General features: G+C 66.7%; 43 protein-coding genes and 1 pseudogene (1 of these 44 running past the window's edge). 10 read left to right on the top strand and 34 right to left on the bottom strand.

Annotated features, from left to right (window positions below):
• The 12 genes from GTP77_RS25010 to GTP77_RS24955 form a co-directional block, all read right to left on the bottom strand.
• A protein-coding gene (locus GTP77_RS25010) for a chemotaxis protein CheW (protein ID WP_161074871.1) crosses the window boundary here: on the bottom strand, positions 1 to 245 show its 5' portion. It extends 220 nt beyond the left edge of the window; 245 of the gene's 465 nt are visible here — the first part of the coding sequence; it begins with the start codon at positions 243 to 245; its stop codon lies beyond the left edge, outside the window.
• Positions 246 to 255: 10 nt separating this feature from the next.
• Positions 256 to 2,076, bottom strand: coding sequence for a methyl-accepting chemotaxis protein (locus tag GTP77_RS25005; protein ID WP_161074870.1), 1,821 nt, complete (start codon positions 2,074 to 2,076; stop codon positions 256 to 258).
• A 79-nt stretch (positions 2,077 to 2,155) separates the two neighbouring features.
• Positions 2,156 to 3,988, bottom strand: coding sequence for a methyl-accepting chemotaxis protein (locus tag GTP77_RS25000; RefSeq protein WP_187358846.1), 1,833 nt, complete (start codon positions 3,986 to 3,988; stop codon positions 2,156 to 2,158).
• A gap of 47 nt (positions 3,989 to 4,035) precedes the next feature.
• A complete protein-coding gene (locus tag GTP77_RS24995) occupies positions 4,036 to 5,847 on the bottom strand; it encodes a methyl-accepting chemotaxis protein (RefSeq protein WP_161074869.1) in 1,812 nt (603 codons plus the stop codon).
• Positions 5,848 to 5,968: 121 nt separating this feature from the next.
• Positions 5,969 to 7,201, bottom strand: a complete 1,233-nt coding sequence (locus GTP77_RS24990; protein ID WP_161074868.1) for an argininosuccinate synthase — start codon at positions 7,199 to 7,201, stop codon at positions 5,969 to 5,971.
• A gap of 43 nt (positions 7,202 to 7,244) precedes the next feature.
• Positions 7,245 to 8,171 carry an ornithine carbamoyltransferase gene (gene argF, locus GTP77_RS24985; RefSeq protein ID WP_161074867.1) on the bottom strand — a complete coding sequence of 309 codons (927 nt, stop codon included), beginning with the start codon at positions 8,169 to 8,171 and terminating at the stop codon, positions 7,245 to 7,247.
• Between the two features lie 232 nt (positions 8,172 to 8,403).
• Complete coding sequence (locus tag GTP77_RS24980) at positions 8,404 to 9,033, bottom strand: PEP-CTERM sorting domain-containing protein (protein ID WP_161074866.1); 630 nt, start codon at positions 9,031 to 9,033, stop codon at positions 8,404 to 8,406.
• A 9-nt stretch (positions 9,034 to 9,042) separates the two neighbouring features.
• Positions 9,043 to 10,488: a pectate lyase family protein gene (locus GTP77_RS24975; protein WP_161074865.1), complete on the bottom strand. Its 1,446-nt coding sequence runs from the start codon at positions 10,486 to 10,488 to the stop codon at positions 9,043 to 9,045.
• Between the two features lie 327 nt (positions 10,489 to 10,815).
• The gene (locus tag GTP77_RS24970) at positions 10,816 to 13,656 is read right to left on the bottom strand and encodes an ATP-binding protein (protein WP_161074864.1); all 2,841 of its coding nucleotides are present in this window, start codon (positions 13,654 to 13,656) and stop codon (positions 10,816 to 10,818) included.
• Between the two features lie 96 nt (positions 13,657 to 13,752).
• Positions 13,753 to 14,685 carry a ribosome small subunit-dependent GTPase A gene (gene rsgA / locus GTP77_RS24965; protein WP_161074863.1) on the bottom strand — a complete coding sequence of 311 codons (933 nt, stop codon included), beginning with the start codon at positions 14,683 to 14,685 and terminating at the stop codon, positions 13,753 to 13,755.
• On the bottom strand, positions 14,682 to 15,035 hold the full coding sequence (locus GTP77_RS24960) for a 4a-hydroxytetrahydrobiopterin dehydratase (protein ID WP_161074862.1): 354 nt from the start codon (positions 15,033 to 15,035) through the stop codon (positions 14,682 to 14,684). The genes rsgA and GTP77_RS24960 overlap by 4 nt, the downstream gene beginning before the upstream one ends.
• Positions 15,036 to 15,045: 10 nt before the next feature.
• Positions 15,046 to 16,314 carry a M48 family metallopeptidase gene (locus tag GTP77_RS24955; protein ID WP_161074861.1) on the bottom strand — a complete coding sequence of 423 codons (1,269 nt, stop codon included), beginning with the start codon at positions 16,312 to 16,314 and terminating at the stop codon, positions 15,046 to 15,048.
• A 47-nt stretch (positions 16,315 to 16,361) separates the two neighbouring features.
• Here GTP77_RS24955 and orn point away from each other — a divergent pair, with 47 nt between their 5' ends.
• Complete coding sequence (gene orn, locus GTP77_RS24950; RefSeq protein ID WP_161074860.1) at positions 16,362 to 16,946, top strand: oligoribonuclease; 585 nt, start codon at positions 16,362 to 16,364, stop codon at positions 16,944 to 16,946.
• 24 nt (positions 16,947 to 16,970) lie between these two features.
• On the opposite strand, the gene GTP77_RS24945 is transcribed toward orn, so the two are convergent.
• From GTP77_RS24945 to GTP77_RS24920, 6 genes are all read right to left on the bottom strand, one after another.
• Positions 16,971 to 17,375, bottom strand: a complete 405-nt coding sequence (locus GTP77_RS24945; RefSeq protein ID WP_161074859.1) for a hypothetical protein — start codon at positions 17,373 to 17,375, stop codon at positions 16,971 to 16,973.
• 64 nt (positions 17,376 to 17,439) lie between these two features.
• Entirely contained in the window at positions 17,440 to 17,871 is a 432-nt protein-coding gene (locus tag GTP77_RS24940) for an STY0301 family protein (protein ID WP_161074858.1), read from the bottom strand.
• A gap of 8 nt (positions 17,872 to 17,879) precedes the next feature.
• On the bottom strand, positions 17,880 to 18,269 hold the full coding sequence (locus GTP77_RS24935; protein WP_161074857.1) for a BPSL0067 family protein: 390 nt from the start codon (positions 18,267 to 18,269) through the stop codon (positions 17,880 to 17,882).
• Positions 18,270 to 18,380: 111 nt separating this feature from the next.
• Positions 18,381 to 19,757: a DUF1501 domain-containing protein gene (locus GTP77_RS24930; protein ID WP_161074856.1), complete on the bottom strand. Its 1,377-nt coding sequence runs from the start codon at positions 19,755 to 19,757 to the stop codon at positions 18,381 to 18,383.
• A 14-nt stretch (positions 19,758 to 19,771) separates the two neighbouring features.
• On the bottom strand, positions 19,772 to 21,619 hold the full coding sequence (locus tag GTP77_RS24925) for a DUF1800 domain-containing protein (protein ID WP_161074855.1): 1,848 nt from the start codon (positions 21,617 to 21,619) through the stop codon (positions 19,772 to 19,774).
• Between the two features lie 174 nt (positions 21,620 to 21,793).
• Positions 21,794 to 22,492: a UPF0149 family protein gene (locus GTP77_RS24920; protein WP_161074854.1), complete on the bottom strand. Its 699-nt coding sequence runs from the start codon at positions 22,490 to 22,492 to the stop codon at positions 21,794 to 21,796.
• An 81-nt stretch (positions 22,493 to 22,573) separates the two neighbouring features.
• On the opposite strand from GTP77_RS24920, the gene GTP77_RS24915 reads away from it, so the two are divergent.
• The 3 genes from GTP77_RS24915 (at position 22,574) to GTP77_RS24905 (ending at position 26,957) form a co-directional block, all read left to right on the top strand.
• Positions 22,574 to 23,578: a serine/threonine protein kinase gene (locus GTP77_RS24915; protein WP_371869396.1), complete on the top strand. Its 1,005-nt coding sequence runs from the start codon at positions 22,574 to 22,576 to the stop codon at positions 23,576 to 23,578.
• A gap of 161 nt (positions 23,579 to 23,739) precedes the next feature.
• Positions 23,740 to 24,510 carry an SDR family oxidoreductase gene (locus GTP77_RS24910; RefSeq protein WP_161074852.1) on the top strand — a complete coding sequence of 257 codons (771 nt, stop codon included), beginning with the start codon at positions 23,740 to 23,742 and terminating at the stop codon, positions 24,508 to 24,510.
• 116 nt (positions 24,511 to 24,626) lie between these two features.
• Positions 24,627 to 26,957: a hypothetical protein gene (locus GTP77_RS24905; protein WP_228896835.1), complete on the top strand. Its 2,331-nt coding sequence runs from the start codon at positions 24,627 to 24,629 to the stop codon at positions 26,955 to 26,957.
• A gap of 101 nt (positions 26,958 to 27,058) precedes the next feature.
• On the opposite strand, the gene GTP77_RS24900 is transcribed toward GTP77_RS24905, so the two are convergent.
• Positions 27,059 to 27,433 (bottom strand): DUF8785 domain-containing protein, encoded by a 375-nt coding sequence (locus tag GTP77_RS24900; RefSeq protein ID WP_161074851.1) that lies wholly within the window; start codon positions 27,431 to 27,433, stop codon positions 27,059 to 27,061.
• Between the two features lie 36 nt (positions 27,434 to 27,469).
• Positions 27,470 to 28,501 (bottom strand): DUF475 domain-containing protein, encoded by a 1,032-nt coding sequence (locus GTP77_RS24895; protein ID WP_161074850.1) that lies wholly within the window; start codon positions 28,499 to 28,501, stop codon positions 27,470 to 27,472.
• Positions 28,502 to 28,602: 101 nt separating this feature from the next.
• On the opposite strand from GTP77_RS24895, the gene GTP77_RS24890 reads away from it, so the two are divergent.
• The 4 genes from GTP77_RS24890 (at position 28,603) to GTP77_RS24875 (ending at position 35,155) form a co-directional block, all read left to right on the top strand.
• On the top strand, positions 28,603 to 29,022 hold the full coding sequence (locus tag GTP77_RS24890; RefSeq protein WP_161074849.1) for a divergent PAP2 family protein: 420 nt from the start codon (positions 28,603 to 28,605) through the stop codon (positions 29,020 to 29,022).
• A gap of 171 nt (positions 29,023 to 29,193) precedes the next feature.
• Positions 29,194 to 30,366 (top strand): efflux RND transporter periplasmic adaptor subunit, encoded by a 1,173-nt coding sequence (locus GTP77_RS24885; RefSeq protein WP_161074848.1) that lies wholly within the window; start codon positions 29,194 to 29,196, stop codon positions 30,364 to 30,366.
• 3 nt (positions 30,367 to 30,369) lie between these two features.
• Positions 30,370 to 33,582: an efflux RND transporter permease subunit gene (locus tag GTP77_RS24880; RefSeq protein ID WP_161074847.1), complete on the top strand. Its 3,213-nt coding sequence runs from the start codon at positions 30,370 to 30,372 to the stop codon at positions 33,580 to 33,582.
• Between the two features lie 160 nt (positions 33,583 to 33,742).
• On the top strand, positions 33,743 to 35,155 hold the full coding sequence (locus tag GTP77_RS24875; RefSeq protein WP_161074846.1) for an OmpP1/FadL family transporter: 1,413 nt from the start codon (positions 33,743 to 33,745) through the stop codon (positions 35,153 to 35,155).
• Between the two features lie 131 nt (positions 35,156 to 35,286).
• Here the strand turns inward: GTP77_RS24875 and GTP77_RS24870 are convergent, their stop codons facing one another.
• From GTP77_RS24870 to GTP77_RS24810, 13 genes are all read right to left on the bottom strand, one after another.
• Complete coding sequence (locus GTP77_RS24870; RefSeq protein WP_161074845.1) at positions 35,287 to 35,604, bottom strand: hypothetical protein; 318 nt, start codon at positions 35,602 to 35,604, stop codon at positions 35,287 to 35,289.
• Between the two features lie 99 nt (positions 35,605 to 35,703).
• A complete protein-coding gene (locus GTP77_RS24865; RefSeq protein WP_161074844.1) occupies positions 35,704 to 36,636 on the bottom strand; it encodes an NAD(P)H-hydrate dehydratase in 933 nt (310 codons plus the stop codon).
• A gap of 28 nt (positions 36,637 to 36,664) precedes the next feature.
• The gene (locus tag GTP77_RS24860) at positions 36,665 to 37,426 is read right to left on the bottom strand and encodes a histidine phosphatase family protein (protein ID WP_161074843.1); all 762 of its coding nucleotides are present in this window, start codon (positions 37,424 to 37,426) and stop codon (positions 36,665 to 36,667) included.
• 68 nt (positions 37,427 to 37,494) lie between these two features.
• A complete protein-coding gene (locus GTP77_RS24855) occupies positions 37,495 to 38,907 on the bottom strand; it encodes an L-cystine transporter (RefSeq protein ID WP_161074842.1) in 1,413 nt (470 codons plus the stop codon).
• 132 nt (positions 38,908 to 39,039) lie between these two features.
• Complete coding sequence (locus tag GTP77_RS24850; protein WP_161074873.1) at positions 39,040 to 40,380, bottom strand: sensor histidine kinase; 1,341 nt, start codon at positions 40,378 to 40,380, stop codon at positions 39,040 to 39,042.
• Positions 40,380 to 41,852 carry a sigma-54-dependent transcriptional regulator gene (locus tag GTP77_RS24845; RefSeq protein WP_161074841.1) on the bottom strand — a complete coding sequence of 491 codons (1,473 nt, stop codon included), beginning with the start codon at positions 41,850 to 41,852 and terminating at the stop codon, positions 40,380 to 40,382. The genes GTP77_RS24850 and GTP77_RS24845 overlap by 1 nt, the downstream gene beginning before the upstream one ends.
• A gap of 10 nt (positions 41,853 to 41,862) precedes the next feature.
• A complete protein-coding gene (locus tag GTP77_RS24840; RefSeq protein ID WP_161074840.1) occupies positions 41,863 to 43,074 on the bottom strand; it encodes an ABC transporter permease in 1,212 nt (403 codons plus the stop codon).
• A complete protein-coding gene (locus GTP77_RS24835) occupies positions 43,074 to 44,312 on the bottom strand; it encodes an ABC transporter permease (protein ID WP_161074839.1) in 1,239 nt (412 codons plus the stop codon). Before GTP77_RS24835 ends, GTP77_RS24840 begins: the two co-directional genes overlap by 1 nt.
• Positions 44,313 to 44,321: 9 nt before the next feature.
• The gene (locus tag GTP77_RS24830; protein ID WP_161074838.1) at positions 44,322 to 44,987 is read right to left on the bottom strand and encodes an ABC transporter ATP-binding protein; all 666 of its coding nucleotides are present in this window, start codon (positions 44,985 to 44,987) and stop codon (positions 44,322 to 44,324) included.
• Between the two features lie 10 nt (positions 44,988 to 44,997).
• Positions 44,998 to 46,245: an efflux RND transporter periplasmic adaptor subunit gene (locus GTP77_RS24825; RefSeq protein WP_161074837.1), complete on the bottom strand. Its 1,248-nt coding sequence runs from the start codon at positions 46,243 to 46,245 to the stop codon at positions 44,998 to 45,000.
• Between the two features lie 196 nt (positions 46,246 to 46,441).
• A complete protein-coding gene (locus GTP77_RS24820; protein ID WP_161074836.1) occupies positions 46,442 to 48,013 on the bottom strand; it encodes an ATP-binding response regulator in 1,572 nt (523 codons plus the stop codon).
• Positions 48,010 to 49,140, bottom strand: coding sequence for a response regulator (locus tag GTP77_RS24815; RefSeq protein WP_161074835.1), 1,131 nt, complete (start codon positions 49,138 to 49,140; stop codon positions 48,010 to 48,012). Before GTP77_RS24815 ends, GTP77_RS24820 begins: the two co-directional genes overlap by 4 nt.
• A complete protein-coding gene (locus tag GTP77_RS24810) occupies positions 49,137 to 52,895 on the bottom strand; it encodes a response regulator (protein WP_161074834.1) in 3,759 nt (1,252 codons plus the stop codon). The genes GTP77_RS24815 and GTP77_RS24810 overlap by 4 nt, the downstream gene beginning before the upstream one ends.
• A gap of 123 nt (positions 52,896 to 53,018) precedes the next feature.
• Here GTP77_RS24810 and GTP77_RS24805 point away from each other — a divergent pair, with 123 nt between their 5' ends.
• Positions 53,019 to 56,099, top strand: coding sequence for a ligand-binding sensor domain-containing diguanylate cyclase (locus GTP77_RS24805; protein WP_161074833.1), 3,081 nt, complete (start codon positions 53,019 to 53,021; stop codon positions 56,097 to 56,099).
• An 18-nt stretch (positions 56,100 to 56,117) separates the two neighbouring features.
• On the opposite strand, the gene sigJ is transcribed toward GTP77_RS24805, so the two are convergent.
• Positions 56,118 to 57,002 carry an RNA polymerase sigma factor SigJ gene (sigJ, locus tag GTP77_RS24800; RefSeq protein WP_161074832.1) on the bottom strand — a complete coding sequence of 295 codons (885 nt, stop codon included), beginning with the start codon at positions 57,000 to 57,002 and terminating at the stop codon, positions 56,118 to 56,120.
• A 164-nt stretch (positions 57,003 to 57,166) separates the two neighbouring features.
• Here sigJ and GTP77_RS24795 point away from each other — a divergent pair.
• Positions 57,167 to 57,671: pseudogene (locus tag GTP77_RS24795) on the top strand (hypothetical protein); the annotation flags it as partial.

Here is a 57,671-nt window from a genome sequence, read left to right as displayed (position 1 = left end):
CCTTCGGGGCTGACATAGTCCACCACCACGATGCGGGTGTCGACGTGTTCAGCACTGGCGGCGCCGCCGCCCAGGCGGGCCAGGTCGATCACCGGCACTACGATGCCGTGCAGATTCATCAGCCCGGCCACGGCCTGCGGCGCCAGCGGCAGGCGCTTGAGCTCCATCAGCGGCAGCACGCGCTGCACCGCGCCCAGGCGCAGCCCGTAGCGGTCCTGGCCGATGTGGAATACCAGCAGTTTCATTGGGGCCGCCTCAGACCGCGACGGCGAAGGTGGCCACGCTGGCCTGCAGGTCGCCGGCCGCGTACTGCAGCTGGTGCACCGCTTCGCTGGTGGCCCTGAGCGATTCCACGGTTTGCTGGGTGGCGTCGTTCAGCTGCATCATGGTCTCGGTGATCTGCTGCGCGCCCACGGCCTGCGACTGCATGCCTTGCAGCACGGCGTCGAACTGCGGCGCCAGTTTCTGCACCTGGTCCATCACGCCCGATAGCTGGTCCGTCACCTGGCGCACCTCGCCCACGCTGCGGCGCACCTCCTCGGAGAATTTGTCCATGCCCATCACGCTGGCAGACACGGCCGACTGCATTTCCTTGAGCATCTGCTCGATGTCCCAGGTCGATACCGAGGTCTGGTCCGCCAGGCGGCGGATCTCGGTGGCCACCACCGAGAAGCCGCGCCCCGCCTCGCCGGCCTTCTCGGCTTCGATGGCCGCGTTCAGCGACAGGATGTTGGTCTGGTCGGCCACCTTGGTGATGGTGGTCAGCACGCTGTTGATATTGCTGGCCTTCTCGGACAGGGCGGCCAGCTTGGCGCTGATCGAGTCGGTGGCCGAGACCATGTGCTGCATGGTTTCGTCCATGCGCTTGAGATTGTCCTGCGCTTCGGCGGTGGCGCTGGTGGTGTAGTCCGCCACGACGGTGGCGCCCTCCATGGTCTTGAGCAGCTGCGAGGTATTGGCGGAGATTTCCTTGGTGGTGCTGAGCACCTCAACGCTGGTCTGGGCCTGCTCCACGCCGGTGGCTTCCTGCTGCTTGGCCGAGGCGGCGATTTCGGTGGCCGAGGTGGTGACCTGGATGCCTGCCTTCTGAATGTTGTTGAGCAGGACGCGCAGATTGTCGAACATCTTCGACAGGCCGTGGCCCAGCTGGCCGATGGCGTCGGTGCCGCCCACCGTCACCTGGGCGGTCAGGTCGCCCGAGGCGGCCTTGCTCACCACTTCCAGCAGCGAGTCCACCTTGGACTTGAGCAGATTGGTGTCGGCCAGCTCCCTGGCCTGGTTGTCCTGGATGGCCTGCGCCATGCGGTTGAATTCCGTGCTGACCTGGCCCAGTTCGTCGCCGGAGATGACCGTCGCGCGCGCCGACTGTTCGCCGGCGGCGATGCGGCCGACCGCCTGGGTCAGGCTGTTGAGCGGCGAGAGCAGGGCGTTCGACAGCATCCAGGCGATTGCCACGCCCAGCGCAATACAGGCGGCGCCGCCCGCCGACAGTACCAGCACCATGGAGCGCTGCAGGTCGGCGGAGTTTTGCGTGCGCGCCGCCAGCAGGCGGTTTTCCTCGGCGGCAGCCTCGGCCAGTTCCTTGTGCACGGCGCTGATCACCGGACTGCCTTGCTTGAGCTGAGACTGCGGCGCGCGGCCGATGGCGTCCGCCGCGCCGGGCGTGTCGCCCAGTTCCTGGCGGCGTATGAGCTGCACCTCCACCACGTCCTTGACCCAGGTGTCGAGCAGGGCGCGCACTTTTTTCAGGCGCTCGAACTGGACCGGATTGTCGGCGATAAGCGCCTGCAGTTTTTGCATGGCGGTGGGCAGGTCGGCCAGCTCCCTTTTAACGCGCTCGAGCCGCGCCGCGTCACCGGTCAGGTAGTAGCCGCGCGTTTCATTCTGCGCTTCCAGAATGTCGTTGCTGACGGCGTCGATGGCCAGCAGCACTTCCATCGTGTGCCTGTCCCAGCCATTGGCCTCGGACAGGCGGGAAAAATTGTTGTACGCCACCAGGAGCAGGGCCACGATGATGGCCAGTATGGCGGCAAAGCCGGAATACAGTTTCTTCTTGATACTCAGGTCTTTGAGCATGTCTGTTCCATGGTTCGGTAGCAATGTGTCATTCTGCCATGCCCGGCTTGCGGATGGCAGGGAAACTGTGGTGAAGCGGTCACGCCGCCTGCGCCGGCCGGGCCGCGACGTCGAAGCGGCTCACACTCGCTTGCAGGTCGCCAGCCGCGTATTGCAGCTGCAGCACCGCCTCGCTGGTGGAGCGCAGCGAGGTCACGCTTTGCTGGGTGGCGTCGTTCAGCTGCATCATGGTCTCGGTGATCTGCTGCGCGCCCACGGCTTGCGACTGCATGCCTTGCAGCACGGCGTCGAACTGCGGCGACAGCTTCTGCACCTGGTCCATCACGCCCGAAAGCTGGTCCGTCACCTGGCGCACCTCGCCCACGCTGCGGCGCACCTCCTCGGAGAATTTGTCCATCCCCATCACGCTGGCCGACACCGCCGACTGCATCTCCTTGAGCATCTGCTCGATGTCCCAGGTCGACACCGAGGTCTGGTCCGCCAGGCGGCGGATCTCGGTGGCCACCACCGAGAAGCCGCGTCCCGCCTCGCCGGCCTTCTCGGCCTCGATGGCCGCGTTCAGCGACAGGATGTTGGTCTGGTCGGCCACCTTGGTGATGGTGGTCAGCACGCTGTTGATATTGCTGGCCTTCTCGGACAGGGCGGCCAGCTTGGCGCTGATCGAGTCCGTGGCGGAGACCATGTGCTGCATGGTGTCGTCCATGCGCTTGAGATTGTCCTGCGCTTCGGCGGTGGCGCTGGTGGTGTAGTCCGCCACGGCGGTGGCGTTTTCCATCGCTTGCAGCAGCTGCGTGGTGTTGGACGAGATTTCCTTGGTGGTGCTGAGCACTTCCACGCTGGTCTGGGCCTGTTCCACGCCGGTGGCTTCCTGCTGGCGCGAAGCGGCCGCGATTTCGGTGGCGGACGTGGTGACCATGATGCCGGCCTTCTGCACATTGCCCAGCAGGGTGCGCAGATCGCCCAGCATGGCTTCCAGGCCGTGGCCCAGGCGGCCGATGGCGTCGTCGCCGCCGACGGTGATGGCGGCGGTCAGGTCGCCGGCGGCGGCCTTCGAGACCACTTCCAGCAGGGAGTCCACTTTCGACTTGAGCAGGCGCGTGTCCGCCAGCTCGCGCGCCGTGTTGTCTTCGATGGCCTGCGCCATGCGGTTGAATTCCAGCGTGACCTGGCCCAGCTCATCGCCGGAGACCACTTCCGCGCGCGCCGACTGCTCGCCCGCCGCGATGCGGCCCACCGCCTGCGACAAGGCGTTCACCGGCGCCATCAGCGTGCGGGTGAGCTGCCAGCCCACGGCCGCCGCCAGCGCAACGCACAGCGCGCCGCCCCCGGCCAGCAGCAGCGCCAGCGTGTGCTGCAGCGACTCGGTGCGCGCCGCGCGTTCGGTTTTCAGGCGCTGTTCCTCGGCGGTGGCGGCGGCGATCAGTTCGCGGATGGCCGCCACCGTGGCGCGGCTGTTGCCCACTTCCGGCTGTTTGGCGGTGGCGTCCGCGCTGCCCAGTTCGCGCCGCTTGGCCACCAGCGGCTCGATGGCGGTGGCGATCCATTGCCGCACCAGCCGGTCCAGCTGCTGCATGCGCTGCTGCTGGTCCGGATTGTTGCGGGTGAGCGCCGCCACTTCGGCAATGTGTTCGTGGATGCCGGCCATGCCGGTTTGCGGCAGCGTGTAGCTGGTGTCGCTGCCGTTCAGCAGGAAGCCGCGCGCCTGGATCTGGATGGTCTGGATGGCTTGCGTAACCTGGTCGATCCGCAGCAGCACTTCCATGGTGTGGTTGTCCAGCTCACTGGCGTGCGACAGCCGCGCGAGGTTGTAATAGGCGCCGCCGAGCAGCAGCAAGATGATGGCGATGATGGCGCTCAGGCCAAGCTGAAGCTTGCGCTTGATACTGGTCCTGGAAATACTGGTCTTGTTCAATCTGGTCTTCCGCAGTGGGGGCTGCGGAATTATAGGCTATCTATATGCTAGAGATTGACCGCGAACGAGGAGACGCTGCTTTGCAGCCCGTCGGCCGCGTATTGCAGCTGCTGCACCGCCTCGCTGGTGCTGCGCAGCGATTCCACGCTTTGCTGGGTGGCGTCGTTCAGCTGCATCATGGTCTCGCTGATCTGCTGCGCGCCCACGGCCTGCGACTGCATGCCCTGCAGCACGGCGTCGAACTGCGGCGACAGCTTCTGCACCTGGTCCATCACACCGGAGAGCTGGTCCGTCACCTGGCGCACCTCGCCCACGCTGCGGCGCACCTCCTCGGAGAATTTGTCCATGCCCATCACGCTGGCCGACACGGCCGACTGCATCTCCTTGAGCATCTGCTCGATGTCCCAGGTCGATACCGAGGTCTGGTCCGCCAGGCGGCGGATCTCGGTGGCCACCACCGAGAAGCCGCGTCCCGCCTCGCCGGCCTTCTCGGCCTCGATGGCCGCGTTCAGCGACAGGATGTTGGTCTGGTCGGCCACCTTGGTGATGGTGGTCAGCACGCTGTTGATATTGCTGGCCTTCTCGGACAGGGCGGCCAGCTTGGCGCTGATGGAATCGGTGGCCGAGACCATGTGCTGCATGGTTTCGTCCATGCGCTTGAGATTGTCCTGCGCTTCGGCGGTGGCGCTGGTGGTGTAGTCCGCCACGGCGGTGGCGCCTTCCATGGTCTTGAGCAGTTGCGAGGTGTTGGCCGAGATTTCCTTGGTGGTGCTGAGCACCTCAACGCTGGTCTGGGCCTGCTCCACGCCGGTGGCTTCCTGCTCCTTGGCCGAGGCGGCGATCTGGGTGGCCGAGGTGGTGACCTGGATGCCGGCTTTCTGCACGTTGTTGAGCAGCGTGCGCAGGTTGTCGAACATGGTGGCCAAACCGTGCGCCAACTGGCCGATGGCGTCGCTGCCGGTCACGGTAACCCTGCCGGTCAGGTCGCCGGAGGCGGCCTTGCTCACCACGGCCAGCAGCGAGTCCACCTTGGACTTGAGCAGATTGGTGTCGGCCAGCTCCCTGGCCTGGCTGTCCTGGATGGCTTGCGCCATGCGGTTGAATTCCGTGCCGACCTGGCCCAGTTCATCGTTCGAGATCACGTCCACCCGGGCCGACTGCTCGCCGGACGCGATGCGGCCTGCGGCCTGCATCAGCAGGTTCAGGGGCGTGAGCAGGGCGCGCAGAAGCAGCCAGGCGACGGCGACGGCCAGCAGCACCACCAGCGCGCCGCCGCCGCCCAGCAGCCAGTTTTGGGCTTGCTGCAGCTCGCGCACCTCGGTGGAACGCTGCGCCAGCAGGCGGTTTTCGTCTGCGCTCATGTCGGCCAGCAGCTTGCGCACGTCGGCGATGATCTTGGAGCCATTGAGCACGTCCGCCGCCGTCGCCACCTGCTGCGACACGCCGGCCTGCTTGTTCAATTCGCGCCGCTTGTCGAGCAGGGGATGGATGATGTTCTGCACCCAGTCCTCGGCCATGGGGCCGAGCTTTTTCAGGCGCTCCTGCTGAACTGGATTGTCGCCGGTCAGCGCGAGGGCGCGCGCAACGTGGCGGCGCATGGATTCTTCCTCTTGTGGTATGACCTGCACCAGGCTCTCGTTCCCGGTCAGCATGAAGCCGCGCGTGGAATTCTGGACCTGCAGCACCGCGTTGGCGATCTGGTCGGCCTCCAGCAGCACTTCCAGCGTGTGGCGGTCCCACGCGTTGGCCTCGGAGAGCTGGTTGAACTGGCGGTAGGATAGCCCCAGTAGTATCAACAGCACTGCGACGATGGCGGCAAGGCCGCCGGCCAGCTTGGTTTTGATGCGCAAGTCGTTCATGTATGTTCTCCGCTGTCGATATGGCAATGTAGCATTGCAGCCGGAGAAAGCACAACGGGCCGCACAAGGCGGCCCGTTAATTCTGGTACAGCGTGTTGTAACGCTGTACGGCGTTGCGGTATTACTGGCCGCGCTTCAGGCGGGCGTTGGCGGCGATGCGCATGCGCAGCGCGTTCAGCTTGATGAAGCCGCCGGCGTCGGCCTGGTTGTAGGCGCCGCCGTCTTCGTCGAAGGTCGCGATGTTCATGTCGAACAGCGAGTCGGTCTTCGAATCGCGCGACACCACGATCACATTGCCCTTGTACAGCTTGACGCGTACCCAGCCGTTCACGGTGGCCTGGGTGTGGTCGATCAGGGTCTGGATCGCGACGCGCTCGGGCGCCCACCAGTAGCCGTTGTAGATCATGGATGCGTAGCGCGGCATCAGGTCGTCCTTCAGGTGGGCCACTTCGCGGTCCAGCGTGATGGATTCAATGGCGCGGTGGGCCTTGAGCATGATGGTGCCGCCCGGGGTTTCGTAGCAGCCGCGCGACTTCATGCCGACGTAGCGGTTTTCCACCAGGTCCAGGCGGCCGATGCCGTGCTTGCCGCCCAGGCGGTTCAGTTCCGTCAGCACGGTGGCAGGCGACATGCGCACGCCGTTCAGGGCCACGATGTCGCCCTTTTCGTATTCGATGTCCAGGTACTCGGGCTGGTCGGGAGCCGCTTCCGGGCTCACGCTCCAGCGCCACATCGATTCCTCGGCTTCGGCGCTTGGGTTTTCCAGGTGGCGGCCTTCGAAGGAGATGTGCAGCAGGTTGGCGTCCATCGAGTACGGCGCGCCGCCGTTCTTGTGCTTCATGTCGATGGCGATGCCGGCGTCTTCCGCGTACTTCAGCAGTTTTTCACGCGACAGCAGGTCCCACTCGCGCCACGGGGCGATCACTTTGACGCCTGGCTTCAGCGCGTAGGCGCCCAGTTCGAAGCGCACCTGGTCGTTGCCCTTGCCGGTGGCGCCGTGCGAGATGGCGTCGGCGCCAGTCTCGTTGGCGATCTCGATCAGGCGCTTGGCGATCAGCGGACGCGCGATCGAAGTGCCCAGCAGGTATTCGCCTTCGTACACGGTGTTGGCGCGGAACATGGGGAACACGAAGTCGCGCACGAATTCTTCGCGCACGTCGTCGATGTAGATGTTCTCAGGCTTGATGCCGAACTTCAGCGCCTTGGCGCGCGCCGGTTCCAGTTCCTCGCCCTGGCCCAGGTCGGCCGTGAAGGTGACGATTTCGCACTGGTAGTTATCCTGCAGCCACTTCAGGATCACGGAGGTGTCCAGGCCGCCCGAGTAGGCGAGGACTACTTTTTTGATGTCGCTCATGGTCGTTCCATTCTTGGTCAAAATTAGAATTCGTTGTTGCCGCTTACTTGCCGTCCAGGCGGCCCAGCAGCAGGTACTCGATCAGCGCCTTCTGGATATGCAGGCGGTTCTCGGCTTCGTCCCACACCACGGACTGCGGGCCGTCGATCACGTCGGCCGACACTTCTTCGCCGCGGTGCGCCGGCAGGCAGTGCATGAACAGCGCGTCAGGCTTGGCGCGCGCCATCTTGGCCGAGTCGACGATCCAGCCGTCGAAGGCCTTCAGGCGGGCCGCGTTCTCGTCCTCGTAGCCCATGCTGGTCCACACGTCGGTGTTGACCAGGTCCGCGCCTTCGCAGGCGTCGGACGGATTGGCGAAGAAGGTGTAGCGGTCGGTGGAGACCAGCGACATGTCCATGTCGTAGCCCTTGGGCGTGGACACGTTGACGTGGAAGCCGAATACCTCGGCCGCCTGCAGCCAGGAGTACAGCATGTTGTTGGCGTCGCCGACCCAGGCCACGGTCTTGCCGGCGATGGAGCCGCGATGCTCGTAGTAGGTGAAGATGTCGGCGAACACCTGGCAGGGGTGGTGCTCGTTGGTCAGGCCGTTAATCACCGGCACGCGCGAATGGGCGGCGAAACGCTCGATGATGTCCTGGCCGAAGGTGCGCACCATCAGCACGTCGCACATGCGCGACATGACCTGGCCTGCGTCTTCCACCGGTTCGCCGCGGCCCAGCTGGGAATCGCGCGTGTTCAGGTAGATGGCGGCGCCGCCCAGCTGGTGCATGCCGGCCTCGAAGGAGAGGCGGGTGCGAGTGGAGTTCTTGTCGAACACCATCACCAGCGTGCGGTCGACCAGCGGGTGGTAGATCTCGTAGTTCTTGAATTTGCGCTTGATGACGTGGGCGCGTTCGATCACGTATTCGTATTCATCCAACGACAAGTCGGAAAACTGCAGGTAGTGCCGAATCGGTTTTTGGGTAGACATAGTGACAACGATTTGTTGGGCTGGCAGGGGCGGGGGTGCCGGAAACGCCAGCTTAGCAAAACATTATACGGCTAAATTCCGGCTATAGCGATGTGGCTGGCTTAACTGGCCGGCTGCGGGCCGGATGGCGGCGGGTACGGCGCGACACGTCAGCGGCACAGACGCCTTTTGGCCATGGCAGGATGCCGCGCGCAGCCTCAAGGTGCTGGCGCGCGGCATGCCCTGCGGGGCGTCAGTCCTGCTTGCGGCGGCGCAGCGCGCCGGCGGCGACCAGGCCCAGGGTGAACAGCGCGATGCTGCCCGGCTCGGGCACGCTGGCGGCGGCCGCCGCGGCGCTGGCGTTCACGCGCAGGCCCATACCCAGTTCCAGGTCGGCCGCGTCATACCACTGGCCGCCTTGCTGCAGCGCGTAGCGGTTCAGCGGCTGGGCGGCCCAGCCGGGCATGCTGGCCTGGCTGGCGCTGCTGTAGCTGGGGCTGAACACCACCCAGTAGGCGCCAGGTCCCACGGCCCAGTCCAGCGCCGAAGCGCCGGTCCAGGCCAGTGCACCGGCCGCCGTGGCGATGCTGGCCGTGCGCAGCGCGCTGCCGGGGATGAAGCCGCCGTCGCCGTCCTCCACGCTGCTGAACAGGCTGATGCCCACCGTGCCCGCGTCCGTGCTGAAGTAGCCCTGGATGCTGTCTATGGTCATGGCCTCCAGCAGCGAGAACTGGCCGGCGTAGGAGTGGCCGCTGTTGAAGGCCCAGCCCGCGCCCACGGCGTTCGACGGGGTGCCGGTGTTGACCACCACGGTGGCCTGCGCCGTACCGGAAATGAGTGCCAGCATCATTGCCAGCTTGCCTGCCCAATGTTGGAATCGCATGGCTGCTCCTTATTTCAGTTTGCCGGCGCCGGCAGCGGCGGGCACGGCGGTGAGGGTGGAGGTGGCCGTTTGCAGCGCATACAGGTATGGCGGCGTCCACAGGTTGGCGGCGGCGGGCAGGGCGTAGCCGCACTGGCCGTCCACCGCGTTGGTGCCGGCCTTGTCGCTGGTGAAGATGTGGCCGGACGAGCGGAAGCCGATAAAGTCCTTGCCCTTGATGGCCTTGCCGCAGAACTCGCTCAGTTTCAGGCCGGTGATGTTGTAGTAGTTATTCTCCAGCAGCATATTGGAGCGGTAGCGCGCGTCGGTGCCGCTGGCGAACTTGATGTCGGCGTTGGTGGTGGACACGCTGCCGGTGATCAGGTTGTTGAACAGGTGCACCTGGCCGTAGCGGTTCAGCGGCAAACGGGTGGTGGCGCCGTCCCACCAGTTGCCGCTGAAGGTCACGTGCAGGCGGCCTTCGTCGCTCCAGGCGCGGCCGGAGTCGCCGTTGCCCACCAGCGTGGTCTTGTGGTGCTTGTTGAACACGCTGTTGGAGATGGTCACGTAGTCGCTGCCGCGCACCACGTCGAGCGCGCCGTCGTGGCGGGTCTTGAAGGTGCCGGTGGCCATGGACTCGGGCGTGTCGCCGTCGCTCATGGTGATGTGGTCCAGGTAGATGTTCTGCGCGCGCGAGACGGTCACGCCGTCCGCATAGGCATTGGCCGAGTCTTCCGGGTTGACGTCCCACGGCGTGTCGATGACGAGGTTGCGCACGATGACGTTGCGGGTCCAGGTCGGATAGTCGTCGCCGTCCTTGCCGGCGGCGATCCAGTTCTTGAAGTCGGTCTCCTCGCTGCCGCCGGGCGTGAGCGCCAGTTCGCCGCCTATCAGTAGCGCCGTGCCGGTGATGCGCGCCGGCCGGCCCTGGGCGTCGTTGATGCCCACCAGCGTGGTGTTGGACGGAATGCTGATGGAGCCGCCGTATTTCTGGTCGGCGTAGCTGGTGTACTCGCGGAACACGGTGTTGTTCTCGCTCCAGCGCAGGTCGATATGGCCGATCACGCGGATGATCTTGGCGTCGTTGCCGGCCTCGTTGATGGCGGCCACCAGCTGCTGGCCGTTGTACACGGTGTAGACGCGGTTGGCGGTGGCGGCGCTGCCGCCGGTCACCAGCACTTTGCCTTTGCGCGACCAGCTGTGCCAGCCGGTGGCGGGGGCGGTCTGGCGCTCGAAGGTGAGCACGCCGCCGGTGGGGTCGCCGCTGGCGAATTGCCAGACCGGCAGCGCGGGCGCGGCCATATAGCTGGCCGGGTCGTGCAGGCCGTCCACCAGCACCGGGGCCGAGTAGTTGCGCACGCCGTATTGGGCGGTTTGCAGCGGGGTGCTGGGGCCGGTCAGGCTGGCGGCGTTGATGGTGGCGGCGTGCGCCGACGAGGCCAGCAGGATGCCGGCAGCGAACAGGGTAGATTTCAAGGTTGGTCTCCGTTTATAAGTATGTACGGTCCGTACCCGCGTGACTGCGCCTTGCCTGGGGCAATAGCAAAAGAAACGGGAGGGTAGGGAAAACTTCCAGCATTGCGGCCGCTTGTCTATGCGAGCGGACCGCCACGCTGATGCAGGCACCTTGCGTACCTGCTGCCTTTGCAAAGAGGGCGGGGAGCCGAGTTTGCTCAGGTTGGAACCGCCGCTCGCGCCGGTGGGCGCATCGCAGTGGTCAGGCCAATCCTACGTTGGCGCGGAAAATTATGCAATAGTCAACGCAAGCACTGTGGTTTGTTTGCCAAGCCCGCCTGCGCGGCGTCAGTGGTAGATGGCCACCGGCCCGGTGTCCTCCGGCAGCGGCGCCGTCAGCGGCAGGTCCAGCGTGAAGCTGGTGCCGGCCGGGCTGCTGTTCACGCTGATCTGGCCGCCCAGCAGCGAGGTGACGATGTTGTAGCTGATCGACAGCCCCAGGCCGCTGCCGCCCTGGCCCAGCTTGGTGGTGAAGAAGGGGTCGAAAATGCGCGACTGGTTCTCGGCCGGGATGCCGCCGCCGTTGTCGCTGAACACCACCAGCGCGCGGCCTTCGAACGGCGTGCCGGCGCTGAGCCGCATGCGGCCATGCGAGCGCCCTTCAAAGGCGTGCAGCAGCGCGTTGTTGATGAAGTTGGCCAGCACCTGGCCGAAGGGGCCGGGGTAGCTGTCCATGGCCAGCGCGTCCGGTATGTCGTATTCGATGCTGTGGTTGGCGTTGCGGATGCGGTTCATCATGGTGGCCACCACTTCGTGCACCACCTGCTGCAGGTTGAACATGCGGCGCTGCTCGGTGGTGCGGTCCACCGCCACCTGCTTGAAGCTGTTCACCAGGTCGGCCGCGCTGGTGAGACCGCGCATCACCAGTTCGGACGCCTTCTGCGCGTCGGCCACGTAGGCGGCCAGTTCCGAACGGCGCAGGCCGGGGCCGTTCAGCTGCTGCTCGATCTCGGCGGTCTTCTGCTGCAAGGTGCTGGCGATCAGCAGGCTGTTGCCGATGGGCGTGTTCAGCTCGTGCGCCACGCCCGCCATCAGCGAACCCAGCGCGGCCAGCTTTTCCTGCGACACCAGCTGGGTCTGCGCGTCCTGCAGCTGGCGGTAGGCTTGCGCGTTGTCCAGCGCGATGGCGCCATACGCGCACAGGGTGCGGAAGATCAGCCGTTCGCGTTCACCGAAGGCGTTCACGGCCAGCGACTGCACCGTCATCACGCCCAGCGCGCGCTCTCCCACCAGCAGCGGCACGTACAGCGCGCTGTGGTTGGGGCAGGTGCCGGGGATGACGAAGCTGTTGGCCGTTTTGGCCAGGTCTTCCACGTACACTTCGCGCCGCTCGTTCAGGCTGCGCACCGAGAAGGAATGCGGGTGGGACAGCGGGATCACATTGGTGGGCAGCGCGCGGCCGCCTTCCACGCCGAAGGCGCGCGTGAGCGATTGGGCCGCCGCGTCGTACAGGTAGATGGCGAAGGTGTGCGCGTCCAGCAGCGCCCCAACGTGCCGGTCCAGCGCCTGGAACACGGCCGCCGCGTCCAGGTGGATGGTGATGTCGCGGCCGATGGCGGACAGGCGCTCCAGCATGGCGCTGGTCTGCTGCAGCACTTCCGCGCGGCGCGCTTCGGACGCGGCCAGTTCGCGGTGGTGCAGGCCCTCGGCGCGCGCGTGCTCGGTCTGGTGGTGCACCTGCATGGCCACGGCGCGGTTGGTGGCTTCCTGGCTGTGCGTCTTGTCGCGCGCCGCGCTGGCGGCCACCGCCATCTGGTAGGCCTGCTGGTAGCTGCCGGCGCAGGCGTATTCGCGCGCCAGCGCGTCCAGCAGGTCGCCCGGCACGGTGTACCCGGCGATGGTGGAGGCCAGCGCGAGGGCCTGGTGCAGATAGTGCAGCGTGGCGTTGAGTTCGGTCATGCCCTGCGGGCTGGGCAGCGCGTGGCGGCTGTGCAGCAGCGACAGCACGCGCAGCGCGGTGATCTGGTGGTGCGCGTTGCGCTGTTCGCCGGCCAGGCGCACCGCTTCCTGCGCGGCGCGCAGCGCCTCCTGCGGCCGCTCCAGGCCGGACAGCGCGTGCGCCTGGCCGCGCCGCGCCACGGTCTGGAAGTCCGCCTGCTGCAGCGCGTCGGCGCGGCCCTCCAGGCGGACGAAGGCGTCCAGCGCGGCGGCGTAGTCGCCCCGGTCCAGCGACAGGTCGCCCAGGTATTGCAGGGCGATGGCGTAGCTGCGCGCGCCCGACAGCGGGGCCAGGATGATCAGCGCCTCGTGCAGCAGTTCCTCCGCCGCGTCCAGCCGGCCCAGGCGGCGCATGGTGTCGGCCGTGTGCATCAGGCAGGCGCCCACGCTGCGCGGCCAGCCGGTGGGGCGCGCCAGGTCCAGCGCGCACTGCATCCATTCCAGCGCGGCGTGGTGGTCGTTCAGATTGGTGAAGTCCTCGCCGATATTGGTGGCCGAGGTGATGGCCGCGCGCAGCTGCCCGGTGGCCAGCGCGCTTTCATAGCTGCGGATGTAGTGGCTGGCGGCGCTGCCGAAATCGCTAGACAGGGTGGCCGCCACGCCCAGGTAGTCGTGGCGCCAGGCGGCATAGGCGGCAGGGCAGGCCAGCGGCTCCGGTTCCGGCGCCAGGTGCGTGTTCCAGCCGGCCGCGCTGTGCGGGTCGCGCAGGATGGCCCAGCGCGCGGTGGCGGCCTCGATGATGCGCTGGCGCTGGCGGTCTTGCGCCTTTTCGGCGGCGGCCATGGCCAGCGCCAGTTCGGCGTCGCGCCGTTCGTGGTCGCCCCGGTCGATGGCGATCCAGGCCTGCAGCCAGTGCGCGTCCGCGCAGCCGGCGTGTTCGTCCAGCGCGCACAGCTGTTCGAAAGCCAGGTGGGCCGCCGTTTCCGCCGCGTCCAGCGCGCCGCGCAGCCACAGCACTTCGGCTTGCGCCAGGTGCATGCGGGCGGCCAGGGCGGTGCGGGCGGGGGCGTCGAGGGTGGTTTCGGGCAGCAGGGCCAGCGCTTCCGCGGCCAGGGCATCGGCGCGTGCGCTGTCGCGCTGGCGCAGATGCCAGGCCAGCGGCAGCAGGACAGGCAGGCGCGCAACGCCGCGCAGGGGCAGTAGTGCTACCTCCCATTGCGCAACGTCATCCTCGCCTGCGAACATGTCCATGGTCTTGCCCCTGATTTGCCACTACCCGCTAATCATGCTCCAGAGCATCGAAAGGCGCAATCGACTTTTTAGGTAACTGCCAAGTAAATTGTTTTTTTAGTACAGGGTTTGCGCCGATTCGTGCAGCAGCTGGCCGTACAGCTCGTGCCGCAGCTTGGCGATTTCGCCCGCCTTGACCGCGTCCAGCACCGGGCATTGCGGCTCGATCAGGTGGCGGCAGTTGTAGTACTTGCAACCGCCCAGATAGGGCTTGAAGTCGCGGAAGGCGCGCTCCAGCATGCCTTCGCTCAGGTGGTAGAGGCCGAATTCCTGGAAGCCGGGCGAGTCGATGATGGACGTGTCCGGCCCCAGGTCGGGCATGCTGTACAGGCGGGTGAAGGTGGTGGTGTGCTTGCCGGTGTCCAGCGCGGCCGAAATTTCGCGCACGGCGATGTCGGCGCCCGGCACCAGCAGGTTGATCAGCGAGGACTTGCCCATGCCGGACTGGCCGATCAGGATGGACGAGTTGCCTTTCAGTAAAGGCTGCAGGGTGGCCACCGCATGCTCGGGATTGCCCTTGGCCGATACCTCGTGCACGGGGTAGCCCAGCTTGGAATACATCTTCAGGCGCTCGCGGGTGCGCTCCAGCGATTCGGTCACGTCCACCTTGTTCAGTATCAGGTGGATTTCAATGCCGGCCGCCTCGGCCGCCACGGTGGCGCGCGAGACCAGGTCGTCGGTGTAGCCGGGCTCGGTGGCCACCACGATGAACAGCTGGCTCACATTGGCGGCCAGCAGCTTGGACTTGTACTGGTCCGAGCGGTACAGCAGCGTCTTGCGCTCGGTGATCTCGTCGATGACGGCCTGGTCGGCCGAGGTGGCCGTCAGCTTGACGATATCGCCCACAGCCACATTGGTCTTCTTGCCGCGCGTAACGCATTGCACGCGCTCGCCGTTCACTTCGGCCAGGTAATGGCGGCCGTGGGCGGCGATGATCACGCCGGTCATCTGGCCGGGCTTGCTGGCGTGCGCCTTGGTCGATTGCTTCATGCGCGCTCCGCCAGTGCGTCCGCCTTGGCGGCGCAGATGAAGTCGTTGAGCGACAGGCCGCCCTGGCCCTGGTTCACGGAGTGGGTGTCGTAGCGGGCGATGCAGCGGTTATAGGTCACAGTCAGTTCCGGGTGGTGGTCTTCGGCGTGCGTGATATAGGCCAGCGCATTGACGAAGGCCAGCGTTTCATAATAGTCGGCGAAGCGGAACTCGCGCAGCAGCTTGCCGTTTTCCAGGCGCCACTGCGGCAGCAGGGCGGCCAGGCGCTGGGCCTCGGCCGCGTCCAGCGCATTTTTGGCGGGGGCGCAGTGCAGCGCGAGCAGGTCCTGGGCGTTGGCGATGGTGGTCATGATGGTGTCCTCACTGGGCCGCCAGGTTCAGCTGGCGGATGCGCACGCTGGCCGGCGGGTGGGAATCGTAGAACGCCGAGTGCAGCGGGTCGGGCGTCAGGGTGGAGGCGTTGTCCTCGTACATTTTCACCAGCGCCGACACCAGGTCGCGCGCGTCGGTGTGCTTGGCGGCGAAGGCGTCCGCCTCGAACTCGTGCTTGCGCGAGCTGAGCGAGGTGAGCGGGCCGAGCAGGAAGGTGAACACCGGCAGCGCCAGTGCGAACAGCAGCAGCGCCATGGCGTTGTTGCTCTCGCCGGCCAGCAGCAGCGGGTCCACGCCCAGGCCGGTGTAGAACCACAGCTGGTTCTTCAGCCAGCCCAGCAGCGCCAAAAAGGCCAGCGAGATGGCGAACATCATGGCGATGCGCTTGATGATGTGCTTGAGCTTGAAGTGCCCCAGCTCGTGCGCCAGCACCGCCTCGATTTCCTGCGGCGCCAGGCGCGACAGCAAGGTGTCGAAGAACACGATGCGCTTGTTGGCGCCAAAGCCGGAGAAATAGGCGTTGCCGTGCGCGCTGCGCTTGGAACCGTCCATCACGAACAGGCCCTTGGAGGCGAAGCCGACGCGCTGCATCAGGCCCTCGATGCGCGACTTCAGCGACTCGTCCGCCAGCGGGGTGAACTTGTTGAACAGCGGCGCGATCACGGTGGGGAACAGCACCATCATCAGCAGCTGGAAGCCGCTCCACACGCACCAGGCGTACAGCCACCACAGGCCGCCGCTTTTTTCCATCAGCGTGAGCACCACCCACACCAGCGGCAGGCCGATGACGGCGCCCAGCGCGATGCCTTTGACCATGTCGGCAAAGAACAGGCCGCGGCTCATCTTGTTAAAACCGAAACGCTGCTCCAGGCCGAACTGCTTGTAGTAGTCGAAGGGCAGGTCGATCAGGCCGGAAATGGCGGCATAAGCCACCAGCAGGCCGATCTGGTAAGCCATGCCGGGGCCGGCCAGCTTGTACACTTCCACCGACAGCCACTGCAGGCCGCCCAGCAGCGTGAAGCAGACCAGCACGGCGGCGTTGACCGCCACGCCCAGCATGCCGAACTTGGTGCGGGCGATGGTGTAGTCGGCCGCCTTCTGGTGGGCGGCGAGGGGGATTTTTTCGGCGAATTCGGGCGGCACGGCGTTGCGGTGGGCCAGCACGTGGCGGATATGGCGCGAGGCCAGCCAGAAGCGCGCGGCCAGTGTCAGGACGAGGAAAGAAACGAACAAAATCGAAAACGCGTGTGAATACATTCTATGCCTGTGAGAAAATGGCGGATTGTTTAGGCCAAGAGAGAATTATGTCACAAGCGACCGAAATCCCAACTACTACTCCGCAAGAGCGTCCTAATGAGACCAATCTGGTGTGGGTGGACATGGAAATGACGGGCCTGGAGCCGGAAACCGACCGCATTATCGAAGTGGCCATCATCGTCACCGACATGCATCTGAATTTCCTGGCCGAAGGCCCGGTGTTTGCCATCCATCAGACCGATGAAACGCTGGACAAGATGGACAACTGGAACAAGGGCACCCACGGCCGTTCCGGTCTGACCGAGCGCGTGAAGGCGTCCACCATCACCGAAGCGTTCGCCGAAGCCGAGCTGATCGCCTTCCTGAAGAAGTGGGTTCCCGCCGGCAAAGCGCCGATGTGCGGCAACACCATCGGCCAGGACCGCCGCTTCATGGTGAAGTACATGCCCAAGCTGGAGGCGTTCTTCCACTACCGCAATATCGACGTATCCACGCTGAAAGAGCTGTGCAAGCGCTGGAAGCCGGAGATCGTCGGCGGCTTCAAGAAGCACCAGAAGCACACCGCGCTGGCCGACATCGTCGAGTCCATCGAGGAACTGAAGTACTACCGCGAGCACTTCATCAAGCTGTAATGCCGAGGCGGGAGGTCACGGCGCTCAGTCGCTGGAGACCTCCAGCAGCGCCTCGAAGAAGTTATCCTCGTTGAATTCTTCAAGAGCGGGGTATTCGCCCGCCTTGGTGGCGATTTTCCAGTCGGCGGCAAGGTCGGGCAGCACAAAGTGCACGATGCCGCGATGCCCCTCCAGGTCCATGCGGCCGCCGCTGCTGTCGAGCATCACGCCGACAGGGCGCAGCAGCACATGCTGGCGCCCCAGGCTGATGCCCAGGGTGCGGGTGGTGTACGTGCCTAGCATCTCCTCGGTCAGCACCAGCGCGTGCAGGTCATACTTCACCTGGCCTTTCTCCGCATAGCGCGCCAGCCACAGCTGTACCTGGCCATAAAAGCCATCGATACGCGCAAGCCACTGCTGCTTGCGCTGCTGATAGTCGTCATGCCCCATGGCTAGCCCGCTGGAAGTCGCTCCTGATTAATTGTATGCCTTCCCGCGCCGCCCGTGGCGCGCACTACTCGCAAACGAAAGACTCGATGCCATTGCGCCGGCCATTGGACAACAGCTTATCGGTTTGCGTACATCGATGCGTCTCCTTTGGAAGCGGCTTGATCAAAAGAATGCGGGAATTGTCGTACACACAGGCTATCCAGTAGCGCTCCGGGTCATCCGGTAGCTGCCAAGTATGCACTTCCTTACGGCCTATACGGCGGCTGACGGGAATGAGGCTCCCGAGGCGTGACGGATGGCCTGTGTAGACTGCGATATTGGTGAGTGAAGGCTGTGCGAGACCGGCATCTTGCAGGGCCTCCCAACCTTCGTGTGGACTTGTGACTGTCTGATCCACGACCAAGGCATGCGGGCAGTCGAGTGGGATAGGTGTGGCGAATGCCAGGCAGGGGCGGAGCATTGCTGTGAAGACGCCAAGCGAGAGGAGGTATTTCATGAGCCGCTCTATTCGATGACAAAGTAGAATTTGGCGCTGTCCACGCGATGAGTCGCGAGTTTTTTATTGAAAATGGTCCGTTCGCTTACTCGTCCTTTTCTGTTCCACTGATCGAGTACACGTATGCCTCCCGGGCCATGCCCCAGATACACAGCCGCATGTTTTCCTTTGGTATCTGTAGGATATTTTCCGTTGTCGTCAAACGTTGCTATTGCCGTACCTGATGGAATGGTTCCGGGTGTCGCCAAGAGGACGTTGACTCTCTTTCTCCAGGTGCTGGTGCGTGGTGCACCGCAGGCCTGACGGACGAATTCCACCCATTCGGTATTGCCGGCAGCATTCGCAAACTTGCCTGGATCTTGGATTGCGTCTAATGCAGGATTGAGTTGATAAGACATGTCAGCTCCTTAGGGAATTGGAGCTGACAGTTATAAAGATGAAGCGATCCCGATGTATTGACATACCACAAGCTCCCTCCCAAATCAGGGAGGGGCGAGTCCACCCTGGTGTCAACCCATGAAGCCGAGGTCTTTCAGGGCGAAGTTGGCGAGCTCGTTTTTGAACACTTGCGTTTCGAGCATGGCGTCGTCGGCGCCGAACCAGCGGCCCAGGGTGGCGCCGTATTGCTGGTTGGAGATTTGCGGGATCCATACGCCGCGCCCGGTGGCGTCGTCCTTGCCGCCCAGCGTGAAGTCGGGGAACTGGCCGTACAGGCCGCCCTTGACTGCGCCGCCGACGATCAGGTGGTGGTTGCCCCAGCCGTGGTCGGTGCCGCCGCTGTTGGGCTGCAGGCTGCGGCCGAAGTCGGACAAAGTGAACGTCGTCACCTGCTGCTGCGCGCCGATCTCGCCCAGCGCGAGCTGGAACGCCGCCAGCGACTGCGATACCTGGCGCAGCATGCTGAACTGCTGGTAGGCCTGGCCGCCGTGCGTGTCGAAGCCGCCTTGGGAGACGAAATAGACCTGGCGGCCCGGCCCCTGCGTGGCGCGCAGTCGGATCAGCTGTGCCACGGTCTTGAGCTGCTGCGCCAGGCCGTAGCCGGGGAAGGTGGTGGCCAGCGCGCCGCCGCCGGTGGCCGCTTTCAGGTCGGACACCAGTTCCATGCCGTTGAGCAGCGTGCGGTTGGCGGTGGCCGCCATCATGTTCGGGTTGTTGGCCGACAGCAGCGCCGTCAGCGCGGCGCGGCGCTTGTCCGCCTCGGCTTGCGGCCAGAAATTCATGCCGGCCAGGTTGTGCTGGCCATTGGCGGGGATGAGGTTGCCGTGCGTCTTGGCGCCTTCGATGAACAGGCCGCCGCCGCCCAGCGCCACCGCGTCCAGGTCGCCGCCCGTGCCGAGCAGGTCGACCAGGCGGCCGCCCCATCCGGTGCCGGCCAGCGATGGCGTGCCGGCCTGGTTCTGTAACTGCTGGTCCGGGTGCGAGAACAGCTGCGGCGGCACCGCCACGCCGGACTGGTATTGCGCCTTGCTCAGCGGCTGGCGCAGGCTGCCCACGTTGAGCACGGCGGCCACCTGGCCCTGGCCGTACAGCGCGTCCAGTTCGGGCATGCCGTAGTGGAAGGCGAACGGCTGCTCCACCGTGTCCGCCACCGCCTGCAGGCGGGCGCTGCGCTCGGACACCAGGGTCTTGCTGGCGACCGACAGAGCCAGGCCGTGGCTGCCGCGTATCGCGTTGTATTTGCCGTAGCGAACGGAGTCCAGCGGCACGATCATATTGTTGCCGTCGTTGCCGCCGAACATATACAAGCACACCAGCGCCTTGTAGTCGCCGACGGCGGCCTGGGCGGGCCGTGCGCTCAGCAGGCCCAGGGTGGACAGGGCGCCCAGCATGCCGGCTTGCGCGCCGAGTCCGAGGAAGCCACGGCGTGACAGGTTGTTATTGTTCATGGTGATGTCCTCGCTTATTGCTGCACTGCGAATTCGGCAGTGATGGCGGTCAGGTAGAGCGCGGTCAGGGCGCGCTGGGTCTTGTCGGTGGTGGCGCTGACGGAGCCGGCGATGGCGCTGCGCGCGGCCGGCGACATGCGCCCTTGCAGCAGCTTGGCGTCCACCAGGTTCATCAGCGCGGTCACGTCGCCCGCCACGCCGACGTAGGGGGCGATGTCGATGGCGACCATGCCCTTGTATTCGCCGGACAGGAAGCGGTACAGGAAGTTGGCGCGCGCCACGGCCAGCGCCGGGGCGTAGACCTGGAACTCGGGGCCGAACTGGCCCGGCGTGCCGGGCAGGCCGGTCATCGGCGAGTAGAAGTTGAACACGCTGGGCGCGTTCAGCAGCTTCTGGCCCAGCTGCGAGTATTCCCAGAAGGCGTTGTTGGGGTTGACCACGGTGGCGTCCAGCGCGCGGAACAGGCTCAGTGAATGCAGCACGGGGTCTTTCAGCTTGCCCTGGCTGGCGCCGGGGGTATCCTGGCGCGCTTCGGCGTCGGTCAGCACGGCGGTCAGCGTGGCTTTCAGGTCGCCGCGTCCGGCAGGGCCGCCGGCGAACACATTGGCTACGCGTTCGATGTAGGCGGGGCTGGGGTTGCTGGTGGTGAAGGCGCGGATCAGCCGCGTGGCAATGAAGGGCGGCAGGTTGGGGTGGGTGAACAGGTTCTCCATCACGGCGTCGAAGTCCTGCACGGTGCTGCGGCCGGCCGGCAGTACGGTGCCTTGCAGCAGCGTCTTGCTGCCCTTGTCGTGCAGGCGGTCGCGCGGCTCCAGCGGGCCGCTGAACTTTTCCCAGTTGGCGCCGGTGGTGCTGGCGCCGGTGTAGGTCCAGCCGCTCAGGGCGCGCGAGATGTCGGCGATGCGCTCCTGGTTGTAGCTGGGGATGGGGTCGCCGTAGCGGTCGGTCTGCACGCTGCCGTCCTGGTTCAGCATGACCGGACCGATGGTGAACAGCTGCATCACTTCGCGCGCGTAGTTTTCGTTCGGCGCGGGCGTCTTGCTGTTGGCCAGGTCCAGGTATTTGCCCATGGACGGGTTGAGCGTCATTTCGCGCAGCAGGGTGTTGAAGTTGCCGAAGGCGTTGGCCGACAGGGTGGCCAGCCAGGGCTGCATTTCGTTGGCGTAGGGGTTTTTGTCGGCGGAAACCACGAACAGCTCGGACAGCGCGAAGATCATGCGCTGGCGCAGCTGGTCCTGGCCGCCGGCCATATTGTTGAACCAGGTGGCGCGCAGCACGTTCATGTCTTCGGTCGCCGGGATGGCGCTGGCCGGCAGGCCGAACTGCTGGGCCAGCCAGGCGGCCTGGCCCAGGGATTTGACTTTGGCGATGTCCGCCGCAGTGGGGCCGAAGGTGGCTTGCTCGAGCAGGCGCGCGGCGGCCACGGTGGCTGGGTCGATGGCGGGCTGGGCGCCCAGGGGCGGAACCGGCGTGGGGGTGGGCGTTGGGGTGGGCGTGGGTGTCGGCTTGGGCGCCGTGGCGCCGGTTTTGAGCGTCAGCGTGGTGGTGGCGCTCAGCTTGTCCGCCGTGGCGGTGGTGCCGGTGATGGTGATGACGCGGTTGGCCGGCATGGCGGCGGGCGCCTTGTATTCGCCGTTCTGGGAATTGAGCGTGCCGAATGTGGCATTGCCGCCGGCGATGCCGTTCACGGTGAAGTTCATGAACTTGCCGACGCCATCGACTTTGCCCACGAACCAGACTGTGCTGCCCAGGGCGACTTCGCCCTTGGCCGTGTTTTCCAGCGTGACGGTGGCGGCCCAGCTGCTGGCAGCCAGGCTGATCAGGCAGGCCGCCGCCCAGCCCCGGCATAGTAATCGCTGCATGGAATTCTCCTTGTTGTTGGATGTTTATTTCCAATCAGCAAGTCGCGTGCCATGCAAAATGTCACGTCGATGTGACAATTTTTGGCCGCCTCCATCATGCCGGGCGACAAAAATTGTCAGTCCAGTGGACGGAGTGGCAAAAAATGTCAGCGCGCCGCAGTGGCGCGCGGGGAATTACTCGGCGCCGTTTTCCGCGCCGTGGCACTTCTTGTACTTCTTGCCGCTGCCGCAAGGGCAGTCGTCGTTGCGGCCGACCTTGGGTTCGTCGCGCACCAGCGTGGCCACCGGCGCTTTGCGGCGCGGCACCCAGAACTTGTGGATGGCCGGCAGGTTGGCTTCCAGCTCCTGGCCCAGCTTGTGCGCCTTGACCGGATCTTCCACCAGCGGCAGCTCGTCTTCTTCGATCTCGTCCGCGCCCAGCAGGTAGATCGGACGCATCAGGTCGCCCACTTCCGAATCCCAGATCGCATCCCACGAGCCCGGACGCAGTTCCATGCCTTCCCAGAAGCCCCAGCACCAGGCTTCGGCGTCGATCAGGGTCTGGCCTTCGACTTCGTGCTCGACGAACAGCGGTTCGAATTCTTTCGGCGCCACTTCGAACGTCACCAGCACTTCGTTCATGAAGCGCATGATGAGGTTGACGATGCGCTCTTCTTCCTTGGCGTTCTTGAACTTGGGCGCGTCCTTGCCGTCCGGGCCCCAGACGCGCGACAGCCACTCGTTGGGCATGATGGGCTCGGGACCGATGGCGATGGCCGTCAGGTAGCCGTGCAGGTGATCCATGGTCATGGAGTCTTCCGGGCTGCGGTCCGACAGCAGGAAGTTGTCCAGTTCGTCGAATTCTTTTTCGCTCAGAGGCTGGTCGAGTTGCATATGCTTAATCCTTCTTGTTTGAAGCCGCCAGTATACGCTGCGGCGCAATGTTGCGGGCGGAAGAATGCTGCGGCGCTTACAATGGCGGCCATGACTACCGATAATCCAGACACCGTCCATCCCTACGCCGCCCTCGGCCCAGACTGCGTGCTCGACGCGCTCGACAGCATCGGCCTGTATGGCGACGGCCGCCTGCTGGCGCTGAACAGCTATGAAAACCGGGTCTACCAGGTGGGCATAGAGGACAGCCAGCCGCTGGTGGCCAAGTTCTATCGCCCTGGCCGCTGGAGCGACGCCGCCATCCTGGAAGAGCACGCGTTTGTGGCCGAACTGGCCGAGCGCGAGATCCCGGTGGTGCCGGCGCTGGCAGTCAACGGCAGGACCTTGCATGAATATCAAGGCTACCGCTTCTCGGTGTTCCCGCGCCACGGCGGCCGCGCGCCGGAACTGGGCGACCCGGCGGTGCTGGAGTGGACCGGGCGCTTTATCGCCCGCATCCACGAGGCGGGCAAGCTGGCGGCCTACAAGGAGCGCCCGGCGATCGATCCAGCCACCTTCGGCGCGGAGCCGCGCGACTATCTGCTGGCCAATAACTTCATCCCGCCCGAGCTGCTGGCAGCGTGGAGCAGTGTGTCCGAGCAGGCGCTGGACGGCGTGCGGCGCTGCTACGACAGGGCAGGGGACGTGGCCACGCTGCGCCTGCACGGCGATTGCCATGGCGGCAACGTGCTGTGGACCGACGCCGGCCCGCATTTTGTGGACTTCGACGACAGCCGCATGGGGCCTGCCATCCAGGATCTGTGGATGATGCTGTCCGGCGAGCGCCACGAGCAGGTGCGCCAGATGGGCGACATCCTGGCCGGCTACGAGGATTTCTGCGATTTCGACAGCCGCGAAATGCACCTGGTGGAAGCGTTGCGCACGCTGCGCCTGATCCACTATTCGGCCTGGATCGCGCGCCGCTGGGACGACCCGGCCTTCCCGGTCGCCTTCCCCTGGTTTAACACCCAGCGCTACTGGCAGGACCGCATCCTGGAGCTGCGCGAGCAGATCGCGCTGATGGACGAGGCGCCGTTGCCGGTCTAGCAAGGGCGGCGCCGGGCTTGCACTGGCCGTGCCCCCACAGGTCGCGGCCAGCCCACCGTTTTCAAAAAAATTCTGTGTGCCTGTCACAAACCGTTTCCTTGCCTCGTCTAATAAGCAAGGGAGCACCCTGGACAGCATCCAACCTCATTGAAAGGCACACTATGAAAATCGTCGTTATCGGTGGCACCGGCCTGATTGGCTCGAAAACCGTCGCCATCCTGCGCCAGGCAGGCCACGAGGCCATTGCCGCTTCGCCGTCCAACGGCATCAACAGCTACACCGGCGAAGGACTGCGCGAGGCCATGGCCGGCGCACAGGTGGTGATCGACGTGGCCAACGCGCCGTCGTGGGAGCCGGCCGCGGTGCTGGACTTCTTCCAGGTCACCAGCCGCCAGCTGCTGGCGGCCGAAGCGGAGGCCGGCGTGCAGCACCACGTGGCGTTGTCCATCGCCGGCACCGACCGCATGCCGGACAACGGCTATTTCCTGGCCAAGGCGGCGCAGGAGCGGGTCATCATGGCCTCCGGCATACCCTACACCGTGGTGCGCGCCACGCAGTTTATGGAATTCCTGGGCGGCATCGCCGACGCGGGTGCTGACGGGGCGGCCGTCAAGCTGGCGCCCGGCCAGTTCCAGCCGATCGCGGCGGACGACGTGGCCGCCATAGTGGCCGACCTGGCGCAGTGCGCGCCGCGCAACGGCACGGTTGACATCGCCGGCCCGGAACGCGCGCCGCTCAGCCAGTTCATCGCCCGCTACCTGAAAGCAGTGCAAGACCCGCGCCAGGTTGTCGGCGACCCGGAGGCGCGCTACTTCGGCGGCCGCGTGGAGGAGCTCTCGCTGGTGCCGCTGGGCGAGGCGCGCCTGGGCAGTATCGGCCTGGACGAATGGCTGCGCCGCCGTTCGACCGTGCCAGGCCGCCCCGCCATGTGATGAAATAACGGGTTTTTCCCGCTCTGCTTGGGGTTCGGCCGGCGGGCAGCCTGTTTGATAATGCTTATTCAGAAGTCCCGGCGGGTGCCGGGGCGCAAGATTAAGCGAGAAATCTCATGCAAGCACAACCGGCACAGTCCTTCGAACCAGTCATTCCGGCCCTCGATGTTCCCGTTCCGCTCCTGCAAGAGTCCGCTGAGCCTGCACCGCGCGGCGCCATGGACATGAACGCCATCAAGGAAGCCATTGCCAGGGTGGAGGCCGAAGCGAAGGCCAATTGCGCCGCCGAGAGCCGCGCCCACGCCGAAGCCCGTGCCCGCGCCCTGGCCGACGACCGCGCCGCCATCGACGCCGCCGCCGCCGCCGCCGCCCAGCAAAGCGCGCAAGTGGCCGAGGAAGCCATTGCCGCCAACCGCGAACGCCTGGAAAGCCTGCGCGCCGCCGCCCAAGCCAGCGTGGCGCGCCTGGAAGCGGTCAAGATGGAAACCGCCGAACTGCGCGCCCGTGCCGAGGCCGACACCCAGATCCGCCTGGCCGCTGAACAGCGCGCCCGCGCCGAAGAGGAAAGCCGCAAGCGCGCCTCCGAACAGATCGCCACCGAATCCGAACTGGCCGAGCAGGCCGCGCGCGCCGCCGACGAGCTGACCGTGCAAACCGAACAGGCCCGCAAGCAGGCCGCCGAGCGCCTGGCCGCCGTGCAGGCCGCCCGCGAAGAAATGGTGGGCATTGCTTCCGCCGACGCCCGCCTGGCCACGCTGGCCCGCGAGCGCGAGCGCCATGCCCACGGCGCCCGCCAGACCGCCGATGCGCTGGCCACCGCCGAAGCCGAAGCGCTGGAACTGACCGTGCAGCGCGAGCGCGCCGACCAGATCGCGCTGGAAGCCGCCTTCAACCGCGCCGCCGCCGAAGCGCGCGCGCTGGAAGAAGCCCGCGCGCTGGCCCACCTGGAGCAGGAGCGCGAAGCCATCGCCCTGGCCAAGGCCGAATCCGAACGCAGCGCCGCGCAGTCGCTGCACCTGCGCCTGCAGACCGAAAAAGAAATCCGCGACGCCGCTATTCAGCGCGAGCGCCTGGAAGCGGTGGCCGCCGCCAGCGCCCAGGCCCGCCGCGACGCGGACGCCAGCATCATCAGCGCCACCGAAGCGCGCATCGAAGTGGACCGCCAGCTGCGCGCCGTGGCGCTGGTCCGCTTCGAAGCCGAACAGCAGGCCGAGATGGAAACGCTGGCCAAGGTGGAGGCCGAATCGCAGGCGCTGGAGCAGGCCCGCCTGCGCCAGATCGCCGAGCAGGCCGCCGCCGAAGCCGCCCGCGCCGACAGCCTGGAGCAGCAGCGCGCCGCGCAGCTGGCCAATGAACGCGCCTCGCTGTCGCGCGCCGCCGTGGAGCTGGCCGCAGCCCAGAACGCCGCCGAGCAGGCGGAAGTGGCCACGCTGACCGCCCATGTGGACGCGCAGCAGACCGCCACCGCCCTGGCCGAGGAAAACGCCGCCCGCGCGGCCGACCTGCTGGCCGCCGAACAGCACCGCGCCTCCGCCGAGCAGCAGGCCATTGCCGCGCTGAAGCAGCGCCTGGAAGCGGAAGAAACCGCCGCCGCCGCCGCCCAGGTGCGCGCGGCCGCCGAACAGCAGCAGGCTGAAGCGCTGCGCCAGCAGCAAGCCGCCGACGAGAGCCTGGCCGCCGCCGCCGGCAAGGAAGCCGCCGCCATGCAGCTGATGGCCGAGCAGACCGCCGTGGAAGCGGAGCAGAAGGCCGCCGCCGCGCAGGCCATCACCGCGCAGGCCCGCCTGGCGGTGGAGCTGAGCTCCGTGCACGTGGAGCGCGCTGCGGTGGAGCAGGAAAAAGCGGCCAAGGCTGCCGAGCTGCTGAAGGCTGAACAGGAATTCGTCGAGACCGAGCGCCAGTCGCTGGCGCTGATCGAGCAGAAGCTGACGCAGCAGCGCCTGGCCAATGCGGCCGAGCAGCGCGCCGCCAAGGCGATCGAAAGCCGCCTGGAGTCGGAGAAGGCCGCCACTGCGGCGCTGCGCGCGCAGGCGGATGCGGAGCAGGAGCTGGCCGAGCTGGCGCGCCAGCATGAACTGGCCGTGCAGGCTGCCGCCAAGGCGGTGCAGGACAAGGCGGATGAACAGAAAGCGCTGGTCGAAGCCGCGCAGGCGCATGCAGCGATGCAGCGCAAGGTGGCCGACACCACGCAGGCCATGACGGCCGCCAAGCACAAGGCACTGGAGCTGGAAACCCGCCGCCAGCACGCCGCGCAGAACGCGCTGAATGCGATTGAGGAAAAAGTGGCGGCGGAAGTGGTGCAGACCGCGCTGGTGGAAGAGAACGCATTCGCCGCCACGTTGGCCGCAGCCCGCGCCCGCGCCGAGCACGAGCAGTCCGAAACCATGGCGCGCGACGTGATCGGCCGCTTGAAGGATACGGCCGGCGCTGTGTGGCGCGGCCGGTGATGTTCGGCGGGTTACGCGCTGCGCGCTAACCCGCCCTACGCTGTGTCACATTGCGGGGGAATCGTAGGGCGGGTTAGCCGGGACGGCGTAACCCGCCCTTTTTATTGCGCGGGAACTTGCAGCTTTTCCGCGTAGTACTCGGTTTCGCCGAAGCAGGAAGTCGGCACGCCCTTGTGCTGGGCGTAGCTGAGCAGGACGCGCTTGCCGGTGGCTTCGGACATCCGCTTGGCCAGTTCCGGATCGCGCACGCTGAACTGGAACTTTTCAGGGATGGCGCCCGGCATGGACGTCAGCAGCAGCTCGCCTTCCCAGGTCTTGCAGACCCAGCCGCGCTTGGAGAACTTCTGCAAATAGCCGGCCCGCTCGCCTTCCGAGTAGGACACGCTGAGCGTAATCCACACGTAGGCGGCGAACAGCAGTCCGGCGCCCAGCACGAGCGCGACCAGGATGAGTTTGATGCGGGATGAAGTAATCATGTGTTTTGCTGATGTGGTGGCAATCTTGCGATCTTATCATTCCCCGGCCATGCGGCGGCGGTATCGCACCGACGACCACAGCGACACCACGATAAACGCCACCCCGGACAGCCCCGTGAACCATTCCGGGATATGGTATTTCACGCTGGCCAGCATGATCAGCGCCAGGATGCCGATGGCGTAGTGCGCGCCGTGTTCCAGGAACACGAACTCGTCCAGCGTGCCCTTGTGCACCAGATAGACCGTCATGGAGCGAACGAACATGGCGCCGATGGCCAGCCCGAGCATGATGATGACCACGTCCGAGGTGATGGCGAAGGCGCCGATCACGCCGTCGAAGCTGAACGAGGCATCCAGCACTTCCAAATACATAAAGCCGCCTATGCCGCCCTTGGCCAGCGCCACCCCGGTGGACGGGTCGTGTTCCTCGTCTTCCAGCAGGCTGCTGATCCAGTCCACCGCCACATACACGGCCACCCCGATCACGCCCGAGGTCAGCACGCTGAACTTCTTCGCTTCCGGCACCAGCCCCACGCAGGCCAGTATGCCCAGCAGGGCCAGCAGGATGGCCAGGCCGCTGGTGCCCAGCGCGCCCAGCTTTTCCTCGATCCAGCCCAGCCAGTGCAGCTCTTTTTCCTCGTCGAACAGGAAGTTGAGGAAGACCAGCAGCAGGAAGGCGCCGCCGAAGGCCGCCACCTCGGCGTGCACGCCGGTCAGGTAGCGCGAATAGTCGTCCGGGGTGTCCAGCGCCATGGTCCACACATCGCCCAGGCCCAGGCCGGTGGCGAAGGAGACGATCAGCAGCGGGAACAGCAGCCGCATGCCGAACACGGCGACGATGATGCCCACCGTGAGGAAGAGCTTTTGCCAGAACGCGTTCCAGTCCTTGAGCACGGCCGCGTTGACCACCGCGTTGTCGAAGGAGAGCGAGACTTCCATCACGCCCAGCACGGCGGTAATCCATAGCGCGGTCAGCATGCCGCTCGCGCCGCCCCGGCTATACCCCCACCAGCCGGCCAGCGCCATCAGCACGATGCTGACCAGGATGGATATTCTGAAGTGTTTCATGTGGTTCCTTTGCAATGTTGGCGTGCCGATTTTAGCTGGTTTGCTTCCGTCGGCCACGTCCATTCTGCGATAATGGTCGGATTGCCATAAAGGAATTTTCAATGGATCTCGCTTATCTGCTTACTCCCGTCATCACCTGGGCCGCTGTCGGACCGATCAAATTCTTGATCAGCAGCGCGCGCAACCGGCGCTGGGCCTTCAACCTGGTCGGCAATGGCGGCTTTCCGAGCAATCACAGCTCGGTGGTGACGGCGATGGCGACCCTGATCGCGCTGCGCGAGGGCATGGGCCATCCGGCCTTCGGCGTGGCCGTCACGCTGTGCTTTATCGTCATGATCGATGCGAACAGCCTGCGCCAGCACGTGGGACGGCAGGCCAGGGCCATCAACCGCATCGCCAAGGACGACGGCGCCCACACCTGGCTGCGCGAGCGCATGGGCCACACCCTGGTGGAAATCGGCGGCGGCATCGCCACCGGCATCGCCATGGGGCACCTGATGTTTGCCTTGTTCAGCCGTTAATGATCCACCAGGCCATATCGGCCGTTTTTTGCAGTTCGCCCCCGTTATTTGCATTTCAGTCGCGTATTCCGGCGTTCCGTCTTTCACTGATTGACCTGGCAGCGCCGTTATCTGATACTGCGCAGCTTGTAGTTTTGTAAATTCAGCATCCTTTATACTCGGAGACACTTTATGTTGCGCAAAACCATCTTGGCGCTCGCCGTCGCTTCAGCCTTGGTCGCCTGCGGCAAGCCTGGCAAGGAACCTGAAAAAGACGCCAGCGCCTCGGCCACCGCCAAGGCTGGCGACAAGAAGGCGCCTGCCTCGCTGATCGCGGCGCCTGAAGACCTGGTGACGGTGGAAACCAACGCGCTGGCGTCCGGCCCGGTCATCACCGGTTCGGTGCAGCCTGAGCGCAAGGCGGACCTGCGCGCCGAGGTGAGCGCGATTGTGCTCCAGGTAATGAAGGAAAACGGCGAAGCCGTGAAAAAGGGCGATCTGCTGGTGCGCCTGGACGACACCTCGATCCGCGACGGCCTGAATTCGGCCGACGAGGCGATGCGCGCGTCCACCCAGTCGCTGGAGCAGGCCACCCGCATGCTGGAACGCCAGAAAACCCTGCGCGCTTCCGGCATGACCTCGGCCCAGGCGCTGGAGGATGCTGAAATCCGCCGCAACAACGCCCAGAGCGACCTGGCAGCGGCCAAGACGCGCACCGTCACCGCCCGCCAGCAGCTGCACCGCACCGAGGTGCGCGCGCCGTTCGACGGCATCGTCAGCGAGCGCAAGGTGTCGAACGGCGACACGGCCCAGATCGGCAAGGAGCTGATCAAGGTGATCGATCCGACCTCGATGCGCTTCGAAGGCCTGGTCTCGGCCGACAAGATCGGCGTGGTGAAAGTGGGCCAGACGGTGGTGTTCCGCATTAACGGCTATCCGGGCCAGAGCTTCAACGGCAAGGTTAAGCGCGTCGATCCGGCCGCCAATCCGGTCACCCGCCAGGTGGAAGTGCTGGTGGACTTCGCCGAGAAATCGCAGTCGCGCGTGGCCGGCCTGTACGCCGAAGGCCGCGTTGAAGCTGAATCGACCTCCACCCTGATGATGCCAAGCTCGGCCCTGGTGCTGAACGGCGACAACAGCTACACCTGGCGCGTCAAGGACCGGACCCTGGTGAAAACCCCGGTCACGCTGGGGGTGCGCGACGATCGCAGCGGCAACTGGCAGGTCAAATCCGGCCTGGCCAGCGGCGACGTGGTGATGCGCACGCCGGGCTCGAACTTCAAGGATGGCCAGAAAGTGGAGCTGTCGGCGCCGAAAGCGGTCGCCTCGGCTTCGACGCCTGCGGCTGGCAACAAAGGAAACTAATCCATGTTCTTATCCGATTTCAGTATCAAGCGGCCCATTGCCACCATCGTGATCATTATCGCGCTGATGTGCGTGGGCCTGATGGCCCTGTCCAAGCTGCGCGTCAACCAGCGTCCGGACGTGGAAGTGCCGATGATCTTCGTCACCGTGCCGTACCCTGGCGCCTCGCCCGAGACGGTGGAGCGCGAGATTATCAACCGCCTGGAAAAATCGCTGCAAAGCATCACCGGCGTGACGGAAACGGTCAGCACCGCGTCCGAAGGCCAGGCGCGCATCCAGATGAAGTTTACCTTCAGCAAGAACCTGATCGAAGCGACCGACGAGATCCGCAACTCCATCGCCTCGGTGCGCTACAAGCTGCCGACCGAGATGCGCGAGCCGGTGGTGCAGCGGCTGGACCTGTCGGCCGAGCCCATCATGCAGATGTCGGTGTCGTCCAAGACCCAAAGCCATGCCGTGATTTCGCGCCTGGCCGAAGACCAGCTGGCGGACCGCTTCCGCGCCATCGACGGCGTGTCCACCGTGACTGTCAACGGTTCGCTGCGGCGCGAGCTGAGCGTGCTGCTGCGCGCCGAGAAGCTGCGTGAATACAATGTGTCGGTGGGCGACGTCACCAATGCGCTGCGCATGCAGAACACCAATGCGCCGGTGGGCAAGGTGCGCGGCTCGCTGGACGAGAAGAGCATCCGCCTGGTCGGCCGCATCGAGCGTCCGGAAGACTTCCAGGCCGTGGTGGTCAAGCGCCGCGGCGACGAGATCATCCGCCTGGGCCAGCTCGCTACCATTGAAGACGGCTTCGCGGAAATCAACAACGTCAGCCAGCGTTCCGGCAAGCCCAATGTGGGCATCTCGGTCACCCGCTCGCGCGACGCGTCCACCGTCAAGGTGGCCAACGCGATCCGCGAGATGGTCAAGACCGTCAACAAGGAACTGCCGCAGGGCACGGAAATCGAAGTCACGCAGGACGGTGGCGAAGAGTCCGAAAGCAATCTGAACAACGTGATCGAATCGCTGGTGTTCGGCGCCGTGCTGACCATTTTCGTGGTCTACGCCTTCCTGAACTCCTGGCGCTCGACGCTGATCACCGCGCTGTCGCTGCCCACCTCCGTGATCGCGGCCTTTATCGCGGTCTGGCTGTGCGGCTTCACGCTGAACTTCATGACGCTGCTCGGCCTGTCGCTGGCGATCGGCGTGCTGATCGACGACGCCATCGTGGTGCGGGAAAACATCGTGCGCCACATGCAGATGGGCTCCGACCGCCGCAAGGCCGCGCTGGAAGGCACGGCCGAGATCGGCCTGGCCGTGGCGGCCACCACCTTCTCCATCATGGCCGTGTTCATTCCGGTGGCGGTGATGCCGGGCGTGTCGGGCGAATGGTTCCGTCCGTTCGCGCTGACCGTGACCTGCTCGGTGATGGTGTCGCTGTTCATCTCCTTCACGCTGGACCCCATGCTGTCGGCCTTCTGGGGCGACCCGCCCGACCACCACACCGCGCCGAAGAAGGGCCTGAGCAAGGTGCTGGCCCGCTTCAACGACTGGTTCGACCACCAGGCCGACCGTTACGGCAAAGTGATCGGCTGGGCGCTGCACCACCGCCGCTGGATGACCGCGATCGCGCTGCTGACCTTTGTCGGCGCCATCGTGCTGCACGCCAAGTTCGGCGGCTCGAGCTTCCTGCCGCAGTCGGACTACGGCACCATCATGATCGACGTGCGCACGCCGTCTTCGAGCAGCCTGGACTACTCGCGCCTGAAATTGGAAAAAGCGGCGGAAATCGCGCGCAGCCTGCCTGAGAATCCGAAGACCAATGCCTATATCAACCTGAGCGGCGGCCGCGTGTATGTGGACCTGGGCAAGAAAAAGGAGCGCAAGCGTTCCGCCGCCGAGGCGGCAGCCGAGCTGCGCACCAAGCTGAGCGGCCTGGTGGGCGCCGAGTTCGTGGTGCTGGACGATTTGAGCAACGGCAACCGCAAGCCCATCCAGGTGGAATTCACCGGCGCGGACACCCGCAAGCTGATGGCCATCACCAGCGCCTATATGGACAAGCTGCGCCAGGTGCCTGGCGCGGTGGACGTGGGCCTGTCCGAGCAGGATCCGAAGGACGAGCTGCAGATTGAACTGGACCGCGGCCTAGCCAACTCCATGGGCATTTCGGCGGGCGACGCGGCGCAAGCGCTGCGGGTGGCGTTCGCCGGCATCGAAGTGGGCGACTGGGTCGACCCGACCGGCGAGTCGCGCGACGTGGCGGTGCGCCTGCATCCTGAAGACCGCACCGGCTCCGAGAACATCGAACGCCTGCCGATCGCCGTCACCGGCACGGCCCAGATGGTGCCGCTGGACCAGATCGCCCGCGTCACCATGGGCAAGGGCCCGGCCACCATCACTCACAAGGACGGCAAGCGCCTGATTTCGGTGTCGGCCAATGCGCAGGGCCGCTCGGTGGGCGAAGTGACCACCGACGCCATGAAGCTGGCCAAGGAAATCGACTTCCCGCCAGGCTACGGCCTGTCGCTGGGCGGCGCCGGCAAGGACCAGAAAGAGCTGTTCACGGAAATGACCATCGCGCTGGTGGCGGGTATCGGCCTGATGTATCTGATCCTGGTGATGCAGTTCGGCTCCTTCACCGCGCCTATCGCCGTGATGCTGTCGCTGCCGCTGTCGCTGATCGGCGTGGTGCTGGCGCTGCTGCTCACCAAGGGCACGCTGAACCTGATGAGCTTTATCGGCATCATCATGCTGATGGGCCTGGTGGCCAAGAACGCCATCCTGCTGCTGGATGCGGCCCGCAAGCGCGAGGAAGAGGGCTACGGCCGCGAAGACGCGCTGATGCACGCCGGCCGCATGCGTCTGCGCCCCATCCTGATGACCACCTTCGCGCTGATCGCGGGCATGTTCCCGGTCGCGCTGGGCCTGGGCGAGGGCGGCGAGTTCTACCGTCCGCTGGCGGTCGCCATTATTGGCGGCACCATCACCTCGACCATCCTGACGCTGCTGGTGGTGCCAACCTTCTACGACAGCATCGAGATCGCGCGCGACCGCGCCGTGGCCAAGTACGGCCGCCGCGCACTGCGCTGGCCTACGCTGGTGGCCTTCCTGGTGACCTTCGTGGAAGCGCTGCTGACCCTGACCTTCATCCGCCTGGTCTACCGCGTGCTGAAATGGGTGGTGCTCAAGCTGACGGGCCGTGGCGGCCCCAGCCTGAAGCCAGCCGCATAAGGCCTTAGCTTCTCCGGAAAGGGACCCCGAGCGGGTCCCTTTTCTATTGGCGCGCCTTATTGTTGCTTCACAAATGTAGTATGCTAAGCCCCCGCCCGGCGCCGGCTGGCCGCTGCCGGGATATGACCAGCAACTACATAGCAAAAAGCAGAGACTCACATTGAAATCTAAACACCTGACCCTGATCGTGGCCGCCGCCCTGGCCGCCCTGTCCACCTCCGCCATGGCATCCGGCTACCGCTTTGGTTCCCAGAGCGTGGCCGCGCAAGGCACGGCCGACGCCAACGCCGCCGAAGCCGACGACGCGAGCGCGCTGTACTACAACCCGGCCGGCATGAGCCGCCTGCAAGGCCAGAACTTCAGCGCCGGCGCCACCGCCGTGGTGCCGCATTCGACCTACAGCGACACCGGTTCCAAGCGCTTCACCGGCACCAGCAGCGGCGGCACCGCCACCGACGGCTACGCGCCGGACGTGGTCGTCGCCCCGTCGCTGTACTACACCAAGCAGATCAACAGCCAGTGGAGCGCCGGCCTGGGCATGTTCGTGCCATACGGCACCAAGCTGAACTACGGCGACAACTGGACCGGCCGCTACGCGCTGACCAATATCAAGCTGGAAGCCATCGCGCTCAACCCGTCGGCCTCGTTCAAGCTGAATGAGCAGCACTCCTTCGGTTTCGGCCTGACGGCAGAGTACATGAAGGCCGAGCTGGGCCAGGCCGTGGACGTGCCGGGCACCGTGGCCGCGCTGGCGGGCACCCCGAACAGCGCCGCACTGGTCAAGCAGATCATGGCGCTGGGCGGCAACCCTGCCGCGCTGGCTGCGGTCAAGGACGGCCGTGGCGAGAACGACGGCAAGGACTGGGGCTTTGGCTTCAACCTGGGCTATATGTTCCAGCTGGACAAGGACACCCGCTTCGGCATCGCCTACCGTTCGTCGATCTCGCACAAGCTGAAAGGCTCGACCGTGTGGGACTTCTCCAACGTTACCACGGACGCGGTAGTGAACAAGGTGCTGGCCGCCAGCTCGCGCAAGGTGAACTCGGCCGCCCTGGTGGCGCTGCGCACGCCGGAAACGCTGTCGGTGAACGGCTTCCACCAGATCAACGCGCGCTGGGCCGCCATGGGCGACGTCACCTGGACCCGCCATGACCGCATGGGCGACCTGCACATCCAGTTCCCGGGCACGGACGAGGGCGACGAAGTGATACGCCAGCAGTGGAAGAACAGCGTGCGCGTATCGCTGGGCGCCAACTACAAGTACGACGACAAGCTGACCCTGCGCGGCGGCGTGGCCTACGACCAGACCCCGGTGAACAGCGACGAACTGCGCCACCCGGCGCTGCCGGACAGCGACCGCAAGCAGTTCTCGGTTGGCGCCAACTACAAGCTGTCGCCGCGTTCGTCGATCGACCTGGCGTACAGCTTCCTGGACTTCAAGGACGCCAACACCAACTACCGCAACAACTGCTCGCCGCTGACCGCCGGCTGCACCGGCAACGGTGAAACCACGCGCGGCACGTACCAGACCCATTTGCAATTGCTGGGCGTGGCGTACAACTACCAGTTCTAAGCTGGTCCGCCTGCACGGCGGGTTACGCGGGGCTGCGCCCCGCTAACCCGCCCTACACTTGTATCGATATCGTAGGGCGGGTTAGCGGCGCAGCCGCGTAACCCGCCATGTGCAGCCGCGCAAGCTCCCCTTTATTGCTGTTTCGCCGGCGGCGTTTCCTTGCTGCCGCTGCCCGTGGCGCCCGTCGTCCCCGACGTGCCGCTGCTGGGCGGCTGGGTGGTGGCGGGCGGCGTGGCGTTCGGGTCGGTTGGCGTGGTGGGCGCAGGCATGGTGGTGTCAGGTGCAGGCGTGGTCGCAGGTGCTGCCGGCGGCGGCGTCGTGGCCGGCGTCGTGGCGCTGTCCGTGGTGCCTGTGCTCGTGCCGGTGTCTGTGGTGCGGTTTTTGCAGCCAGCCAGCGTGCCGGCGGCGAGGATCGCGCTCAGCAGCAGCGCGGTGCTTGAAGCTTTCATGGTGTTTCCTTTCACGGTGAGTAAAGTGTTTCTACGAATGCTCGCCAGAGTAAGTCCCATTGCTTTGATGCGTATGCGGCACAAAGGTTCCCGCTTGTTTTACGCCGGCGCCAGCGTGCGCAGCAGCGCCGGCACTTCCGCCGAGATTTCCCGCGCCAGATAGCCCAGAATGCCGTAGCGCAGCGCCAGTTGCTCGCCGGCCGCCGCGTGCAGCGCCACGCCCCAGGCCGCCGCCTGCTCCAGCACGCAGCCGCGCGCCGCCAGCCCGGCGATGATGCCGGCCAGCGCGTCGCCCGAGCCGGAAATGGCCAGGCCGATATTGCCGCCCATGTGTTCCCACAGCTGCCCGTCCGGCGCGGCGATCACCGTCAGCGGCCCCTTCAGCGCCACTACCGCGTTCCAGCGCGCCGCGCAGCGCTGCGCCACGCTGTGCGGCTCGGCCTGCACCGCTTGCCGCGACAGGCCGCACAGATGGGCCAGCTCCCCCGCGTGCGGCGTCAGCAGCACCGGCTCGCTGAAACGGAAGTGTTCGCTGTCCACCGGCTCGGCCAGCAAGTGCGGTTCGGCGGGCGGGCGCAGCAGTTCCATGGCGCCGGCATCGAGTATCACCTTGCGGCCCGCGCAGCGCGGCAGCAGCGCCCGCACCAGCTCGGCGCTGGCCGCCTCGTCCTGCATGCCGGGACCGATCAGCACCGCGTCCGCCCGGTGCGCCAGTTCCCCCAGCTTGCGCGCCGCTTCGATGGAGAAGCCGCCGCCGGCCGTTTCCGCCAGCGCGATCACGCGCGCCTCGGGCAGGGCTGCGGCCACGTGGGTTGCGGTGCCGGCGGCGGTGGCCAGCGTGAGCTTGCCCGCGCCCGCGCGCAGCGCCGCCGTTGCTGCCAGCAGGGCCGCGCCCGGCATCTCGCGCGATCCGGCCACGATCAGCACGTGGCCGCGTACTTCCTTGTCGCTGTCGAAAGTGGGCATGGGCAGCGGCCATTCGCGCAGCGTGCGCAGGCTGATGTCGATGGCGTCGCGGTGGCTGCTGGGCATGATGGCTCCCGGTGTGGCGCGCTGGCGCTCAGGACTTGGGCGCGGCCGGCATGTCCGGCTTGGCCGTCACCGGCGTGCCGCTGTCTTCCAGCGGCGCCACGAAGTTGGCCGCCTGCAGCACCAGCTTGCCGTGCTTGCCCGCCGCCGGGTCGAACAGATAGGAGGTCACGCCGCAGTTGGGCACGTCCGCATCGCGGTCCACCGCCAGGATCTCGGCCTCGTCCATGCGTTCCAGCAGGTAGCGGAAGCAGTTCACAATGACCTGGTGGCCGACGATGAGCACGCGTTCGCCCCGGTACTCGCGCGTGATGGTGTCGAGCACGCTGCGCAGGCGCAGGATGACGTCGCACCAGCTTTCGCCGCCCGGCGGACGGAAATAGAATTTGCCCACGTGCCGGCGTTGCTCGGCCAGTTCTGGGAATTTGTCGGCAATGCCCAGCGGCGTGAGCCGGTCCAGTATGCCGAACTCTTTTTCGCGCAGGCGCTCGTCGGCGATCACGGTCAGGCGCGCGCGGCCCAGCTGTTCAATCACGGCGGCGGCGGTGCCGCTGGCGCGCACATAGGGGGAGTGCAGCACCACCTCGGGCTGCTGATCGGCGGGCAGGGCGCCGAACCAGGCCGCCAGTGCGCGCGACTGGCGCTGGCCCAGTTCGGACAGCGGCACGTCGACATCCCGGTGGGCTATGTCGATCAGGAACTGCGAGGCCGCTTCGGCGGCTTCGCGCGCCACATTGCCTGCGCTCTGTCCATGCCGCACCAGCCAGATCTGCTGGGGCCACTTTTGTTCCATGCCGGCCGCTCCCGTAAAGTCGTGCAGCCCATGCTAGACGAATTTATAAAAGCGCGGCGCAAGCGTGCTTAGGCGGCTTTGCTGTCCTGCCCGGCGTCGGTTTCCTCGCCCAGTTCGGCGTTGCTGTTGAACACGGCCATATCGGTTTCGCCCAGCACGCGGCTGGTGAGGGCGCCGGCCGTGACGGAGCCGCTGACGTTGAGCGCGGTGCGGCCCATGTCGATCAGCGGTTCGATGGAAATGAGCAAGCCCGCCAGCGCCACCGGCAGGTTCATGGAGGACAGCACGATCAGCGCCGCGAAGGTGGCGCCGCCGCCCACGCCGGCCACGCCCACCGAGCCGATGGCGATAATGGCCAGCAGCGGCGCGATAAAGGCGGCCGTGAACGGGTCCACGCCCACGGTGGGGGCGATCATCACCGCCAGCATGGCCGGGTAGATGCCGGCGCAGCCGTTCTGGCCTATGGTGGCGCCGAACGAGGCCGCAAAGTTGGCGATGCCTTCGGAGGTGCCGAGGCGGCGCGTTTGCGTCTGCACGCTCATGGGAATGGCGCCGGCGCTGCTGCGCGAGGTGAAGGCGAAGGCCAGCAGCGGGAAGATCTTCTGCACATAGCGCAGCGGATGCAGGCCGGCCGCCGACACCAGCGCCAGGTGCACGCAGAACATGAGGATGAGCGCACTGTACGAGGCCAGCACGAAGCTGATCAGCTTGAGGATGTCGGCATAGCTGGAGCTGGCCACCAGGACCGCCATCAGCGCGTACACGCCGTAGGGTGTCAGGCGCAGCACCAGCGTGACCATGCGCATGACGATGGCGTGCGCCACCTTGATGAAGTGGTCGAAGGAGGCGAACAGCTCCGGCTTCTTGTCGTGGATGCCGATGGCTGAGATGCCGATAAAGATGGAGAAGATCACCACCGCGATGGTGGAGGTCTTGCGCCCGCCGGTCAGGTCGAGGAAGGGATTGGCGGGAATAAAGCTGATGAGCATGCCGGGCAGGTTGATGGCCTGCGCATCGCCCAGCTTGCCTTGCAGATAGGCACCGCGCGCCGCTTCGGCCGCGTTGGCGGTGATGCCGACCGCGCTCAGGCCGTACACCTTGGCCATCAGGATGCCGATGCCGGCCGCCACGATGGTGGTGGCGATCAGCGTGCCTATGGTCAGCGCACTGATCTTGCCCAGCGAGGACGCGTTCCTGAGCTTGAGTATGGCGCCGATGATGGACACCATAATCAGCGGCATGATAATCATCTGCAGCAGCTTCACGTAGCCGGTGCCGATAATGTCCAGGTAGTCGGTGGTGGTTTTCAGCTCCGGGCTGGCCGCGCCGTAGATGGCTTGCAGGCCGGCGCCCAGCAGCACGCCCAGGCCGAGGCCGCTGAATACGCGCACGGTGAAGCTGGCGTTCTTGCGCTGCTGGGTAATCATGAAGGCGAGCAGCGCGAGCGTCACCGCCAGGTTGAGGATTACATTGATTGCCATGGGCCGGCCTTATAAGGAAAAACAATAAGCCGGGCCATTTTAATGGGAAATCCCGAGGCTTGTGCGGCAGGGGCCGGTTGCCCTATGGAATATTTGCGTATTTCCATATCTGTTTTTTGTTGGAAAAATGCTTCAGGCAGGCGCAAGCCAGATATCGAAACTGGTTTCGCCCGCGCCGGTGGAGGCCAGCTTGTGCGCGTAGCCGTGCCGGTTCAGCACTTCGCGCGCGAACAGCAGGCCTATGCCCTGGCCGCCTTTCTTGGTGGTGAAGAAGGGCGTGAACAGCTGGCTGGCCGGCACGCCGCCCAGGCGGTCGCCCGAGTCGGCGATGCTCAGGCGCGCGCCGCGTCCATCGCCGGCCGCCGTAAGCGACAGGTGGACGTGGCCGCTTTGCAGGCCCTGTTCCTGCATGGCCGCTTCCACCGCCTCCATGGCGTTCTTGACGAGGTTGAGCAGGGCTTGCTCCATGAGCTGGCTGTCCATGGGCAGCAGCGGCACCTCGTCGCGGCGCGTCCACGCCAGCGTTATGCCACGGCTGCGGCAGGGCTCGCGGTACAGGCCCACGATGTCGTCCAGGATGGCGCCGATCGCAGCGGGGCGCAGCTCGGGCGCCGGCATCTTCACCACGCGGGTAAAGCGCTCGATGAACTCGCCCAGCCGCACATTGCGTTTCTTGACCGCCACGATGGCGGTGCTGAAGTCCTCCGCGTCGCGCTCGGCCAGCTGGCTGCGGTAGTACAGCAGCGATTCCAGCACGGACGCGGTGGCGGCCACGGTGTTGTTCACTTCGTGGCCCAGCACGCGTATCATTTTTTCATAGGTGGCGTGTTCGGAGTCCGCCAGCTCGGCCGTCAGTTCGTCTATCAGCAGGAAGTGGCGCGCGAAGCCACGGTCGTAGAACTGGCCGCGCTGGCCCCGGTAGCGGCGGCCGTCCTGGTCGCTCAACAAGCGGCTTTCGCCCAGCGGCAGCGCGTCCAGCTGCTCCAGCAGGCTGTGGCTGCGCAGCGTGCTGCCTTCGGGCGCGTTGAGGCCGAGCAGGGCGCTGGCGCTGGCGTTGGCCAGGCTGATGCGGCCGTCGAAGTCGTACACCACCACCGCGCTGGGCGTGGCTTCCAGCAGGCGGTCGAGGAAGCCTTGCTGTTCGCCCACGCGCAGGCGCTCCTGGTAGAGCGCGTCCAGCATGCCGTTGAACAGCTTGAGCAGTTCGCCCAGCTCGCCCTGTTCCGTGCTGGCGGAGCTGCGCAGGCGCGCGGCGTAGTCCTGGTCTTGCAGCAGGCCGTGGAAGCGCTGGGTGTAGGCCAGCGGCTCGAGCGCCTGGCGTATCAGGCGCAAACCCAGCGCCCAGCTGGCCAGCAGCGCGGCCTCCAGGCCGATAAAGACCAGCGGCTGCGCGCGGTAGTGCAGCAGCACCAGGGCCAACAGCAGCAGGTGCAGGGTGGCGAGGTAGAGCTGCAGGCGGCGCCGCAAGCCCATCATGTTCCCGCGCCTGCGCTTCCGCCGTCCGCGTCGCCCGGCGCGCTGCCCATGCCGTGGCGTTCGAGCCGGCGGTACAGGGCGTTGCGGCTCAGTCCCAGCGCCTTGGATACGCGCGAGATATTGCCCTGGTGCTGCTCCATCGCCTTTTCTATCATGTGGCGTTCGACCTGTTCCAGCGTCATGCCGTCCACGTCCAGGCCCGAGCCGCGCGCGGCGGCGGCGTCGCGCTGTTCGGCGTCCACGAAGTCCGCCTGCGCCAGCATGCGCTTGCCGGACAACAGTATGGTGCGCTCCAGCGTCTGCTTCAGCTGGCGGATATTGCCGGGCCAGGGCTGCGCGCCCAGCCAGTCCAGCGCGGACTGCGCCAGGCTGACGTCGGCCAGGCCGTAGCTGGCCGCCACCTCGGCCGTGATATGGCGCGCCAGCAGCGCAATGTCGCTGCGGCGTTCGCGCAGCGGCGGCAAGCGCAGCGTGATGAGGTTGAGCCGGTAGTACAGGTCTTCGCGGAACTCGCCGGACGCCACCTGTTCCGCCAGTTCGCGGTTGGTGGCGGAGACCACGCGCATGTCCGCCTGCTCGCTGCGGCTGGCGCCCACGGGCAGGTAGCTCTGGTCCTGCAGCACGCGCAACAGCTTCACCTGGCCGGCCCGGTCCAGCTCGCCGATTTCGTCCATGAACAGCGTGCTGCCGTGCGCCGCCGCCACGTGGCCCTTGCGGTCGGCCTTGGCGTCGGTGAAGGCGCCGCGCACGTGGCCGAACATTTCGCTCTCGAACAGCGAGGGCGTGATGGCGCCCATATTGATCTTCACCGGCGCCTGAGCGGCGCGCGGGCTGTTGCGGTGGATGGCGTCGGCAATGAGCTCCTTGCCGCAGCCGCTTTCGCCCAGGATCAGCACCGGCGCGCGCGTGGCCGCCACCTGGCCCACAGTGGCCAGCAGCTTGAGCAGGGCAGGGTGCTCGCCGATGATGCCGCTAAAGTCGAACTGGCGGTCCAGCGCGGCGCGCGTGAGGGCGGGCTGCGCGCCCGCATAACCCGCATCGCCCGCCGCATCCGCTGCTGCATCGCTTGCGGCATTGCGCTGTCCCAGCTCCAGCGTGGCGCGTATCAGCTCCACCAGCTGCGCGTTGTCCCACGGCTTGGTGAAGAAGTTGGCCGCGCCGGCCTGCATGCCTTTCACCGCCAGCGCAATCGAGCCCCAGGCCGTCATCAGCAGCACCGGCATTGCGGGGTGCTGCTGGCGGATGCGGCCCAGCAGCGCCAGGCCTTCCTCGCCGCTGGTCTGCAGCGAGAAGTTCATGTCCTGCAGCACCAGGTCAAACGGTTCGGCGGCCAGCAGCGCCAGTGCCTGGCGCGGGTCGTCGCAGCTGTGCGGGTCCAGGCCGGACTGCTTGAGCAGCAGGGCCAGGGAGACCAGCACGGCGCTGTCGTCGTCGATGATGAGGATGCGGGGCTTGCGTGATGATTCCATTGATATCGTTCTATTCGTAATGCAGTGCGTCGGTGGGGCTCAGGCGGCTGGCGCGCCAGCCGGGGTATAGCGAGCAAAGCAAGGATAGCAGATAGATAATCAGCATCGCCAGCGCAGCGGCCACAAAAAACACCGGCCAGTCCAGGCTGGCGCCCAGCGCGCCGGTGAGCGGCAGCTGCACCAGCAGCGCCAGGCCGGCCAGCATGGCCACGCTGCTGAGCAGGAACTGTTCGGCGATGATCTGGCGGCAGATGTCGCCCGCGCTGGCGCCCACGGCGCGGCGCAGGCCGATTTCGGGGATGCGCCGCGTGGTGTTCTGCCACAGCACGCCGAACAGGCCGAAGGCCACCATCAGCAGCAGGAAGGCCCCCACCACCGACAGCACCATCAGCGGCGCCATGTCCATCTTGTGCTTGCTGGCGCGCAGGTCGCTCAGCGGCGCCACCGTGTACGACCAGTTGCCGCGCACGCCCTTGAGCTGGCGCTGCAAGGCAGCCTCGAAGGCGCGCGGCGTATCCGGCTTCAGGCGCAGCAGGATGGTGCGCAGGCCATGCACGGTGCCGCTCGGGCTGTAGCGCAGGAACATGAAATTGGACGGCGTGCCGAACTCGCCGCCGCGCCGGTAGTCCTCCACCACGCCGCGCACGCGGTAGCGCTCCGGCTCGGCCGAGCTGCTGGTGCTGGTGATGAAGGTCTTGCCTACTGCCGCGCGCACGGCGTCCGGCCCCGGGAACAGCGCCTCGGCGAAGCGGCGGTTGATCACCACCGCGCCAGCGGCGGCGCCATCGTCCGCCGCCGAGTACCAGTCGCCCGCTTCGAGCGACATGCCCAGCACGGAGAAGGCCTCGTCGCTCGCCTCAATGAAGGAGGCGGGCATGGTGGGGCCGCCCGGCACCTGGAAGGTGCTGCGCATGTCCGAGTTCTGGAAGGGCGCGAAGGTGGTGAAGGCCGCCTGTTCCACTTCCGGCATGGCTTCCAGCACACGCCGGAACTGGCCGCGCAGCGGCTCGTCGTCCTTCTGCGCCTCGTCCTTGCCGGTCTGGATGGTGACCGCCCATACGGTGGCGTGCTGGAAGCCCAGCGGCATGCGGTAGAGCTGCCAGCTGCGCGCGGCGAAGGCGGCGATGGCGAACACCAGCACGAAGGCCAGCAGGATTTCCAGCGTCAGCATCAGGTTGCGCGATTTGCGCTTCCAGATCAGTTTAAGCAGGTGGCGCAGCATCAGGCGGCTCCCTTCAGGGCGTGGACAGGATCGAGGCGGGACATTTTCCAGGCCGGCGCCACGCCGGACAGCAGCCCGAACACGATGGTGACCAGCAGGCCGTAGGCAAACACGGTGAAGTTCAATTGCACTTTCAAGTAGGGGATGAGGGCGGACGCTTCCAGCCACGCCAGCACGCCCCAGGTGCACAGCAGGCTAAGCGCGCCGCCTGCAAGGCACAGCAGCACGTTCTCCAGCAGCAGCTGGCCGGCCAGCTGGGCGCTGGTGGCGCCGAAGGCCTTGCGCACGCCGATCTCGCTGCTGCGCTCCATGATGCGGCCCATGTTGAGGTTCACCAGGTTCAGCGCGGGCAGCAGCATGAACAGCAGCATCAGCACGCTGATGACCGCCAGCACCATGGCCGAGCCGGAGTCGGCGCCTTCGCTTTGCGTCACCATGCGCGAGAACAGTCCCAGCTTGGTGTCGGCCCAGAAGCGGGCCGAGTTCCACTCGCGCGGGTCGTCGAACTGCACGCTGCGGGCGATGCGTTCCACTTCCTGCTGGATCAGCGGCAGGTCGGCTTCGGTGCGGCCCAGCAGCAGGGCGGTGAACTCGCCAGACATCTGCGTGCGGTATTCGCTGGAAGGGAAGGTGGTGATGGGCGCCCAGATGTCGGATAGTGCGTTCAGTTGCAGCGCGTCCTCCACCACCCCCACCACCTCGAACACCTGGCCGCCGGCGTTGATCTTTTGGCCCACGGCGGCGGTACCCGGGAACAGCTTGCGCGCGCTCGATTCGTTGATGACCGCCGCCATGCGGCCCTGCGCCATGTCTTCCGCGTTCAGCACGCGGCCGGCCAGCACCTTGAAGTCCAGGATCTGCCAGTATTCGGCGTCGGCGCGGCGCAGCAGCAGCTGGCTGACGCGGTCGCCCTGGTAGACCGAAACATCCTCCGGGCCGGTGACGGCGGCCACCAGCTGGGCGGTCTTCATCGGCTTCAGGTATTTTTCGATCAGCTTGTAGCCCAGCGGGCTGCGGCGCACCTTGTGTTCGCCCGTGAGGCGAGACTCCAGCATGTGCACCTGCAGGTAGCGGTTGCTGCGGCCTTCCACGCCGCTGGGCTGGAAAGCGTTTTGCAGCAGCGCCGTCACCACCAGCAGCACCACCAGCGTGAGCATGATGCAGGCCAGGTTGATGGCGGTGAACAGCTTGCGCCGCATGAAGACCTTGAAGGCCGTGAGCAGATAGTTGCGCAGCATGCGGCCTCCTTACGCGACCAGCTGGCCGTCGAACACGCGCACGATGCGGTTGGCGCGGCGCGCTTCCGTTTCGTCGTGCGTCACCATCACCACGGTGGTGCCTTCGGCGTTCAGCTTGAGCAGGATGTCCATCACCTCCGCGCCCATTTTGCTATCGAGGTTGCCGGTCGGTTCGTCGGCCAGCAGCACCTGCGGACGGCCCACGATGGCGCGCGCGATCGCCACGCGCTGCTGCTGTCCGCCGGAGAGCTGGTTGGGGTAGTGTTCCATGCGCGCGCCCAGACCCACCTTTTCCAGCGCCTCGCGCGCCAGGCGCTTGCGCTCGGCCGCCGTGATGTTGGCGCGGTAGAGCAGGGGCAGTTCCACGTTGTCGATCACGCGCAGGTCGCTTATCAGGTGGAAGTTCTGGAAGATGAAGCCGAAGGTGCGGTTGCGCAGCGTGGCCACGTCCTTGTCGCGGTAGGATTTCACGGGCGCGCCGCCCACGCGGATGGCGCCCGCGCCGGGGCGGTCCAGCAGGCCGATCAGGTTGAGCAGGGTGCTCTTGCCGCAGCCGCTAGGTCCCATGATGCAGACGAATTCGGCCTCCTTCACGTGCAGGTCGATATCCTTCAGCGCCAGCGTTTCCACCTTGTCGGTCTGGTAGGTCTTGCTTACTTTTTCCAGCTGTATCATGGTTTTTCCCTTATTGTTGAATGCGTATGCTGTCGAGTTCCTTGTAGCGGCTGACGTCGGAAATGATGACGCGCTCGCCCGCCTGCGCGCCGCCGGCGATCTCCACCGCCTTGCCGTCGCTGGCGCCGATGTCGAGCATGGCCTTGTGCGCCGTGCCCCCGCGCAGCACGAACACGGCCTGCCGTCCCTTGCCGTTGAAGGCCGGGCCGCTGTCGGCCACCAGTACGTTGGTTTTTTGTTCGGTGACGATGTTCACGTCCACGCGCAGCTTGTTGCGCAGCAGGGCGTGGCTGGGCTGCTCCAGCGCCACCAGCAGCTTGACGGTGCCGTTCTGGATCTCGGGCAGGATGGTGTGCACGCGGCCCGCCAGCACCTGCTTGCCCTGTTCCACGCGCACGGCCTGGCCGGGGCTGAGCAAACGGGTGTGGAAGTCGGACAGCGTGGCCTCCACGCGGTAGTTGCCCAGGTCGGACACCTTGGCCACCAGCTGGCCCACGGCGACGGCGGCGCCTTCCTCGGCGGCGAGGGAGGTCAGCATGCCGGCGAAGGGTGCGCGCACCTGGGTCTGCGCCAGCAGGATCCGCTGCTGGTCCAGCTGCTTTTGCAGGATGGACTTCTGCAGCCGCGCGCCTTCGACGCCGCTGGCGGTGCTGCGGCGGTTGTCCTCTATCAGTTCCTTCTGCTGGCGCAGCTGCACCTCGGTGCGCTGCACGTTCAGTTCCGCCGTCAGCATGTCCTCGCCGGAGACGGCGCCCACGGCGCGCAGCGTGGCGTAGCGTTCGCGCTTGGCGCGCGTGCTTTGCAGGTCCAGCTCCAGCAGCTCGATGGCGCTGGCGTACTGCTTGCGCTTCTGGTCCATGTCCAGCGTCAGCCCGAGGATGCGGTTGTCCTGCTGCGCAATCTGCTCGCGGATGCCGTCCAGCGCCAGGCGCACGTTGCGGTCGTCCAGTTCCAGCAGCAGTTCGCCGGCCGCCACCTGCTGCCCCAGCTTGGCGTGCACCTTGGCCACGCGGCTCTGGATGGGGCTGGGCACCAGTTCCTCGTGTTCCGGCACCACCACGCCGGCCGCGCTGACGGTGTTGGCGATGCTGCCGCGCCGGATCTCGGCCACGGCGATATCGCTCAGGCTCACGCTGGGACCGGCCGCACGGTTGATGCCCCACGCGGCGGCGCAGGCCAGTGCCAGCGCGGCGGCGGCTGCAGCCAGCGTGCGGCGCCGGCGGCGGCGGATGATGTCGGGGGCGAGGGCAGTGTCCATGTGGCGGCGTTCAGCAAAAGAATGCAGCTTCCATTGCAAAGGCCGTGCCAAGGACGGGGCGGCGGAGAATCCGCCGTGGAATCAAGGGCTTGCATGCGCAGCATGGGGCTGCGCGGGGGCGCGCTGCCGTCGCGGATTGCCCGCCTCGGGGCAGCACTGCCCGGATCCGGGCAGTGGCTTTGCCGAACCGCTTCGGTCAGGCGGGGGCTACTGCGCGCGGCAGCGTTACCGTCAGGGTGGTGCTGTTCCGGCCGTCGTCCGTGCTCATGGCGAGGCTGCCGCCTTGCGCTTCGGCCAGCAAGCGGGCCGAGTAGGTGCCGATGCCGCTGCCGCCTTGCTTGCCGAAGGAGGCGTAGCGCTCGAAGAAGCGCTCGCGCATGGCGGCGGGCACGGCGCCGCTGTTGTCTATCGTGACCACCAGCGGGCCGCCGTCGTGCAGCTTGATGGCCACCTGGCCGCCCGGCACGGCGGCGGCGGCTTCGCAGGCGTTCTTCACCAGGTTGTGCAAAATGGCCTGGCACAGCGTGGCGTCGCCCAGCGCGTGGCCGGCGCCGGCGGGGGCGTCCACGGTAATGGCGACGTTGCTGCCTGCGCAGGCGGCGCGCACGGCGTGCGCCACCTTGTGCAGCGCTGCGGACAGGTCCAGCGGCTCGGCCACCAGCTGGAAGGTGCCGGTTTCTATCATGAACAGGTCGGCCGAGAGCTTGACGGTGTCCAGCGCCTGCTGCGCCGTGGCGGCGATGAGCTGGGCTTGCTGCGCGTGGTCCGCAGCGGTTTGGGCGGCGGACGGGTTGGCGAGCTGCTGCGCCAGTTGCTGCGCCAGCCCGAGCACGCCGGCCAGCGGGCCTTTGATGTCGTGCCGCAGCATGCGTTCCACGTCTTCCCGCAGGCGGGCCGTTTCCAGCAGCGCGTCGTATTCGGCCTGGCGCTGCAGGTGCACGGCGATGTAGCGCATGAAGTTGTTGACGCGCAGCTGCAGCACGTCCGGGTCCACCGGTTTGCTGACGAAATCGACCGCGCCCAGGGTCAGGCCGCGCCGCCGCGCCGCCTCGTCGGTCAGCGCGGTGACGAAGATGATGGGGATGTGTGCGCTGCCCGGATGCTCTCGCATGCGCTGCGCCACTTCGAAGCCGTCCATGCCGGGCATCATCACGTCCAGCAGCACCAGGTCGGGCGGGTTGTCCGAGCTGCACATGGCCAGCGCCTTGGGGCCGTTGTGCGCCACGCGCACGCGGTACTGGCCTTCGAACAGGTCTGCGATCAGGCGCAGGTTTTCCGGCGTGTCGTCCACCACCAGCAGGGTGGGCTGCGGGGCGGCCGCCTGGCTTTGCGGACGCGCCGCTGCGGCGGCGGAGGCTGCGGCTGGTGCTGCGCCGGGCACGCGCACGCGGCGGCTGAGCGCACCGGCGATCTTGTCTTCCAGGCGCTGGCGCGTGTAGGGCTTGACCAGCAGGTCGGACACGCCGCTGGTAATGGCTTGCGCAATGCGGTCGCGGTCCGCTTCCGCCGTGACCATCACCATGGGGATGCCGGCCAGCTTTTCGTCGGCGCGGATATGGCGCAGCAGTTCCAGGCCGTCCATCAGCGGCATGTTCCAGTCCGACAGCACCAGGTCGATGGGGCGGCTTTGCAGCAGGCGCAAGGCGTCCGCGCCGTTGCTGGCGGTCTGCACGTCGAGCGCGCCCAGCGCGCGCAGCTGGTTGGCCGTGATCTGGCACATGGCGGGGACGTCGTCCACCACCAGGAAGTTGAATTTTTCGAGGTTCATTGCGTGCGTGGCTTCAGGTCTTCATCGCTGTCGATGTAGCGGTCGGCGATGGCTTTGCATTCGGCTTCCAAGGCCACGAAGGCGTCCAGGATGTCGGGGTCGAAGTGGCTGCCGCGTCCTTCCCGCATCAGCGCCACGGCCTGCGCGTGCGGCATCGCTTCCTTGTAGACGCGGCGCGAGATCAGCGCATCGTACACGTCGGCCACCGCCATCAGCCTGGCGGACAAGGGGATGGCGTCGCCGGCCAGGCCTTCTGGATAGCCGCTGCCGTCCCACTTTTCCTGGTGCGAGTAGGCGATCTCCTTGGCGCAGCTGAGGAAGGGCACGTCCACGCCCAGGCGGTGTTCGGCGTGTACGATGGCGTTGCGCCCCAGCGCGCAGTGGGTCTTCATGATTTCCCATTCGTCCGGCTCGAAGCGGCCGGGCTTGAGCAGGATGCGGTCCGGTATGCCGACCTTGCCGATGTCGTGCAGCGGCGCGGACTTGAACAGCACGTCGATGTAGGCGGGTGTGAGTTCGGCGGCAAAGCGCGGGTGGTGGCGCAGGTGGTCGGCCAGCAGCTTCACGTACCACTGCGTGCGCAGGATGTGGTTGCCGGTGTCGTTGTCGCGCGTCTCTGCCAGCGAGGCCATGGTGAGGATGGTGACGTCCTGCAGCGCGCGCACTTCACCGGTGCGGCGCTCCACTTCCTGCTCCAGGTAGGCGTTTTTGTCGCGCAGGAAGTCGGACGAGGCTTTCAGCGTCAGGTGGGTGCGCACGCGCGCCAGCACGATGGGCGGGCTGATAGGTTTGGTGATGTAGTCCACCGCGCCCAGCTTGAAGCCGAGCTGCTCGTCCCGGGTTTCGGATTTCGCTGTCAGGAAGATGATGGGGATGGCGGCGGTGAGCGGGTCGGCCTTGAGCTGGCGGCAGACTTCGTAGCCGTCCATTTCCGGCATCATGATGTCGAGCAGGATCAGGTCGGGCTGGGTGTCGCCGTGCGCAATCTTCAGCGCCTTGGCGCCGTTCGGGGCCACCTTGACGGTGTAGTCGCCCGACAGCAGGCCGCTCATCAGCGAGAGATTGTCGGGGGTGTCGTCCACCACGAGGATGACGGGTTTGCGCGGGAAACCGGTAGATTGGGTCATGGTTGCACTTCCTCAAGAACGGCCAGCGCCGTTTCAAAGTCGAACTGGCCGATAGCTTGCTGAAGGCGGCGGATGTGGTGGGGGTAGGCGCTGGCGAGCAGCGCCTGGTGTTCTAGCAGTACGCGTTCGGCCTGGGCGTCGTCGTCGGCCAGCAGGCGGACCAGCTGGGCGTGGACGTCGTCGCGCAGGGCGGTGTCGATGGCGGGCGGCGTACCCGCTGCATTTGCTGCATCTGTTGCGGCGCCCGATTCCGGGGGCAGGGCGGCGGCGATGGCGGCCAGTTGGACTGCCAGCTCCTGCGCCAGTGCGGCTTGCAGTTCGCCGGTGGCGCCGCCCGCGTTGATGGCGTGCTCCAGCGCCGCAGCGGCTTGCTGCAGGGCGTCCGCGCCGATATTGCCGGCCAGGCCTTTGAGGGTGTGGGCCAGGCGTTCAGCGTCGCCGTTGTCGCCCACGGCAATGGCGGCGGCGATGCGCGCGTCCGCGCCGGACTGGTTGGCGACAAAGCCGCGCAGCATGGCCAGGTAGCGTGGCCGCTTGCCCAGCACGCGGCGCAGGCCGGCCTGCATGTCCAGCCCGGGAATGGCGGCGGGCAGGCCGCAGTCGTCTTCGGCCGCCGCTGCTGCTGCCCCCGCTCCCACCGCTTCATTGCCTGCCGCATGGCGCGGCGGTATCCAGCGCAGCAGGGCGCGCCACAGTTCGTCCGGCTCGATAGGCTTGCTGACGAAATCGACCATGCCGGCCTCCAGGCACTGTGCGCGGTCGCTTTGCATGGCGTTGGCCGTCATGGCGACGACGGGCAGTGCGTCCAGCTCGGGCATGGCGCGCAGCCTGCGGGTGGCTTCGATGCCGTCCATTTCCGGCATCTGCATATCCATCAGCACGATGTCGTAGCGCTCCTTGCGCACCATGTCCAGCACCGCCAGTCCGTTGCCGGCCACGTCCACCAGCAGCCCGGCGTCGAGCAGCAGTTCGGTGGCCACCTGCTGGTTCAGTTCATTGTCCTCCGCCAGCAGCACGCGCGCGCCGGCGATGGTGCTCAGCGCCTCGGCGGTGGACTGCAGCAGCGGCAGTCCCACCAGGCTTGCGTTGTCCGCAGCGTTTTCGTACTCGCCGCCGAGCAGGCGTATCAGGGTGTTCAGCAGCACCGAGGCGTTGACCGGCTTGATCAGCACGTCCTCGATGCCGGCGGCGCGCGCCTGCGCCATCACTTCCTCTCGGCCGAAAGCGGTCACCATGGCCAGGCGCGGCGGGCGTTCCAGTTGCAGTTCGCGTGCCAGCGCCTGCAGCGCGGCGGCGGTTTCCGGGCCGTTCATGCCGGGCATCTGCCAGTCCAGCAGCACCACGTCGAACGCTTCCGGCGTGCCGGCCGTGGCGCGCACCCGCTCCAGCGCTTCCGCGCCCGAGGCCACGGCGCTGGCGGCGAAGCGCATCGACTCCAGTATGCCCGTCAGTACGGCGCGCGCGCTGTCGTTGTCGTCCACCACCAGGATGCGGCGCCCGCGCAGGTCCGGATGCGGCAGCAGCAGGCGGCGCTCGCCGGCGCCTATCGCCAGGCTGGCGGTGAACCAGAAGGTGGAGCCCTTGCCATGCTCGCTCTCCACGCCCACCGCGCCGCCCATCAGCTCCGCCAGTTTCTTGGAGATTGCCAGGCCCAGGCCGGTGCCGCCGTACTTGCGGGTGGTGGAGGAGTCGGCCTGCTGGAAGCTCTGGAACAGCTGCGCCATCTGCTGCTGCGTGAGGCCTATGCCGGTGTCGCGCACGGCGAAGCGCAGCAGCACCTTGCCGGCGGAGCTGGCCTGCACGCGCACGATGATGTCCACCTCGCCGCGCTCGGTGAACTTGACGGCGTTGTTGGCGTAGTTGATGAGGATCTGCCCCAGGCGCAGCGGGTCGCCCACCAGGCTGTCCGGCACGTCGCTGGCGACGTCGAACACCAGCTCCAGGCCTTTGGCGGCTATCTTGTCCGCGATGACCGTGCTGACGTTCTCCAGCACCTGGCCCAGCTCGAAGGGCGTGTGCTCCACCTGCAGCTTGTCGGCCTCGATCTTGGAGAAGTCCAGGATGTCGTTGATGATGCCCAGCAGATGCTGGCCGGCGCGCTGGATCTTCTGCACATAGTCGTGCTGGCGTGGCGTGAGACCGGTTTTCAGCGCCAGGTGGCTCATGCCGATGATGGCGTTCATCGGCGTGCGGATCTCGTGGCTCATATTGGCCAGGAACATGGACTTGCTGCGCGTGGCGTCTTCCGCCGCCTGCTTGGCCGCGCCCAGCGCCTGCGCCGCAATGTGTTCGGCGGTGACGTCGGCCAGGTAGCCGTTCCATACGTCCTGGCCGTCCGGCTGGCGCGCGCAGCTGCAGTGCAGCTCCACCCAGCGCGTGCCCAGATGGCCGTTGCCGCCGCCCGCGTGGCCGCCGCCAAAGGCCAGCCGGCGGTGCAGCGGCAACTGGTGCAGCGCCGCTTCGGACACTTGCGACAGCAGTCCGCCCGCGCCGTCCCGGCTGTCCGGGTCCAGCAGCGAGAACAGCACGCTGCCATTGGCCAGCACGTCGTTGGCCTGCAGTCCGGTGATGGCGGTAATGGCCGGGCTCATGAAGTTGAACACGGGCTTGCCGTCCAGACCCACGCGGAACTGGTACACGGCCACCGGCAGGTTGTTGGTGATTTCACGCATGCGCTTCTCGTTCTCGAAGCGCAGCCGGCGGGTGGTTTCCTGCTGGCGCTGGCGGCCGGTGACCACCAGTGCCAGCAGCCACATGGCCAGCAGCGCCGCGGCGGCTGCGGCCAGGTCGCGCCACAGCGGCAGCCAGGCGTTGCGGTCCTGCAGGCGCAGCACGCGCCAGTGGCCGCCGCTGTCGTCCGGCCAGTTCAGCTGCGCCGAGGCGACCGCGTGGAAGGAGCCGTTCAGCCATACCGCGCCGCTGTCCAGGTTGAAGGGCAGGTGCTCGGGGCCGTCGTCGTCGAACAGGGCGCCGAACTGCTTGCCGCGCACCAGCTCCTCGCGCCGCTCCACGCTCACTTGCCCGGCCAGCTTGAGCAGCCAGGGCGCGCGGTTGCTGGCGAAGACCACGCCGTCGGGCGACAGCAGCAGCACCGGGTCGTCGGTGCTGTCGAGCAGGCGGTCGATGTCGGCCACCGGCATCTTGACGGCGTAGGCACCGGTGATGGGGGTGTCGCGGCTGTTGCCGCCGTGGACAGGGGCGGCGAAATACAGGCCGCGCTCGTGCGAGGTGCCGCCGATGGCGGGGTAGACCGTGGCCTGGCCTGCCAGCGCGCGCCGCACGTAGGGGCGGAACGCCAGGTTGCGCCCCAGGCCGGTGGCCTTGCCTTCCCGGTTCAGATAGGCCAGCGTGGTGCCGTCGCCGGAGACCACGAAGACGTTGTCGGCGCCGTACTGGTCGATGATGGCGGCGAAGTCGGCGTGGATCTCGTTGGAGTCGAAGGCCAGTTCGCCGTTCAGCAACTGCTTGATGCTGGATTCGACCAGGCCCATCAGGATAGCCCCGCCGATGACCTTGTTCTCGCTGCTTTCGCCCTGCACGCGGGCGGCCAGTTCGGTGGTGGCGGCGGCCAGTTCGCTGCGGTGCTGCTGGAACACCAGCTGGCGCTGCGCCAGCACGCACGCCGCCGCCATGCCGACCGCCAGCGCGGCCCAGCGCAGCGTGGCGTTGCGCGGCCGCAGCGCGCGCTGCAGCAGCTTGCGGGCGCTGGCGCGCGGTTCTTGCGCCGGTGACGGGGACGGATGATGAACGTTCATTGCGGCCGGATTTGCTTTACTTGAGGAAAGTATAACGAAAATTCAACGCCGTGGGCGGATGGCGATATTTATATGTCGGGCTGTTGCTTGACTGAAAGCTCTGTGCTTATACTGGCTGCGACCATGAAACTCGCGCCGACCCTTCTTGCCTTCCTGCTGGCCGCCGCCGGCCCGCCACCTGCCGCCGCCGCGCCGCAGGCGCTGGCTTTCAAGCGCATCGACACGCTGGGCTCCGACGCGCAGTCCATCGTCTCCATGCTGCAGGACCGGCAGGGTTTCGTGTGGATAGGCACCATCGAGGGCGGCTTGTTCCGCTACGACGGCCGCCAGTCGGTACACTACCAGAATGACCCGCTCGACCCGCGCAGCCTGCCGGGCGGGCGCATCGCCGCGCTGTACAACGACGAGCAGGGCCGCATCTGGGCCGGCACCGACGAGGGCCTGGTGCGCTACGACCCGGCCACCAACGGCTTTATCCGCTACGTGCCGGACTCGGGGCCGAAGAACTACCGCATCGTGCGCCGCATTATCAGCGACGGTGCCGGCGGCATGTGGCTGGCCACCTGGGGCGGCTTGCAGCGCTTCGACCCGAAAACGGGCCGTTTCAAGATCTACCAGCACGACCCGGCGCGGCCGGACAGCCTGGCGCACAACGACATCAACGCGCTGGCCATGGACGCCAAGGGCGGCGTCTGGGCCGGCACCTGGCCGGGCGGCCTGGACTACCTGGCGCCGGGCAGCGAGAGCTTTGTGCACTACCGCGTGGACGACGAGGCCGCGCCCAGCGTGAAGGGCAACGACGTGCGCTCGCTGCACGCGGACAGCGCCGGCAAGCTGTGGATAGGCACGGACGACGGCCTGGTGGTCTGGAAGGCCGGCGAACCGTGGCAAACGCGGCGCCGCCTGCCGCAGCAGACCGGCCGCGTGACCCATATGGACGAGGACCTGAGCGGCGACCTGTGGATCAGCACCCGCACCGCCGGCGTGTGGCGCTGGGACCGCGAAACCGGGGACTTCCAGGTCTACCAGCGGCGCGCCGAGGACAGCCACAGCCTGTCCACCAACGCCATCAACCTGACCATGCACGACCGCACAGGCACGCTGTGGGTGGGCAGCTTCACCGACGGCGTGAGCCGCGCCAACCTGGGCTACCACGGCTTTGAGCGCATCGTGCCGCGCGACGTGGCGCCGGACGTGTTCAAGGCCAGCAATTTCGTGCGCAGCCTGGGCGCGGCGCCGCAGGGCAGGCTGTGGCTGGGCGTGGACGACGGCCTGGTGCTGTTCGATCCCGCCGAGCGCAAGCTGCTGCGCCACTACGCGGCCGATGCGAAGCGGCCCGGCACACTGAGCAACAACGTCATCTACAGCCTGTACCAGCAGCCGGGCGGTCCGCTGTGGGCGGGCACCTCGCGCGGCCTGAACCGGCTGGACAAGCTGGACGGCCCCTTCCAGGCCATCCATTTCGGCAGCGGCGCCATCGACTTCATCAACCGCATCGCGCCCGGGCGCGGCGGCCTGCTGTGGCTGGGCACCAGCGCCGGCCTGGTGCGCTACGATATTGCCAGCGGCGCGCACACCGTGCACGCGCATGACCCGGCCGACCCCGGCAGCCGCAGCGTGGACGGCGTGACCACCTTGATGGAGGACAGCGCGGGCCGGGTCTGGACCGGGGAATTCTTCCGTGGCGGGCTGGACGTGCGCGACCCGGAAACCGGCAAGTTCACCCGCGTGCGCAGCGACCCGGCGCGCGCCGACACGCTGAGCAGCGACCGCATCAGCTGCCTGCACGAGGACGCCAGCGGCGCCATCTGGGTGGGCACCGCGCGCGGCCTGAACCGCATCCGCATCCGCGACGGCAAGCTGGAGGTGAAGCGCTACAGCCACAAAGGCAGCGTGGGCACGCAAATGGTGGAAGCGATACAGTCCGACCATGCCGGCATGCTGTGGGTGACGACTGTTGCCGGCATGTCCAAGCTGGAGCCGCTGAGCGAGAACGTGACCAACTACTCGGTGGAGGACGGCCTGACCGAGGGCTTCTACCTGGACGCGTCGGTGCGCGGCAGCGACGGCAGGCTGTATTTCGGCAGCACCAGCGGCATCACCAGCGTCAACCCTGCGATACACAGCAGCGTATCGCGCCCGCCGCAACTGGCCATTACCGGCATCAGCCTGTTCAACAAGCCGCTCCGGCCGGGCGCGGCGCCGCCGGGCGTGACGCTGGAAGGCAGCCTGACGGCGCCGCAGTCGCTCACCTTGCCGTGGAACGCGGACGTGCTCACCATCGAGTTCGCGGCGCTGCATTACGCCGAGCCCAAACGCAACGGCTACCGCTACAAGCTGGAGGGCTTCGACCAGGACTGGGTGCAGGCCGACGCCAGCCGTCCCGCCGCCACCTACACCAATCTGAACCCGGGCAGCTACCGCTTCCGCCTGATGGGCAGCAACAACAAAGGCGTGGAGAGCAAGGCCGAGGTGACGCTGCCGATCACCATTACGCCGCCGCTGTGGCAAACCTGGTGGTTCCGCGCGGCGGCTGCCGTGGCGGCCGTGTCGCTGCTGGCGCTGCTGTACCGCTGGCGCGTGCGCAGCCTGACCTCGCGCGCCACCCGGCTGGAAAGCATCGTGGCCGAACGTACCCGCGCGCTGCAGGAGTCCAACCAGAAGCTGGCGGCGCTGTCGGCCACGGACGCGCTGACCGGCATTGCCAACCGGCGCAGCTTCGACGACGCGCTGGCGCGCGAGTGGCGGCGCGCGGCGCGGCGCGGCGAGCCGCTGGCGGTGGCCATGTTCGATGTGGATTTCTTCAAGCCCTATAACGACCACTACGGCCACGCCGCCGGTGACGACACCCTGCGCCGCGTGGCGCAGGCGCTGGCGGGTGGCCTGCACCGCGCGGGCGACCTGGTGGCGCGCTACGGCGGCGAGGAGTTCGTCTTTATCGCGCCCGGCGTGTCGCCCGAGGAAGCGCTGCGCATGGCGGACGGCCTGCGGCTGGCCGTGGAGGCGCTGGCGCTGCCGCACGCGCTGTCATCCTTCGGCCGGGTGACGGCCAGCGTGGGCGTGGCGTCCATCGTGCCGGCGCAAGGAGCTGCGGTGGACGGCGCCAAGGAGGGCGCAGGCGGCGCGGCGGCGCTGATGCACGCGGCCGACCAGGCGCTGTACCGCGCCAAGGCGGACGGCCGCAACCGCTGCGTGCTGGCCTGAGCTACCAGGCCGGCCTGCTTAGATGGTCTGCGGCACGCCGGTCAGCTTGTCCGGATTGCGCACCGCGTAGATGCCGGCGATAAGACCGTCCACCACCAGGATGGCCTGCGCCGATTCCAGCTTGCCGCCGATGTAGCGCAGGAAGCCCGGCTCGCCGTTCAGCATGGCGGTGCGGTATTCCACCTGGCCTGGATACTTGTCCAGCGTGCGGCAGAACAGGCGCGTCACGGCGCCCATGCCGTGGATAATGCGCGGGAAGGACGGCACTTTGCCGCCGCCGTCGCTCACCAGCTCCACATTTGCCGCCAGCAGCGCCTGGATGGCGGCGGCCTGCCCGGTGCGCGCCGCGTCCAGGAATTTGCCCAGCAGGCTGCGGTGTGCTTCGTTGTTTACCCCATAACGCTTCTTGTCCTGCTGCACGCGCTCTTGCGCCCGGTGCACCATCTGGCGGCAGGCCGCTTCGCTTTTGCCCAGCAGCGCCGCCACTTCGCCGTAGTCGTAGTCGAACACTTGGCGCAGCAGGAAGGCGGCGCGCTCGTCCGGCGACAGGCGTTCCAGCACCCACATGAAGGCTACCCCCAGTTCGCCGGCCATTTCCGCCTGTGTTTCCGGTGTGCGCTCGTCCATTTCCACCAGCGGTTCCGGCAGCCACCAGCCGGCATAGGATTCGCGCTCGGCCTTGGCCACGCGCAGGCGGTCGAGCGCAAGCCGGGTGACGATGGTGACCAGCCAGGCCTCGGGTGATTGCAGCGCGGCCTGGTCGCTGCCGTCCCAGCGCAGCCAGGCGTCCTGCACCACGTCCTCTGCGTCGGCGCGCACGCCCAGCATGCGGTAGGCGATCGAGAACAGGCGCGGACGCAGCGCGGAGAAGGCGAGGGCGGAAGGGGTGGCGGCTTGTGGCATGGCGGGACGGTGAAAAAGCGATACAGCTATTGTGACATATACGTTTCCAGTGTAACTGGCAGCGCCGCCATCATCGATAAAAATACCGATTGTTACCTTTGTCGTGGAAATTTCAGGTGCTGCGTCCTAAGCTGCTAGGTGCGGAAGCAGTAGTAGGAGGCACCATGCAAGAAAAAGAACTGGCTTTGCAATATGACTTGATCGGCCGTTTGTATGAAGCGGCCCTGCACGAAGAACATTGGCCCGCCCTGTGCGAGGATATCGCCGCCGCCATCGGGGCCAATGGCGCCAATGGCGCCGGCAGCGCCGCAGCAATGCTGCAGGCCAGCGCCGGCGCCGTGGCCGCCGTCGCCAGCGAGGACAACGGCTGGATGGGTGTGCTGAAGCCCCACCTGGAACGCGCGCTGAAATTGCGCAGCCGCCTGGCCCATAACGACCTGGCGGAGCATTGCAGCGTGGCCGCGCTGGACGCGCTGGCCACGGCGGTGGTGCTGCTGGACAGCGGCCTGACGGTGCTGTACGCGAACGGCGCTGCCGGCTTGCTGTTCGGCGCCGAGTCGCCGCTGCAGCTGCGCGGCGCGCGGCTGGCGCAGACCGCCTCGCGCGGCGCGCAAACGCTGGCGCACATGGTGCGGCGCGCGGTGCGCTGCCTGGAGCCGGACAACCTGG

The sequence above is a fragment of the Pseudoduganella aquatica genome (assembly GCF_009857595.1).
GTDB classification, from domain to species: Bacteria; Pseudomonadota; Gammaproteobacteria; order Burkholderiales; family Burkholderiaceae_D; genus Rugamonas; species Rugamonas aquatica_A.
The sequence above is the reverse complement of the archived record's forward strand: the minus strand, read 5'-3'. Positions and strand labels throughout refer to the sequence as shown.

Bases quoted from the DNA above. Each gene is read 5' to 3' on its own strand.
- GTP77_RS24820 (WP_161074836.1), bottom strand. From the start codon at position 48,013: ATGAACCTCGAAAAATTCAACTTCCTGGTGGTGGACGACGTCCCCGCC.
- GTP77_RS24850 (WP_161074873.1), bottom strand. From the start codon at position 40,380: ATGGGCTTGCGGCGCCGCCTGCAGCTCTACCTCGCCACCCTGCACCTG.
- GTP77_RS24915 (WP_371869396.1), top strand. From the start codon at position 22,574: ATGGCGGCCATGACTACCGATAATCCAGACACCGTCCATCCCTACGCC.
- GTP77_RS24865 (WP_161074844.1), bottom strand. From the start codon at position 36,636: ATGCCCAGCAGCCACCGCGACGCCATCGACATCAGCCTGCGCACGCTG.
- GTP77_RS24860 (WP_161074843.1), bottom strand. From the start codon at position 37,426: ATGGAACAAAAGTGGCCCCAGCAGATCTGGCTGGTGCGGCATGGACAG.
- GTP77_RS24925 (WP_161074855.1), bottom strand. From the start codon at position 21,619: ATGCAGCGATTACTATGCCGGGGCTGGGCGGCGGCCTGCCTGATCAGC.
- GTP77_RS24845 (WP_161074841.1), bottom strand. From the start codon at position 41,852: ATGGAATCATCACGCAAGCCCCGCATCCTCATCATCGACGACGACAGC.
- GTP77_RS24840 (WP_161074840.1), bottom strand. From the start codon at position 43,074: ATGCTGCGCCACCTGCTTAAACTGATCTGGAAGCGCAAATCGCGCAAC.
- GTP77_RS24910 (WP_161074852.1), top strand. From the start codon at position 23,740: ATGAAAATCGTCGTTATCGGTGGCACCGGCCTGATTGGCTCGAAAACC.
- sigJ (WP_161074832.1), bottom strand. From the start codon at position 57,002: ATGCCACAAGCCGCCACCCCTTCCGCCCTCGCCTTCTCCGCGCTGCGT.
- GTP77_RS24990 (WP_161074868.1), bottom strand. From the start codon at position 7,201: ATGAGCGACATCAAAAAAGTAGTCCTCGCCTACTCGGGCGGCCTGGAC.
- GTP77_RS24920 (WP_161074854.1), bottom strand. From the start codon at position 22,492: ATGCAACTCGACCAGCCTCTGAGCGAAAAAGAATTCGACGAACTGGAC.
- GTP77_RS24825 (WP_161074837.1), bottom strand. From the start codon at position 46,245: ATGGACACTGCCCTCGCCCCCGACATCATCCGCCGCCGCCGGCGCCGC.
- GTP77_RS24960 (WP_161074862.1), bottom strand. From the start codon at position 15,035: ATGACCACCATCGCCAACGCCCAGGACCTGCTCGCGCTGCACTGCGCC.
- GTP77_RS24880 (WP_161074847.1), top strand. From the start codon at position 30,370: ATGTTCTTATCCGATTTCAGTATCAAGCGGCCCATTGCCACCATCGTG.
- GTP77_RS24835 (WP_161074839.1), bottom strand. From the start codon at position 44,312: ATGCTGCGCAACTATCTGCTCACGGCCTTCAAGGTCTTCATGCGGCGC.
- GTP77_RS24870 (WP_161074845.1), bottom strand. From the start codon at position 35,604: ATGAAAGCTTCAAGCACCGCGCTGCTGCTGAGCGCGATCCTCGCCGCC.
- GTP77_RS24900 (WP_161074851.1), bottom strand. From the start codon at position 27,433: ATGATTACTTCATCCCGCATCAAACTCATCCTGGTCGCGCTCGTGCTG.
- orn (WP_161074860.1), top strand. From the start codon at position 16,362: ATGTCACAAGCGACCGAAATCCCAACTACTACTCCGCAAGAGCGTCCT.
- GTP77_RS24955 (WP_161074861.1), bottom strand. From the start codon at position 16,314: ATGTATTCACACGCGTTTTCGATTTTGTTCGTTTCTTTCCTCGTCCTG.
- GTP77_RS24970 (WP_161074864.1), bottom strand. From the start codon at position 13,656: ATGGACATGTTCGCAGGCGAGGATGACGTTGCGCAATGGGAGGTAGCA.
- GTP77_RS24905 (WP_228896835.1), top strand. From the start codon at position 24,627: ATGCAAGCACAACCGGCACAGTCCTTCGAACCAGTCATTCCGGCCCTC.
- GTP77_RS24940 (WP_161074858.1), bottom strand. From the start codon at position 17,871: ATGAAATACCTCCTCTCGCTTGGCGTCTTCACAGCAATGCTCCGCCCC.
- GTP77_RS24980 (WP_161074866.1), bottom strand. From the start codon at position 9,033: ATGCGATTCCAACATTGGGCAGGCAAGCTGGCAATGATGCTGGCACTC.
- GTP77_RS24895 (WP_161074850.1), bottom strand. From the start codon at position 28,501: ATGAAACACTTCAGAATATCCATCCTGGTCAGCATCGTGCTGATGGCG.
- GTP77_RS24830 (WP_161074838.1), bottom strand. From the start codon at position 44,987: ATGATACAGCTGGAAAAAGTAAGCAAGACCTACCAGACCGACAAGGTG.
- GTP77_RS24805 (WP_161074833.1), top strand. From the start codon at position 53,019: ATGAAACTCGCGCCGACCCTTCTTGCCTTCCTGCTGGCCGCCGCCGGC.
- GTP77_RS24885 (WP_161074848.1), top strand. From the start codon at position 29,194: ATGTTGCGCAAAACCATCTTGGCGCTCGCCGTCGCTTCAGCCTTGGTC.
- GTP77_RS24815 (WP_161074835.1), bottom strand. From the start codon at position 49,140: ATGACCCAATCTACCGGTTTCCCGCGCAAACCCGTCATCCTCGTGGTG.
- GTP77_RS24890 (WP_161074849.1), top strand. From the start codon at position 28,603: ATGGATCTCGCTTATCTGCTTACTCCCGTCATCACCTGGGCCGCTGTC.
- GTP77_RS25005 (WP_161074870.1), bottom strand. From the start codon at position 2,076: ATGCTCAAAGACCTGAGTATCAAGAAGAAACTGTATTCCGGCTTTGCC.
- GTP77_RS24930 (WP_161074856.1), bottom strand. From the start codon at position 19,757: ATGAACAATAACAACCTGTCACGCCGTGGCTTCCTCGGACTCGGCGCG.
- GTP77_RS24935 (WP_161074857.1), bottom strand. From the start codon at position 18,269: ATGTCTTATCAACTCAATCCTGCATTAGACGCAATCCAAGATCCAGGC.
- GTP77_RS24855 (WP_161074842.1), bottom strand. From the start codon at position 38,907: ATGGCAATCAATGTAATCCTCAACCTGGCGGTGACGCTCGCGCTGCTC.
- GTP77_RS24945 (WP_161074859.1), bottom strand. From the start codon at position 17,375: ATGGGGCATGACGACTATCAGCAGCGCAAGCAGCAGTGGCTTGCGCGT.
- GTP77_RS24995 (WP_161074869.1), bottom strand. From the start codon at position 5,847: ATGAACGACTTGCGCATCAAAACCAAGCTGGCCGGCGGCCTTGCCGCC.
- GTP77_RS24810 (WP_161074834.1), bottom strand. From the start codon at position 52,895: ATGAACGTTCATCATCCGTCCCCGTCACCGGCGCAAGAACCGCGCGCC.
- rsgA (WP_161074863.1), bottom strand. From the start codon at position 14,685: ATGAAGCAATCGACCAAGGCGCACGCCAGCAAGCCCGGCCAGATGACC.
- argF (WP_161074867.1), bottom strand. From the start codon at position 8,171: ATGTCTACCCAAAAACCGATTCGGCACTACCTGCAGTTTTCCGACTTG.